Source organism: Sphingomonas agri (assembly GCF_038148795.1).
GTDB lineage: Bacteria > Pseudomonadota > Alphaproteobacteria > Sphingomonadales > Sphingomonadaceae > Sphingomicrobium > Sphingomicrobium agri.
In genome coordinates this window covers 223,561-279,421 of the sequence record NZ_JBAPEU010000003.1, presented here as the reverse complement: position 1 = coordinate 279,421, position 55,861 = coordinate 223,561, and the positions used below count along the sequence as shown (strand labels likewise).

Genomic DNA, 55,861 nt, shown 5'->3' with positions numbered 1-55,861 from the left:
GAGATCGCACGCCGGGCCGAACAGCGGGTGTCCTCTCTTCACGGTCCGCATCTGGACCGCGTTGACCCGCCCAATCTCGCGCCGAAGCAGCGCGGGATCGACCTGCTGCACGCCGCCGCCGTCGGCGCGAAAGCCCTGGTCAGCGACGATGAGCGACAGGGCCACGGCATCGATCCCGAGGATCAGCGGCCATTCCTGGGTGACGACGTGGAACAACGCTTCGATGCTCTCGGCATCGATTGCCGCAATCACCGCTTCGTGGATCGAGCTAACCGCGCCCGAATGCCCGCGGGCAAACGCGATAAGGTCCTCGTTCGCTTCCTCGACCGCGCCGAGGCGGCGCCTCAGATGCGCTACCGCGCGTTCTTCAAAGGGGATGACCGTCGCCATTGCGAAGGAAGAATACGCCGGGACCGGTTAATTTCCTATGGCAGCCGCCGTTAAGCGCCATAGCGGCAGGCAGGCTGCAGACGCATTCAGCAGCAGCCTCGTCCGATTGAGCATGCAGCGATAGCCACAAAACAAAGGCGGCGGCGCCCGTGGGCACCGCCGCCTTCTCGTCTTGAACGCGAGTGCGTCTTAGCCGAGGTGGTTCGACACGTTGTTGAACGTCGTGTTCAGCTTGTTGCCGATGCCCTGCATCGCGCCAATCGCCGCAACGGCGATGAGAGCGGCGATGAGGCCGTACTCGATGGCGGTTGCACCCTCTTCGTTCTTAATCAGCTTCAGAAACTTGCTCATGGTCTTCGCTCCTTGGTTCCAAGTGCAGGTACGGCAAGCCGCCCTGACCCTGCGTGTTCCTCGTGCAGGATGGTTGGAACCTAGCTCTGGACCGGTTGAAAAAGTCTTACGCCCGAAGGTTTCTCAAGGGTTAACACGAGAAAGCCAAGTTTTTGACTTTACGCGATTTTCTGACCTGACGACTCCCAGTCTTTAAGGAATGAGGCGATTCCGTTGTCGGTCAGTGGGTGCTTGAACAGCTGCCAGATGATCTTGGGAGGAGCGGTCATCACGTCGGCGCCGATCTTGGCCGCCTCGACGATGTGCATAGGGTGGCGGACGCTGGCGACCAGGATCTGCGTATCGAAATCATAATTATCGTAGATGAGGCGGATGTCGGCGATCAGCGACATGCCGTCGAAGCCCACGTCATCGAGGCGTCCGACGAAGGGTGAAATGAAGGTCGCGCCGGCCTTTGCGGCCAGTAGCGCCTGGGCCGGAGAAAAGCAGAGAGTGACGTTGACCATCGCGCCGTCCGAGGTCAGCGCCTTGCATGCCTTGAGCCCGGCCGGCGTCAGTGGAACCTTGATCGCGATATTGTCGGCGATCTTGCGTAGGACCCCGGCTTCGCGCATCATCCCCTCATAGTCGAGCGCGACGACCTCCGCCGAAACAGGGCCTTCGACCACGCCTGCAATCTCGCGCACGACGTCGATGAAATTGCGCCCCGATTTGTGGATGAGCGACGGGTTCGTCGTGACGCCGTTGAGCAGGCCCGTCTCGGCTAGTTCCCGGATCTCGGCGATTTCGGCTGTGTCGGCAAAGAACTTCATTGGATTTGCGTACGTCCCGGCTTTGAAGGATGGAGCTTGCAATAGCCGGTGGATCAGAGCGCGTCATCCGATTTGGGAGACACCAAATGAGCGAGCACGTACGAGTTGAAAGACAGGACGGCGTGCTGGCAATCACCCTCGCGCGGCCCGAGCGGCGCAATGCCATCACGATTGCCATGTACGCAGCGCTCGCGGATGCCATTGAAAGCGCGGCGGGCGATGCAGAAGTTCGCGTGATCACCCTTCGAGGCGAGGGGCAGGATTTCGCCGCCGGCAACGATCTTGCAGACTTCCTCGATGCGGCCCCTCGCCTCGACGAGGAGATCCCGGTTTGGCGGCTGCTGCGCGCGCTCGCGACGTGCGAAACCCCGCTCATCGCCGCGGTTCAGGGAAATTGCGTCGGGATCGGCACGACCATCCTCCTTCACTGCGACCTCGTCATTGCTGACGAAAGCGCCCGCTTCTCGATGCCGTTCGTCGATCTTGCCCTCGTCCCCGAGGCCGCGAGTTCTCTCCTGCTTCCGCGGCTTGCAGGACGCCGCCGGGCAGCGCGTTATCTGCTCCTGGCCGAGCCCTTCGGAACCGAGGAAGCCATGGCGATCGGGCTCGCGAGCCATCGCGCCCTTGCAGGCGAGCTTGCGCGGAAGCTTGATGAGCTCGTCGCTGGCCTGCTGGCCAAGCCGGCCGAAGCGCTGAGGCAGACGCAGAAGCTGCTGCGGCATGGCGCTCGCGAGGAAATCCTCGAGCGAATGAAGCTCGAGAGCTCGCTGTTCGCGCAGCGCCTCGCCTCACCCGAAGTGAAGGAGGCAATCAGTGCTTTCTTTCAGAAGCGCCGCCAGGGACAAAATACCCCTGGCTGAGCACGCGATGGGCGTTTCGCGCCGATCAGGAGTAGATCGAACAGCTCGCGACCGTGCTCCCGCCGCTGCAAGTGCCTTGCGATGGCGGCGTCTCGGCAAGATAGACGAGCTTCGACTGGGTGAACGTCATGCTCGGGATGCTGAAGAAGGCAAAGTTCATCGCCTGGTGATACGTGACCGTGATCGTCACATAACCGCTCGTGGCAGTGGTCGTGTCAACTGCGGGACTGTCAAAGGTACCATTGCTCGTTCCGAACAGCTTGCTGTTCACCCGAGCGCGGATTTGGGTGCTGCTCGGAAGCGTGCACGAGCCGCCAGTCGCCGGATTGAGACAAAGCGTCCCGAGGCGCGCGCCCTCTCCAAGGGCGTGCTGCATTCCCGCCTGGGCCTCGAGGACCTGGCCGAAGCTGAAGATTCCAATGAGAAAAAGAATCAGGACCGGGACAGCGATCGCCATCTCGATGGCAGCGGCGCCATCCTCGGACTGCTTGAGGTTCGTTTGCTTGGTCATTGGACCCTGATCCCTGCGTAGCCGCTCACCGGGATATTTCCCTGCGCGTTCGCTCCGGGCCACGCCCGCGTCGAGAAGAACGGCGTGTAGGTGTTGCTGACGGTAATTGTCACGTAGCGCGCATAGGTCTGGCCGCTGGTGCAGGGCACGGTCGGATCCGATGCCCGGACCCCGTTGCACTCAAGCCAGTAATCCACGCTGGCCGTGCTTCCTGAATAGCCCGCGGCGGAAGCTGCAGTCGTGGCTTCGGTGGCGTAGGGGCTATAATCGGTGAGCACGGTGTGCGTCTGCTGGATCTGTTCGACGGCGCGCTGTGCCGACTGCTCGAGCTTGTACTTCATCGAATAGGCGCGCGAGAGATCGATGATGCCGACGAGAAGCGCCGCAAGGAAGGGCGCCGCAAGCGCAAGTTCGATGACTGCTGCGCCGCGCTCGTTCCGCCTGAGGTTGATTTGCAAGCTCATTCGACGAGCCTCACGATATTGGCCGTCACGGTCTGATTGGCGGTGCATGCAGTTCCGTCGGGACGCGTGAGGCTGTTCTGGAGATTGGTGTTGCCGGTGAAATCGACGAGATCGGCAACGACCATCGCGCACTGGGTCATCGAACCGCTGCTGCCGTTGAACTGAACCAACCCGCTCGGGAAATACATTCCGCCGTCGAAGTAGGAGCCGGTATTGCCGTTGATCTTGTTGAGGTTGTCGGTGGTAGCGTTGCTCGCCTGGATGAACAGCATCTTGGCATAAGTGCCGCTCGTCGGTGCGCTCAGCTGGATCGTCTGGTTGCCGCTAAGGTTCACGGAACCTGGAGTGGTGCCCGTCAGAATGATGGTCACGCCGGTTCCGGTCAGGGTCACGGTACCGCCCGGAGCGAAGTCCGTGCTGTCGAGATAGTAGGTGCCGGCATCCATTACGTAGGTGCCGCTGCCCGATGGACTGAACTGGTTGTAGCAACCGGGCGTCAGGTGCTGGGGTCCGCTCCCTCCATTGCCGTTGTTCCCGTTGCCGCCATTATTGACGGTGTAGGTATGGCTCTGGAAGTTGCCGCAGGTCATTCCTGCCGGAATGGTCGTCGGATATTTGCCGGCGAACGGATCGGGCTCGGGAATGTGAAAGGGCTGGAGATTAGTGGCGCCGTGGGTCGCAAGGTCCGCCGGAACGGCGCCCGCCGCAGCGACCGGCGAGGCAGCAAACGTATAGGCGTTGCCGTTCGAGCTCACCGCGCTCGTTGCCGACGTTGAGTTCGAAATGGCTCCGCAGCCAAGATTGACGTTCGAGCTGCCGCCAACCGTGATACTTGCAGCCGTAGTGTTCTTGAGCGCGACGAGACAATAACTTCCGGTCTGCTGCAACGTCGCGGTGGCCGATGCCGTAATCGTCGGCGCGGTCGAGACGAAAAAGCCGGAGAAGGGCAGGATCTGCTGGACGGAAAGCGTGACCTTCACCGCCTTGCTGTCGGAGGTGTAGCTCCCGGTCGTGGGCGGATTCTGGACAGCGCAAGTGGTGGTTGGCCACGCCTTGTTGTTTCTCTTGACGTCCCAGCCGACCGGCTGCGCGTAGGTCGCGCTCGTATAGTTGGTGCAGGTGCTGATGGCATTGCCCTGGGCTTCTGCATAGACTCCCGCGAGGGCGGCACTATCCGCGGCACGCTGCAGCTGGCGCTTCCACAGCGTCCACTGGACGGTGTCGGTCGCAAGGCCTGCGGCACCGATGATCAGAGGCAGCGCTGCGCCCGCGATAATGAGCGCATTGCCGCGCCGGTCACGCAACAGCTTTTTCATGAATTTGAACATGCTGGCCCCAGATCTTTTCGCGCTTTGGAGGAGGATCTAGCTCACACACGGTAAGCGAAGGGTTCAGCGCTATGGTTAAGCAAAGGTAACCTTGCGTATCGTGCTTCTCCTTGAACTTGTGTGTCTTACATCTATAATACAGCACGAGAGCCCTGGCGTTGACCGGTCGGGTCGGGCGCCGCACAAGGGCAGTGAAAGGATTGAACGATGGCGACCGAACCGGCACCCGAGACGCAGACCGCAACTGCGACCAAGCTGAAGCTCGATCCGCCCGAAGTGCTTCAGTCCGTTGCGCCCGCGGAAGCGGCAGGCCTTGTCCCGCTCAAGACCGAAGAGACGACGGAGCTCGACAAGCGTGTATCGCAATTCGTTGACGAGCTTGCTGGTCTCGACGCGAACAGCCCGGAATTCGGCAAGAAAGTCGACCAGCTGACCGGGATGGGCCGCAAGGAGATCGCGGAGGCCGCCGGAGCCTCGAACCGCTTCCTCGATCGACCCGTCAAGGCGATCGACAAGGATACTGGCATCGGCGCCGATCTTACCGAGTTGAGGCGCACCGTCGAGAGCCTGGATCCCAAGGAAGCAACCAAGACCCGCAAGTTGCTCGGGATCATTCCCTTCGGGAACCGCGTCGACCGCTATTTTGACAAGTACCGAAGTTCACAGACGCATATTTCGAAGATTCTCAGCAGCCTTGCCAACGGCAAGGACGAATTGCTGATGGATAATGCAGCGATCGACACCGAGCGCGCGAACTTGTGGAAGACCATGCACAAGCTCGAACAGATGGTGCACATCTCGAAGACCCTCGATCAGAAGCTCGAGGACAAGGCGAACGATCTCGATGCAACCGATCCTGCCAAGGCAAAGGCAATTCGGGAGACGGCGCTCTTCTACACGCGCCAGCGCACGACCGACCTTCTGACCCAGATGGCGGTCACGGTTCAGGGTTATCTCGCCCTCGACCTTGTCAAGAAGAACAATGTCGAACTCGTGAAAGGCGTCGACCGCGCATCAACGACCACGGTCGCTGCCCTTCGAACTGCAGTGACGGTCGCACAGGCGATGACCAACCAGAAACTGGTCCTCGAGCAGATTAGCGCGCTGAACACCACGACGGCCACCATGATCGACTCAACCGGCGAGATGCTGCGCACGCAGACGGGAGCCATCCATGAACAAGCGGCAAGCTCGACCATCCCGCTCGAGACGCTGCAGCGCGCCTTCCAGAACATCTACGACACGATGGACCAGATCGACCAGTTCAAGCTCCAGGCGCTGGGAAACATGAAGCAGACCGTTGATACGCTGGGCAAGGAAGTCGAAAAGTCGAAGGGATATATCGCCCGCGCCGAAGGCGTGAACCAGGGCAAGCTGGAAAGCGCGGCTTCTCCCTTCACTCCGATTGAGGCGAAGTGACGGAGGTCACTGACAAGGTTGAACGCGCGATCGCGCGGTTCGAGCGGGTCACTCGTCAGCTCGACGAGCGCGGCGGCCCGGCGCAGGAGGCAGCGCGGCGCGAGCGGCGGCGTTTGAATGCAGGGATCGGCCGAACGGTGAGCCGGGTCACAGCTGGCATCCTTGCGGTCTGGTTGGCAGTTCTCGTCGTGGGCATGGTGCGGCCAATCGGCATGACGGGCTTCCTTCTTGCCCTCCTTGCCACAGCTGTCGTTGCCGCGATCTCCCTCGTGCGCGGCGGGCGCCAGGCGATATCGGTGCCCGCGCCCTCGAGCGACCTTCCCAATGGCCCGATGGTCGAACGTTTCGACTCCTATCTCTACCGCGTGCGAGGGGCCCTCCCCGCTCCTGCCCGCGCCGAGCTCGATTCCATCAGCCAGCTGTTGCCCTCGCTGAAGCAGACGCTCGCGCGCCTCGAGACGCTTGACCCGACGGCACAGGATGCACGCCGGCTGATGTCGATCCACCTGCCCGGCCTCATCGACCGGTACGAGCGCGTGCCCACCGCCTATCGCCAGGAGCGAGACGGCGAGGGCAAAACGGTCGACGAGCGGCTTGTCGAGGGATTGGCCGCGAGCCGTTCCGCACTTGCGGAAGTAAGCGAGCAGCTTGCGCGTGCGGACGTCGCCGCGCTCGAGACCCAGGGCCGCTTCATCCAGTCGCGTTACGGCGAGCAGCGCATCGACAGCTGAATAGGGGGCGGTAGTTAGAGATTGCGTGCCGCCACCGCTCCGCCCATGATAATAAGCAGTTAACGGCAGCTGGAGCTGACGGGGATGCAGCTTGCCTTGGCCAGTGCTGCTCGAAGACAGACAGGCGGCTTTCGCCTGCCTCCTGCCGTGCCTCCCTTCAACACGCTCACCTACTGGCTGTTCACCTCGCTTTGGATGGTTGCGTTCGCGCTCGCGCTGACGGGACCGCTTGCGGGTTTTTACCTTCGCTACACCGAGCCGGCGAACAATTCGCAGCTTCTGCTCGGGAGCAGGGCGGGGTTTGCGGTCTCACCGCGGGACGCCACGATGGTGCGCTTCACCGTGGGCCCGCAGGCCGAAACCGCCGGGATCGTCGCTGGAGATCATATCGTCGCCATCTATGGGCTCGCGCTTCCCGCGAAGATGCCGGTCGACGAGCAAACGCTGGCCATTCACGCGAACGACCCTGCTTATATCGCCCTTGGCAATCTCCTCTACGGAACCGACAGCGCGGATGTCCCGATCAGCGTTCGCGATCCCGACGGCCGGGTCCGCGACGTGACCGTCACCACGGGCGAGCATCATATCGACGCGGGCGCCCGAGCGCTCGGTATCGCGCCCAAGTGGCTGAGTTTCATCGACTTGCTGCACGTGCTTGCCTACCCGTTCCTGCTGTGGGCGGCATGGCTGCTGCACCATCGCAACGCGCGCGACGCAGTCAGCTCCATCCTCTCGCTCGCGGTCTTGCTGTCGATGGCTGCCGAGCAGCCCTCCTCGATCTTCCTTCAGCACGTAGGGGTGCCGCGCTGGCTCAATGTCACGATCTACGATCTTGGCAACGTACTTCTCCTGACCGGCATCCTGCTCTTCCCGCACGGCAACCTGTCGTGGCGCCGCGCAGGTGTCATCGCGCTCCTGCCGATCCTCATGTTCCTCCGCGGTACGCTCTATCAGACCTTCTTTGTCTGCTGCATGATCATTGCGGTCCTGTCGCTTCTGCGCTGCCTTCGGCTGACTGATTCAAGCGAGCAGCGGCAGCAGGTACGATGGGCCCTCTTCGGCATCACCTCCTATGCCGTTCTCCGCTCGCTTTCGATCGTTGCAGATACCTTCAAATGGACCACCGACAGCTTCGGCCACCAGCTGCTGGTCGAAATGTCGGCGGGTATCAGCCTGGCGCTCGCAGTGCTGGTGCTGCAGTTCGGGCTGCTCATCGCGCTCATCCGCTTTCGGCTTTACGATGCCGAGTTCGTCATCAGCCGCTCTGCGAACATCGCCCTTATCACGGTGACGGTCGCGGCCGTTTTCGCGGGGACCGCGGACGGCCTCAAGCAGATCATCTATAATTATTATGGGAACAGCAACAGCGAGGGGCCGGTCATCTTCGCCGCTGCTCTCTCGACCGTGCTCATCAACCCGATCCAAGAACGCGTCCAGCGCTGGTCGGAGAAAAGGTTTCAGAGGAACCTTTTTCTCCTGCGCGATGACCTGCCCGAGGTCGCGCGCGACATGCGTGAGACCGCATCGCTCGGCGACATGCTCGACGAGATCCTGGCGCGGGTAGATCGCGGCGTTCGCGCTGTGCGGAGCGCGGCCATCGTAAACGGCTGCGTGCTTCGCGCCCGAAGCATCGCGGTCGACGAAGTCGAAAGCTGGCGCGTCAGCAAGTTCGCGCAGGATTACAAGAGCGACATGTGCGAGCCGCACGACAAGCAATTCCCCATTCGCGTGCCCTTGATCCCGAGCTCCGACAACGAAGAGCCGATCGGCTATCTCCTCGTTGGCCCAAGACCCGACGGCTCGCTCCCCAGCCGTGACGAGCAAAAAGCGCTGAAAGAAGTGTCAGAAGCGATCGCCCGGGCCATCCGCACCGTCATCAAGCGCGAAGCGCGCGAGCTGCAGGTTGCCGAGCTCATTGCCGACAATGCGCGGCGGATCGAAGCTCTGGAAGCGCTCCTTGCAGGAGGTCCAGCGGTTGCTCCGAGGCGTCCGCGAACCGCCTGATCCACGTCATTTAACTCGGCTTAATTGACCTTGTTCAAATCAAAGCATAATTCACATCCAAAGCGACACTTCAAATCCGACTCGGCCGCTCCCTTGCTAGGCGACGCGGGAACATAGCTTTGACGTGGTTCGACATGAGGAGTGTGAAGATGCGGAAGCTAATGCTGCGGGGCACAGCAGTCGCGATCGCTTTGGGATCGACGGCCGGGCTTGCCAATGTTGTTGTAGTAAAGTCGTTGGGACCCTCAGCCAGGGTCTATCCGCCGGGCAAGACTCTGCCCGAAAGCGCCAAGATCAACCTGCAGGGCGGCGACGTCGTGACCGTGATCGGGCCGGCGAGTGCGCAGACGCTCCGCGGGCCGGGCAATTTCGATGCCAAGCAGGTTGCACTTGCGGCCGCCGCTGGTCAGCGCGGCCGATTTGGTGCGCTGCGTGCCGCTGAGGTCGCTCAGAACCCGAGCATCTGGGACGTCGACGCGAGCGCCGGTGGCAAGGTGTGCGTCGCTAACCCCGCCAAGCTTCAGCTGTGGCGTTCGGACAGCGAGGGCCCGGCGACGGTCCAGATCCGCTCTGTCGACGGCAAGTCGCAGCAACTGACCTGGGCCGCAGGCAAGGCGCTTGCTCCCTGGCCGGCAACCCTGCCCATCAAGAGCGGAAGCCAATATTCCGTTGAATGGCCGGATGGCGGCGACACCAGCAAGCTCGACGTCGTAACCGTTGCATCGCCTCCCGCCGACCTTGTCGGTGCGGCCCAGGTGCTGCTCGAGAACGGCTGCCAGAAGCAGCTGGACCTTCTGGTCGAGAGCGCAAGCAAGGCTGCTGCGGCGAAATAGTCAGCCAATCACGTGCGCGGCCCTCAGGCGCTTCAACTCCTCGGAGTGGAGCCCGAGGGCTTCGAGTACGTCGTTTGTGTGCTCGCCAAGGTCGGGAGGCGGGAGTTCTGAATCCGCCCGCTCCCCATCGAGACGGACGGGGGACCCTATCTGCGGGACTCCCGCGATCGTGCGGACCATCTTGCGGTGCTGCGCCTGCACGTCGGCAAATGCCTGCGAGAGCGAATTGATCGGCCCTGCAGGAATGCCGGCACGCTCGAGTTGCTGCAGCCATTGTGCTGCAGGGCCGCTGCGAATGACCTCCTTGACCAGCCCGACAATCGCATCCCGGTTCGCCACCCGGGCCTCGTTCGAGGAAAAGCGCTGATCGCTCGCCCATTCGGGATGGCCGCAAATCTCGGCCAGCCGCGCAAACTGGCGATCGTTTCCGACGGCAATGATGATCGGCTGGTCGGCCGCTTCGAACGGCTGGTAGGGAACGATATTGGGATGGGTGTTTCCCTGCCTTGGCGGGTCTTTTCCGGAGATGAGCGCATTGGAGGCCTGGTTCGCCATCACGGCGAGCTGCGTGTCGAACAAGGCCATATCGATGGTTGCCCCCTCGCCCGTCCTTTCGCGGCGGAACAGAGCCGCCAGGATCGAGGCGCAGGTGTACATCCCGGTGAAGAGGTCGGCGATCGCAACCCCTGCACGCATCGGCCCTCCGCCAGGCTCGCCGTCCGGAAGTCCGGTGACGCTCATCATTCCGCCCATTCCCTGGATGATGAAGTCGTATCCTGCGCGATCCGCATAGGGACCGTCCTGGCCGAAACCCGTGATCGAGGCATAGACCAGGCGCGGATTGGCGCTGCGCAAGGTCTTGGCATCAAGGCCGAACTTCGCAAGGCCGCCCACCTTGAAATTCTCCACGATGACGTCCGCGCAAAACGCCAGCCTCTGCACCAGCGTGGCGCCTTCGGGCCGCGCAAAATCGACCGCCACGGACTTCTTGCCGCGATTGCAGCTGAGGAAATAGGCTGCAACGCGGCTGTCGCCCTCCCCGAACCATGGCGGACCCCAGTGACGAGTGTCATCGCCGGCTTCGGGGCGCTCGATCTTGATCACCTCGGCTCCAAGGTCGGCAAGCAATTGCGTGCACCAGGGGCCTGCAAGCACCCGGCTGAGGTCAAGGACGCTGATGCCTTCGAGCGGCTTCAATGCCGCCGCTTCCAGAAGCGGCGATCGGAGAGCACGGCGTGCGCCGCATTGTGGCCCGGTGCTCCGGTAACGCCGCCGCCGGGATGCGCGCCAGAACCGCACAGGTAGAGGCCTCCAAGAGGCATTCGATAATCCGCCGCTCCGATCATCGGACGCGCGCTGAACAGCTGGTCGAGACCCATCTTGCCGTGAAAGATATCACCGCCGATGAGCCCGAACCGCCGTTCGAGATCCACCGGTGAATGGATCTGCCGGCCGAGTACCGACTTTGCAAAACCCGGCGCGTGGCTGTCGACCGTTGCGATGATCTGATCGGCCGCCTGCTCCCGCTCCCCGTCCCAGCTGCGGCCCGCGCCCAGGTCATAGCGGAAGTGCTGACAGAACAGACTGGCGACATGCTGGCCCTTGGGCGCGAGCGTCGAATCCAGCGTCGAGGGAATGAGCATCTCGATGATGGGCTGCTTTGCCCAGCTGTTCACCGCTGCATCGAGATAGGCGCCGTGCATGTAGTCGAGGCTCGGCGCCATGATGATGCCCGCGGTCAGGTGGTTTCCCTTCTTGGGCAGCACCGTGAATTTCGGCAATTCCGACAGGGCGACATTCATGCGGAAGGTCGCGCTTTCGCATTTCCAGCCGTTCATCCGTGCAGCGACGTCCGCATCCACAGCGCCATCGGGTACCAGACGATCGAACAGCAGCTTGGGATTGACCCCGGCTACAACGATTGCCGAATTCCAAGCTTTGCCATCGGCAACCACGCCTGCGGCCCTGCCCGCGTTGACGATGACTTCTTCAACCGGAGTATTAAGCAGAATGTCGACGCCCGCTTCACGGCAGGCCCGCGCCATCGCCTGGGTAATAGAGCCCATTCCCCCAATTGCGTGGCCCCAGGCTCCGGGCACTCCCGCTGCCTCTCCGAAAAGGTGGTGAAGGAGCACGTAAGCTGTACCTGGCGATTGCGGCGAGGCGAAATTACCAACGACGCCGTCGAAGCCGAACAGTGCCTTGGTAAGGTCGCCCTGGAAATGCCGCTCGAGAATCTCCGATGCGCTTCGAACGGCAAAATCGTGAACGATCCGCGTTTCAGCGAGTGACAGGCCCGCCATGTCACGTCCAAGACTGAGGAGTTTGGGAATGGCACTTACCGTGCGCCCGACATTCGGCGGAGCGCGCAAAAGCCATTTCTTGAGCAGCCGGACGACGGTCTCGAGCTCATGATGATAGCGATCGTATGCCGCGGCATCGGCCTTGTGATGTCTCGCGATCTCCTTGCGGGTGAGGCCGCCGCGACCAGACAGCAAGTAATCGCCCTGTCCGGGCAGGAAATTGTCGATCTTGCGCAGCACAACCTTCAGTCCGTGTCGCTCCAGCTCCATGTCGCGGATGACCTTGGGCTGCAGGAGGCTGACCGTGTAACTCGCAGCCGAGTTTCGAAATCCTGGAAGGAACTCGTCGGTAACGGCAGCGCCGCCAACGGTAGCGGCAGCCTCCAGCACCGCGACTTTGAGGCCCTTTTTTGCGAGATAATAGGCGCAGGTGAGGCCGTTGTGGCCGGCGCCGATGATGATTGCGTCGTGCATGGTCAGCACCGCCATAGCGGCGGAAGATTCAACGCATCAACACCAGTTCTTCGGCCATCGTCGGGTGAAGCGCGATGGTGGCATCGAAATCGGACTTCTTGAGCTTACCCTTGATCGCCACCGCCGCGGCTTGGAGAATCTCGGGCGCGTCCGGTCCGATCATGTGAATGCCGACGACGCGGTCGGTCGAGCCGTCCACCACCAGCTTGTAGAGCGAGCGCTCGTTGCGGCCGGCAAGCACGTTCTTCATCGCACGAAAATCGGACGTGAACGTCTTTACCTGGCCAAGCTTGTTCCTGGCTTCACCCTCGGTCATGCCGACCCCCGCAAGCGGCGGATGGCTGAACACTGCTGAGGGCACGCAATCATAATCGACCCGGTGCGGCTTGTTGCCGAAGAAGCTATCCGCAAAGGCCTGGCCCTCGCGGATCGCAACCGGCGTCAGCTGGATCCGGTCGGTGACGTCGCCGACCGCGAAAATGGAGGGCACGTTCGTCCGATTGTCCGCATCGACTTTGATCTCGCCCCTTTCGCCCATTTCGACGCCGGCTGCCTCAAGGCCCATCCCCCGCGTGTTCGGATTGCGGCCGACGGCGAACAGCACCTCCTCGGCCTCGATATCGTCGCAGCCCGTCATTGCGACGTGGAGAGTCCCATCATCTCCCTTCTCGATACGCTCGATGGTCGCGTGAAACTTGAAGTCGATGCCTTTTCGAAGCGAGATCTGGATCAGCCGGTCGACGATCTGCTGGTCGTACTGGCGCAGGATCGTATCGGTCCGGTTCACCAGCGTCACGTGGCTTCCGAACTGGTGGAAGATCCCTGCAAATTCGTTGGCGATATAGCCGCCACCGGCGATGACGATTCTCCGGGGCAGATCGCCGAGGTGAAAGACTTCGTTCGAGCTGATGGCGTGCTGAATGCCTTCAGCCTGCGGCATTGCCGGGGTCGCACCCGTCGCGATCAGGATCTTGTCTGCGGTAACTTCCTTCCCGCCCGAAAGCCTGATCAGATTTTTCCCGGCAAGCTCGGCTCGCTCGTGGAAGATCGTGACGCCGTGGTTGGTCAGAGTCTCCGTGTAAGCGCCTTCGAGGCGACCGACCTCGGCAAGGACGTTGTCGCGAAGCACCGGCCAGTCGAAGCGCTTCTGGGGAACGTCCCACCCGAACATCGCGGCGTCATCAAGATCCTCGGCAAAGTGCGCGCCGTAGACGAGAAGTTTTTTCGGGACGCAGCCCCGGATCACGCAGGTGCCGCCGACCTTGTGCTCCTCGGCGATGCCGACGCGTGCGCCATAAGCGGCCGAGACCCTTGCGGCGCGGACGCCGCCCGAGCCAGCGCCGATCACGAACAAGTCGAAGTCAGCCATTCCTGTTCTCCAGTGGGAGTAAGCGCCCCAAGATGATCATTTAGAGCGGCAGCCAGACATGGGGTCCCGTCCGCTGTAATCCCGCTCCGATCACAGCGCAGACCGCTCGATCAGCGCCCGCGTCGAGGCATCGAGGCTTTTGTCATCTGCTCCTTCGGCGAGCTTTCGCGCCATATCCTTGCCGAGCTCGACCCCGAACTGGTCAAAAGAATTGATGCCGAGAAGTACTGCATTGGCAAAGGTCCGGTGCTCGTAAAAGGCGACGAGCGCGCCGAGCGAGCGTGCATCCAGCCGATCGAGGAGCAATGTCACGCTCGGACGGTTGCCCGGATACGAACGTTGCGGATCCTCACTCTGCCTCCCCTGCATGAGCGCTGCCCCTTGGGCGAACGCATTGAGGAGGAGAAGGCGGTGATGGTCTGGGTCCTGGTCATCCTCGCCCTTCTGGACCGCCACGAACTCGACGGGCACCAGCACGGTGCCCTGGTGCAGGAGCTGAAAGACGGCATGCTGAGCGTCCGTTCCCGTTCCGCCCCAGGTCACAGGCGCCGTCGGGTGCGCCACGGGCGACCCCTCCTTCGTCACCGATTTTCCGTTGGACTCCATCTCGAGCTGCTGGAGGTATGAGGGAAGCAGCCTCAATCTTTCGTCATACGCAAAGAGCGCCCGGGTCTGGCAACCCAGCTCCTCCGCATAGAGGCGGTCGGCAAAGGCGGCGATCAAGGGGACGTTGGCCTCTGCTTCGGTGAAGCGGAAGTGACGGTCCATCTCTGCCGCGCCCTCAAGCAGGGTTTCAAAAACATCCCATCCAAGTGCTAGCGCCGCAGTGATCCCGACGGAGCTCCACAGTGAATAGCGCCCGCCAACCCCTTCCCCGAACTGAAGGATGCGCGTCTCGTCGATACCCTCGCCCAGGGCAGCCTCGGGATCGGCACTGACCGCGATTAGCCGGCCATCCGGGTCCGCTACACCTGCCGCCCGGAGCCACTCCCGCGCCGCCTCCAGGTTCTTCATGGTTTCGAGCGTGGTGAAGGTCTTGGAAGCAACGACCACCAGCGTCGTCGCCGGATCAAGGGGTTTTACTGCATCGTCAAAGGCGGCGCCGTCGATGTTTGACAAGAAACGGACCTTGAAGGCCGCAGAGCGGCGCCCGAGTGCATCGACGAGGAGTGCAGGTCCAAGCACCGAGCCGCCAATCCCGATGTGCAGGATGCCAGTGACATCACCAAAGGCTCCCGCCTCGATCGCGTCGACAAGCGCGCGCATGCGCTTTCGGCGGGCTGCTGCAAGGTCGACTTCCTCGGGCGCACCGTTGCCGCGCTCCGCGACATGGGTCGCCGGACGACCCTCGCTCAGGTTGACGATCTCGCCGGCGAACAATGCATTTCGCTGTGCCTCGAAGCCGCACTCCTTCGCGCGCGCCCGATATTTGCCGATGAGCTCCTGGTCGAGATGGGTCTTGGACCAGTCAAAATAGATCCCGGCCGCTTCAAAGCTGAGACGAGCGAGCCGATCAGGCTCGATTGAGAAGAGCTCCTCGAGCCCGCGGATCGAAGGATGGTTCATTGTCGCCGCACATAATGCGCGGTCCGCCATTTGCCACCCCAGCTTGACCAATCCTGCCGCACCGGAAACAAGCGGCCGATGACCGCGCGTTCGACAAGCCGCAATCCCTCGAGCGCGGCCCCCAAAAAAGATCGGGAGCAGGAGAGCGCTGGCTCGCTCGCGCGCTTCATCCTCATCGTCGCGCTCGTTGCCTGGGCTTTCCGAACCTTCGTCGGCGCGCCTTTCAACATTCCGTCGGGCTCGATGCTGCCGACCCTCTACATCGGCGACTATCTCGCAGTCGCCAAATGGCCCTACGGCTATTCCCGTTACAGTTTCCCCTTCGGCTTCCCGCCGTTCGAGGGCCGGGTCCTGGAACGCCTGCCTCACCGCGGAGACGTTGTCGTATTCCGCCACCCGGCCGAAAACGCCGACCTCATCAAGCGGGTGATCGGCCTGCCCGGAGACACCGTCGCCGTCCACGATGGCCGGCTGTTCCTCAACGGCCGCCCCGTCGCACGCCAACCCATGCCCCCCGCGCAGATCGCGGTAGCCCCCAATAGTCCTTGCCGGGTGGTCCCTCCGGCCAGTCCGTTCGTGGCGCAAGTGGGCAGGCAGTCCTACTGCCTCTACAGGGCCTATCTAGAAACGCTTCCTGGCGGTCCAACCTACACCGTGCTCGACCAAGTGGATCACGGGCCTGCAGACGAGTTTGCCGAAACCCGAGTGCCGCCGGATCACGTTTTCCTGATGGGGGACAATCGCGATGACAGCCTCGACAGCCGTTTTGCCCAGTTCGAGGGCGGCGTCGGCATGGTTCCCGCGCAAAACCTCATCGGTCGCGCTGCTTTCACCTTCTGGTCGACGGACGGCAGCGCCTCCTGGTTCAAGCCATGGACCTGGTTTTCGGCGTCCCGGTTCGAGCGGATCGGCAACGGCTATACGGGGGACGCTCGATGAGCGAGGACATCCGCGCCTTCGTCCATGACAAGCTTCGCCATGAACCCGGGGATCTGCGCCTGTTCGAACTGGCGTTCACGCACGCAAGTGCCGGCAACCCGAATTATGAGCGCCTGGAGTTCCTTGGAGATCGCGTTCTTGGAATGGTGATCGCCGAAGCGCTCTATCAGCGATATCCGAACGAACCGGAGGGCAATCTTTCCAAGCGGTTCAACGGTCTCGTCGACCGCGAGACATGCGCCGAGAACGGCCGGGAAATCGGCGTTCCGACGCTTCTTCGCCTCGGCAAGCAGGCAAGAGAGGACGGCGCAAGCCAGAGCGGCAACGTTGTTGGCGATGTCGTCGAAGCGCTGATCGGGGCCCTTTTCCTCGATGGCGGGATGGACGCCGCAAAGGACTTCATTCTCAATCTGTGGGAGCCGGACCTCGCGAGCCAGAGGCGCGCTCCGCAACATCCCAAGTCCGCACTGCAGGAGCTTGCTGCGGCAAAGGGGGTGAAGGCACCAGTGTACGAGGTCGTATCGCGAACGGGCGCTCACCATGCACCAAAGTTCACGGTGCGGGTCTCGGTCGCAAAGCTGGGACAGGCGACCGCCGAGGGTGCGAGCAAGCAGGAGGCGGAAACCAGCGCAGCTGCCTCTTTGTTATCCCAGCTGCAATGAATGACCTCCAGACGCGCGCGGGGTTCGTCGCCGTGATCGGTGCGCCCAATGCCGGCAAGTCGACGCTCGTCAACGCTCTTGTCGGCCAGAAGGTCGCGATCGTCAGTCCGAAGGCGCAGACGACGCGCGCTCGGCTGATGGGGATTGCCATCCACGACCATGCCCAGATCCTGCTGGTCGACACCCCCGGCATTTTCGAGCCGCGACGGCGGCTCGACCGGGCGATGGTCGCGGCCGCCTGGACCGGGGCGCAGGACGCGGACCTCGTCTTGTTCGTCATCGACGCGTCCGGCAGCCTCAATGCGCAGGTCGAGGCGATCGCGCAGTCGCTCGGCGACAGCAGGCAGCCGCTGTTCCTGGCGCTGAACAAGATCGACCTCGTCAAGAAGAGCGACCTCCTCGCGCTCGCGGCGCGGCTGTCGGCGAGATTGAGCCCGGCCAAGATTTTCATGATCAGCGCTGCCCAGGGCGACGGGGTTCCCGATCTGAGGCACGCACTCGCACAAGCAATGCCGGAGGGTGTGTGGCTCTATCCCGAGGACGAGGTCTCTGACGCGACCGACCGTATGGTCGCAGCCGAGCTGACCCGCGAGCAGATCGTCAACCAGCTGCACCAAGAGCTGCCGTACGCGACAGCAGTCGAGACGGAGACCTGGGAAGACCGTCCCGATGGCTCCACCGCCATTCGCCAGCAGATCCTGGTGGAACGCGACAGCCAAAAGGCGATCGTCATCGGTAAAGGCGGACGCCGGCTCAAGGAGATCGGCGCTGCCGCCCGCGCGGAGATAGCGGAGCACCTCGGGCGCCCGGTGCATTTGTTCCTGCACGTAAAGGTCAATCCGCGGTGGGACGAGGACCGGAGCCTCTACCGCGAAATAGGGCTGGAGTGGGCCGACTGAATTGTTTCCTCCACCCATGAGGGGACGATCTCGCCCGCTTTTCCGATGCGGCTTTGGTCGAACATGTGGCTGCCAAGGCTCGGTTCGAGATTGATTTCGATCGTGCTGGCTCCGCAATAACGGGCGGTCTGAACGAAACCTGCCGCCGGGTAGACCGCCCCCGAGGTGCCGATGGAAACGAAGAGGTCGCAGCTTCGGAGTGCATCCTCGATACGCTCCATCGCGTAGGGCATCTCGCCGAACCAGACGATGTCGGGGCGCACCAGTCCCGTTTCACCGCAGCTCGGGCAAGACGCCTGCTCTCCCATGGGGCCGCTCCAGGAAAAGCGCTGGTCGCACGCGAGGCACCAGCCGCTCGCCAGCTCGCCGTGCATGTGGATGAGCCTCTTCGAGCCTGCACGTTCGTGGAGGTCGTCGACATTCTGGGTCACGAGCAGGAAGTCGCCGGGCCATTGCGCCTCGAGGCGCGCGAGCGCCTCGTGAGCCGAGTTGGGCCTCACCATCCCAAGCTTTGCCCGCCGCGCATCGTAGAAGCTGTGAACCAGCGCCGGATCACGGCGGAAAGCCTCGGGGGTCGCGACGTCTTCCACGCGGTGCCCTTCCCACAGGCCGTCCGGCCCGCGGAAGGTTGCAAGGCCACTTTCGGCCGAAACGCCCGCTCCAGTCAGTATCACGATATTGCGAACAGCCATGGCCTCAGCATAGAGCGGTCGTACGATGAGCGAAGGCCAAATCCGCATCGGCGTCGGTGGCTGGACTTACCCGCCGTGGCGCGGGGTCTTCTACCCCGACAAGCTGCCTCAGGCGAAGGAGCTTGAATATGCCTCGAACGCGCTGACCGCGATCGAGATCAACGCGACATTCTACGGCCGCCAAAGTCCCAGGAGCTGGGAGAAATGGGAGAAAATTGCTCCTGCCGGCTTCCAGTTCGCAGTCAAGGGTTCGCGTTATTGCGTGATGAGGTCGAAGCTTGCCGAGGCAGGCGAAGGGCTCTCCGGTTTCCTTGCTCAGGGCTTTGCGGCGCTCGGACCCAAACTGGGCCCAATCCTGTGGCAATTTGCAGCGCGCCGGTCGTTCGACCGGGACGACATTTCAGCCTTCATCGACCTCCTTCCCGAGAAGCTCGACGGAATGCCCCTCCGCCATGCGATAGAACCGCGTCACGAGAGCTTTCGGGACGACAGATTCTTCGAGCTCTGCCGCGCGCGCAATGTCGCGGTCGTCCTTGAAGATTCCGACGAATATCCGACCATCGAGGCCGATACCGCCGACTTCGTCTACGCACGGCTGCAGCGCATGAGGGAGAACATTGCGACCGGCTATGACGAGGCAGCGCTCGGGGCCTTTGCGTCCAAGGCCCGCGCCTGGCAAAAGGAAGGCCGCGACGCCTATATCTTTCTCATCAACGGCGCCAAGATTCGCGCTCCAGCGGCAGCGCTGGCCCTGCAGGAACAGCTTCGCTAACAACGGCGGATGCGCACCGCCGACCAGCCGATCCGCATCAGCCTCTTTGCGCCCGGCGGACGCATGGGGAAAGCAATCACCAAGGCCGTCTCGGAAGCGGACGGCTTCAGTATCGACCAGGATCGCGGCGATGTCCTCGTCGATTTCTCGTCGCCCAATGCGCTGGAACTCAGCTTGGAGCGTGCGCTGTCCGCCTCAATCCCTATCCTCGTCGGAACGACGGGCCTTGGGCCGGGTCACCATGAGGCAATTGTCAGGGCGGCAAGGACGATTGGCGTGATCCAGGCGCCAAATACGTCGATTGGCATCAATCTTCTTCGCGATCTCGTCGAACAGGCGACCGCGCGTCTCGGACCCGATTGGGACATCGAGATCCTCGAAATGCACCATCGCCACAAGGTCGATGCGCCGTCCGGGACCGCTCTGATGCTGGGCCAGGCGGCGGCGAAGGGACGAGGTTCGAGCCTCGAGAAGCTCAGCCGGTTCGACCGGATGAGCAACCACGGACAGGAGCGCGAGGCCGGAACCATCGGCTACGCCTCATTGCGGGGCGGATCGGTCGCGGGCGAACATGTCGTCATTCTCGCGACGGAGGGCGAACGGATAGAGCTCGGCCACCGGGCCGACAGCCGAATGATCTTCGCGCGCGGAGCACTCGCTGCAGCGCGCTTTCTCGTTGGAAGGCCCGCGGGCCTCTACTCCATGCGGGACGTGATTTCAGCACTGTGAGCGCGCCCGGTTCCAAAGGCCTCGCGCGCCGCCTCGGACTGTTTGACGCCACCATGCTGGTCATGGGCGGCATCGTCGGCTCGGGCATCTTCGTGACGCCGGCCGAGGTGGCGCGGCACGTAGGCAGCCCGCTCCTGATTGTGGGCGTCTGGGTGATCGGCGGAATGATCGCGCTCGCCGCATCCTTCGTCTACGCCGAGCTTGCCGCTCGCCGGCCCGAAGTCGGCGGCCAATATGCCTATCTGAGGGACGCCTACGGGCCGATGCCTGCTTTCCTCTACGGCTGGGCACTGCTGCTCGTCATCCAGTCCGGCGGAATGGCTGCAGTCGCGATCACGTTCGCGAGATACCTTGGAAACGTCGTACAGCTGGGACTTCCCGACAGTGCAGTTGCGGTTGGCGTCCTTGCCCTTCTGACCCTCATCAATTGCCTGGGTGTTCGGTCGGGAAGCAATGTCCAGAGTGCGCTGATGGTGCTCAAGATCCTCGCAATTGCAGTGCTGGTGGTCGTCGGCCTCGCGTTTGCGCCGGCGGGAACTGCGCAGCCACAACGGGCGATTTCGGGATCAATATCGACCCTTGCTGCGATCGGTGCGGCAATGACTCCGGTCATGTTCTCCTACGGCGGGTGGCAGACGGCGAGCTTCGTTGCCGGGGAAATGCGCGATCCTCGGCGCGATCTCGCGCGCGGCCTGCTCCTTGGCGTCATGGGTGTCGTGCTGCTGTACACCGCGGTCGCATTCGTCTGTGTGCATGCGCTTGGTCCCGGCGGACTTGCCAATTCCAAGACTCCCGCGACGGACGTGATGCGTCTCGCCGTCGGCGAAAGGGGCGCGACCTTCATCGCTCTTGGAATTGCGATCTCGGCCCTTGGCTTTCTTAGCCAGGGCATGCTGACGGCGCCGCGCGTCTATTTTGCAATGGCCGAGGACGGGCTTTTCTTCCGCCGCGTCGCCGAGGTGAGTGCAACAACGCGTGTTCCGGTCGTTGCTATCGTCCTCCAGGGGTTCGCTGCCGGCGTGATTGCCCTGTCCGGTACCTTCGGCCAGATCTTGAGCTACGTCGTGTCCGTGGATTTCATCTTCTTCGGCCTGACCGGTCTTGCGCTGTTCGTGTTCCGCCGCCGGGACCCCGACCAGCACGTTGCGTTCAACGCCCCTCTTCATCCCCTCACCACGGGATTGTTCGTCGCGGCCTGTTTTGTCACGGTCGTTGCAACGGTCGCGAACAACCCCGTCAACAGCCTGATCGGCTATGCAATCCTTGCGGCCGGCGTGCCGGCCTGCCTTTACTGGCAGCGGAAGAATCGCAAGGCTGCAGCGTGAGGCCGATGCAGTCGGAATACATGCACTGGGCGAAGTTCAAGGCGCCCGTGCGCTTTCCCCTGACCGGCAGCGAAGTCGTGCATTTCCGGCTCGATCGCTTTCCGATCAGCATTGCAGACCTCGATCTCGATGGCGCGAGCCATCCCCGTTATCCACCCCTTCGTGAAAGGATCGCCGAGCGCTACAAAGTGACGACCAACCAGGTCGTCGCCGCAGACGGGACCTCGATGGCCAACTTCCTCGCGCTCGCCGCCCTCATCGAGCCCGGCGACGAGGTCCTCATCGAATACCCTGGCTACGAGCCGCTGATCGGCGCAGCAGGCTTCCTTGGGGCAAGCATCAGGCGGTTCGAACGCAAGCCATCGGATGCATTCAGGCTCGATCCATCGCTAATCGAGGCGGCGTTCAGCCCAAGGACCCGCCTCATCGTCATCACCAACCTTCACAATCCAAGCAGCGTGCTTGCAGAGGAAAGCGACCTGCGCGCCTTGGGAACGCTCGCCGCGTCAGTTGGCGCGCGCGTGCTCGTTGACGAGGTATATCTGGATGCTGCGGTTCCCCCGCGCGCGAGTGCAGTCCACCTTGGACCCGAGTTCGTCACGACGAACAGCCTAACCAAGGTCTACGGTCTCAGCGGGCTTCGCTGCGGCTGGATCCTCGCCGAACCCGGACTTGCCGAGCGGATGTGGCGCCTCAACGACCTGTTCGGAGTGAACCAGGCTCATCCGGCGGAGCGGCTTGCGTGCATCGCTTTTGACCGGATCGACGAGGTGCTCGGCGACAATGCCTCGTTGCTCGCGAGGAACAGGCGCACGTTCAGCGACTTCCTCGCTTCGAGGAACGATCTTGAATGCGCGCCGGCGGAGCACGGCATCACCGCGTTTCCGGCCTGGTCCGGCGGCGATACGCAACGGCTCGATGATCACCTGCGCCAGCATTACGACACTTCGGTAGTCGCCGGCCGCTGGTTCGAAATGCCGGACCATTTCCGCCTCGGATTTTATCCTCACCCTGATGATTTTGAAGAAGCGCTCTCCCGCCTTGGCCGCGCCCTGGACGACCTTAAGTGACGCGCGACCAGGTCTTCGAATTTTTTCGCAGGCTCGCGGAGGCAAACCCCTCCCCCACCACGGAGCTTGAATTCACCAACCCCTACACGCTCCTTGTCGCGGTGGTGCTTTCAGCGCAGGCGACCGACGCCGGGGTCAACATTGCTACGAGGCCACTCTTCGGGCGAATTTCCTCTCCCGACCAGATGATCGACCTTGGAGAAGAGGACCTTCGAGAAGCGATCAAGACGATCGGCCTGTTCAACACCAAGGCCAAGAATGTCATTGCGCTCAGCAAGGCACTGATCGAACATCACGGCGGTGAGGTTCCGGCTACTAGGGAACAGCTGCAGGAGCTTCCCGGCGTTGGCCGAAAGACTGCCAATGTCGTGCTCAACACGGCCTTTGGGCAGGAGACCTTCGCGGTCGATACCCATGTCTTCCGCGTCTGCAACCGGAGCGGCCTTGCACCGGGAAAAACCGTCGAGGAAGTGGAAGCGAAGCTCGAAAGGATCGTTCCTCAGCCGTTCCGGCGCGATGCGCATCATTGGCTGATTCTCCACGGCCGCTACACCTGCAAGGCGCGCTTACCGGAATGCTGGCGATGCCCTGTGACGGACCTGTGCCGCTACCAGCCCAAGACGCTGCCGCCCGCAGAGCGACCTAAGTCCAGCGCCGGTCGAACCTCGAACCGAGTGTCGTCAGGAGCTCGTATTGCGAAAGTCCCGACTGGCTCGAAGCCGAAGGTAAATCGTAGTCGATCTCGACCCAGTCCCCCTCGCTAAGGCCCGGGGCCGCGTCCACGTTCACTGCGACAAGGTCCATCGACACCCGTCCGAGTACCGGGAGGGAGAATTCGCCGGCGAACGCTGACCCGTGAGACGAGAAGCCGCGCAGATATCCGTCCGCATAGCCAATATTGAGAATGGCCGCCTCGGTATCCTTCTTCGCGAGGAAGGTGCCTCCATAGCCACAGGTCTCGCCCTCGGGGATGAGGCGGCGCTGGACGACCTGCGCCTCCACCCGCGCAGCCTGCAGGATCTGGCCTTCGAACTCGGAGCGCTGGACACCGCCGTAGAGCGAGATGCCGGGCCGAACGAGGTCGAGGCTATAGTCCCTCCCGAGGCCGATTCCGGCCGAATTGGCCAATGCATAACGCCTCGCTGGAACAGCGGACATCACGGCCCGAAAACGCTCGAGCTGCATCGCGTTCATCGGCGTGTGCTCGTCCGCACACGCCAGATGGCTGTGAAGCGTGTCGATCGCCAACCCTTCAAGGGCGGAGATTTCGGTCGGCCGCAGGCCAAGCCGGTTCATGCCGGTATCGATCATGACGTCGCACGGACGGCCCGGCGCGATGGTCTTCCACCGCTCCACCTGCTCGGCGGAATTGAGGCATGGCCGGGCCTGCAGTTCCTGCGCAGCAGCGACGTCCGCCGGTCCAACGCCGTGAAGCACGACCAGGTGGACGGCCTTGGCCAGATCTCCAAGCGCCTCTGCCTCGGGCCAGCTCGAAACGAAAAAGTCGCGGCAACCGGCAGCGATCAGCGCCTGCGTCACCTGACGTGCGCCAAGTCCGTAGCCGTCCGCCTTCACGGCAGCGCCGGCGGGCACTCCAGCGTAGTCGGCTAGCCAGCGCCAGTTCGACTGAACCGCGGAGCTGTCGATGGTGAGACGTAGCGGACGGTGCATGGCCGCCGCCCTAGTGGCGCTGGTCCTGCGCGTCGAGGCTCGCCTTGGCCGCTTCCCAGTTCCGTCCGTCGAAAAGCTCGATCGAGAGCTCGGGAGGCTCGTCGAGACAATTGGCATTGATGCTCCAAGCTTCGGGATGGGAGCGCGGCTGGTAAAAGCTCTTAACGCCGCAATGCCGGCAGAACAGGTGCTCGGCGCTCCCCGTGCCGAAGCGGTAACTCGAAAGCGCATCGTGTCCGCTAAGCAAGCTGAACCGTTCGTGCGGCACCATCACGTGGATGAAACCGGTCATCCGGCAGACGGAGCAATTGCAGTCGAGCGCGGGCACGGGAGGATCGGGCAAATCCACCTCGAACCGCACCGACCGACAATGGCATCCGCCCTCAATCTTCATATGCGCTCGCTACGGACGCTCGAGAGCGCAGGCAAGAAGGAGGGCCTAGGTCACTGCGCTGCAGCGACCGAGACGGACCCGCCTCGGCTCGCAAGATCGCGGCTCTCGGCCCGCGCCTTTCCAAGAACGTCTACCCGGCACGCACGTACCTGATTCTGGCCGGAAAGGTCGATGTCGGCTGCAGACCCGCACGCCTCGCGGGCTGCAGTGACCAGCCGATGATCAAGCTCGGCGCGGCCACGAGCCGTCGAGAGATCGAGATCGGCAGTCCTGACGACGCTGACGTTCTGCGCCGCCAGAGGCTGGGAAAAAGCTGGAACCGCCTTGATGGCCGCTGCAGTTACGAGCGCCGAGATGGCGATGATTTTCAAGGTCTGTTTCATCGGTCGCCTCCTGTTGGAATGCGACCAGCCATTTAGTCCTTAATCGCAACTTACGTGAGCAACGAGTTCGTGCTATGGTTCTGCAAAATTGCAGAACGATCGGCGCGAACCTTCCCGCTAGAAACAGCAACGAGGCCCTCGACGATGCTCGACTGGAACGACCTTCGCTATTTCCTTGCCGTCGCCCGCGAAGGAAGCACTTTGTCGGCTGGTCGCTCGCTCCGCGTCAGCCAGACGACGGTCGCGCGGCGAATCGCGGTGCTTGAACAGGAGGCCGGCGTCGCCCTCTTTGAAAAGAGGCAGTCGGGCTATTCGCTGACCCCGGTGGGACAGGATTTGCTTGTGCGGGCAGAAGCGGTCGAAAGTGCAGCGGCGAGCTTCACGGACGCCGCCGCTGCGCAATCGCGCACCTTCAGCGGTACCGTCAAATTGACGACTGAAGAGGTCTACGCAATCACCCTTCTGGCACCGGTGCTGCGCGACCTTCATGAACGCTACCCGGACATTCTCATCGACCTCGATACGAGCCAGTCCGTGCGGGATCTCGGCGCAGGTGAAGCGGACATCTCGCTCCGAAGCGTCAACGGCCGGGATCAGCCCGCCGGCTTGGTCGGTCGTCAATTGGGCGTCGACGATTGGACCCTCTACTGCAGCCGCGACTACGCGAGCAGGCACGGTGTTCCAGCAACTGTTGCCGAGCTCAAGAACCACCCCTTCATCGGCGGCGGCGGCGGCCGTCTCTGGCTCTACTACGAAGCGTGGCTGAAGGAACTTGGCCTCGAGGGCCAGGTGGCGATGCAACATGCGACTTCCGGCGGGCTGCTCTCGGGCGTCCGCTCCGGCTTCGGCATCGCAGTCCTTCCCTGCCTCGTTGGTGATGCTGATCCCGATCTCATTCGCTGCGTGCCACCTCGAACCAAGCATGAGCGGGTCCTCTGGTTGTTCACGCACGAACGCTGCAGGCATGTTCCTCGCGTTAGGGCGGTCATCGACTTCCTCTACGAACGCCTCGCCGGACTGGTCCGCCAGCTCGAGGAGAAGCGGGCCGCGGCCTAGTCGATCGGATAATGGGGCTCAGGCCGCCGATAGAGATCTTCAAAGTGGACGAAGGCGGGCCTGGCCCCGAGAGGCACGGGCCGGCCTGCACGAAATGCCCATTCACCGCGATCGCAATCGGCCGCCCGGACGTATCCGTTTATGTAGAGCCTGCGTTTGTGCGTGGAACTGTTCTTGCCCGATCCATGAACGAGGTACGGACTCCACAACGCAAGATCGCCGGGCTCAAGGGTAAGGTCGATCGCGTCGGCGGCCGATAGCCCGATCTTCTCCAGGGCAGCGTCGGTCATCTCTGTCCCCAAGGCTTTCCTCGAAGCGTCCATGTTGAGATCGCCGCGTAAGTGACTTCGCGGAATGATCCGCATGCATCCCGAACGGCGCGTATGCGGGTCGATGGCAAGCCCTGTCTGCACGTAGGCCGTGCCAAGGCTACGATAGGCAGATTCCGGCCGTCGGGAGCGGCTGTCCTGGTGCCAGGCGAAGTCGCCAAGCAAGCCCCTCACCTTCCAGTGAACCTGGTTGATGATCTGCTTCAGGTCCTCGCCGAGGAGAGCGTCGAGCAATTCTGCGAAACGAGGGTCGAGCCGCACGGAATTGAGGAGCGGCTGGTGATAGGACGGCCATTGCACCATCCGGACAAGGGGTTCGCCGTCATTCGCTTCGCGGGCGACGTTGTAAAAGAGATTCCCGTGGCGGAAGCTGCGGCCGTGGCGGACCCCTTCTTCATGAAGCTGGTCGAGCGCATCGGAAATCCGGGCGATTTCCCAAGGCTCGAAGAACCTCCGAACGATCGCGTAACCCTCGCGCCAATAATGCGCGAGGTCGGCACCTGCATAAGCCGGAATTTCGGTGCGCAGCGGCTGCCTAGAAGCCATTTCGTTCCTCCCCGCCCATCGGGGAGGATACATCAACTTATTGACAAATCCATGATTTTAGCCGCGCGCGGACTGAAGCTTGGCTGTGGCGGCAAGCTTGCGCACCGCGGCCGCTCCGCTGTCAAAGGCGCCGTGCGCAGTGGAATAGTCGCCTGCCGAGACGGCCTCGCCGGCGAAGGCGATACGGTCGTCGCCCGCATCCAGAAGGCTTTGCCGCGCGTCGGCGCAGCCTGGCAAAGCATGGCTATAGGCTCCCCCGATCCAGGGCTGATGCGCCCAGCGCGATAGTCCGATCAGTGAAAGCCGGCTTCTGACCGAGCTTCCGAGCAGCGCTGCAAGTTCCTCGATCGCCAAGGCGGCAGCGCCGTCATCGTCAAGCTCCTCGAGAGCCCGCGCTCCGGTGCCACCGAAAAAGCCTTCGACCACCGGCATGCCCATGGGTCGGATGAAGTAGCTCCCCGTGTCGCAGGAATAGGGATTGCCGAGCAGATGCGCGTCGTGAGGAAAATCCTGTGGGTGATCGAGTGCCAGAAACAGCTTATCAGCGACACCCAGCGGAAGCTGGTCCGCGAGCTTGAGGAGCCCTCCGATCGGAGGATCGAATCTGATCCTCCGCAGGCTTGCGGTCGGAACCGTCACGATGACGCCGGCGGCCTCGATGAGGCCCTGTTCGCTCCTTACCTCTACTCCCTCTTTGCGGCGGCCGACCGCTATCACCGGATTTGCAAGGCTGCGCTCGAAGGTAGCGCCAAGCTCCCCGATGAGGGAACCGTAGCTGCCGGGCAGACGAAGGTTCTGGTCGCTCGCTGCATTGTCATAGGCAGACCAGTCGGCAATCGACACCTCGTCGAGGGGAGCGCCGTTGATATAACCGCTGAGCGCATTCAGCATCGGGTTCCAGGGATCGCCGCCCTCGAGCGCGTCCGATGCCCTGTCGCTCGGCGGCGGGTCCGAGCGCATCCGGTCCCTGAGTGCCTCGAATGAGGACCAGGCTTCCTTCTGCTCCTCTGGCGGAAAGCCAAGATTCCTGAACTGCTGGAACCACCGGGTGGGGCTTCGATTGATTTGTGCGCCGATGCGCTCGGCCTCGACCCGCAGGGAGTTGCGTTCGGCCGAATGCATCCAGGTACAACCAAGGTCGAGCTTATGGCCGTTCCATTCGATGCTGTGTGCCCGCCCCCCGAGGCGGTCCAGGGCCTCGACGATGAGGGCGTCAATACTCCTTCGGCCGGCCTCCATGGCTGCACCGATTCCGGCCGCGCCCCCGCCAATGATGACGAGGCCGCGCACCCCGCTCACTCGACGGTGACGCTCTTGGCGAGATTCCGGGGCTGGTCGACGTCTGTGCCCTTCAGCACTGCGACATGGTAGGCAAGGAGCTGCACCGGTACCGCGTAGACGAGGGGAGCGATCAAGGGGTGCACCGAGGGCATCTCGATCGTCGCCATGCAGCCTTCACCGGCTTCCGCAATGCCCTTGGCATCGCTGATGAGCACGATCTTTCCGCCCCGCGCGCGGACTTCCTGCATGTTGCTGACGGTCTTCTCGAACAACGGTCCGGAGGGAGCGAGCACGATCACCGGGACGGCTTCGTCGATGAGCGCGATCGGACCATGCTTCATCTCGCCCGCGGCGTAGCCTTCGGCGTGGATGTAGCTGATTTCCTTCAGCTTCAGCGCGCCTTCGAGGGCCATCGGGTAATCGGGCCCCCGTCCAAGATAGAGCACGTCGCGCGCGGGGGCGATGAGGTGGGCCATCGCCGCAATGTCATCGTCATGGCCAAGCGCTGCGTTGAGAGCCGCGGGCGCTTCCTGGAGGTGCGCAACGATCTCCTTTTCCTCGTCGCGGCTGAGGCGGCCGCGAGCGCGCGCGAGATTGGCGGAAAGGGCTGCCAGCACTGCGAGCTGGCAGGTGAACGCCTTGGTCGAAGCAACGCCAATTTCCGGCCCCGCGTGGGTCGGAAGCAATAGATCGGCCTCGCGCGCCATCGAACTCGTCGGAACATTGACGACGACCGCGATGCGCTGACCCTGCGAGCGGGCGTGGCGCAGGGCCGCGAGCGTATCGGCCGTCTCGCCGGACTGGCTGATGAAGAGCGCAAGTCCGCCTGGCTCGAGTACGGGTTCGCGATAGCGAAACTCGCTCGCCACATCGATGTCGACCGGCAGGCGGGCAAACTGCTCCACCCAATATTTGGCCACGAGGCCCGCATAATAGCTGGTGCCGCACGCAACGATCGTCAGGCGGTTGATCTGCTCAAGGTCGGCATCGGCAACCGGCAGCGCAACTTCACCTTCAAATGGCCGCACGTAGGTCTGAAGAGTCTGCGCGACCACGATCGGCTGCTCGAAGATCTCCTTCTGCATGTAATGGCGAAAATTGCCCTTCTCGACCAGGGCCGAGGAAGCGCCGGATTCCACGATCTCGCGTTCGACGCGGCGATTGTCACGATCGTAGATTTGGATGCCCTCGCGCCGCACGATCGCCCAGTCACCCTCGTCGAGGTAGGCGATGCGCTGCGTCCATGGCGCAACTGCAAGAGCGTCCGACCCAAGGTAATTCTCTCCCTCCCCAAAGCCGACCGTAAGGGGCGCTCCCATGCGCGCGCCGATGATGAGGTCGGGGTGGTCGCGAAACAGGAAGGCGATTGCAAAGGCGCCGATGAGACGGGGAAGCACGGTCGCGACCGCCTCTTGAGGGGAAAAACCGCGTTCGACTTCGCGGGCAACGAGGTGTCCGACCACCTCCGTGTCTGTCTCGCTTTCGAAGGTGCGTCCTTCCGCGATCAGCTCGTCACGAAGCGGCTTGAAATTCTCGATGATCCCGTTGTGCACCAGCGCGACGGGGCCAACGATATGCGGATGCGCATTACCAACCGTCGGAGCGCCGTGGGTCGCCCATCTCGTGTGCGCGATACCGGTCGTGCCATGCAGCGGATTTTCGGCAAGTTCCCGGGCAAGGTTGTCGAGCTTGCCCTCGGCGCGTCTCCGGATGAGCTCGCCATTGTCGATCGTGCAAATCCCGGCGGAATCATAGCCGCGATATTCAAGACGTTTGAGGCCGTCGAAGAGGCGCTGCGCAACGTCGCTCTTGCCGACGATGCCGACAATTCCGCACATAAGCTTACTCCGCCGCTTTCCGTGTCATGCGCTCGCGGAAGCGGCGGGCCCAGCCCGCGATACCTTTCTGCTCGCTGCGCTCGATTGCAAGGCTGTCAGCCTCGACGTCGCGGGTGATTACCGATCCCGCGCCGACGATTGCGCCGTCTCCCACCACAACAGGTGCCACGAGGGCCGTGTTGGAGCCGATGAAGGCCCCGGCGCCGATCGATGTCCGGTATTTGCCGTATCCGTCGTAGTTGCAGGTGATCGTGCCGGCGCCGATGTTTGCCTTTGGCCCGACCGAGGCGTCACCGATGTAGGAGAGATGGTTGACCTTGGCGCCCTCGGCGATCTGGGCCTTCTTCAATTCGACAAAATTGCCGACCTTTGTCCTGTCCGAGAGGCGCGTTCCTGGACGAAGGCGGGCGAACGGGCCAATGCTCGCCGCGGCACCGATCGTTGCTCCTTCGATATGACTGAAGGCGTGGATGGTCGCTCCGTCCGCGATCTCGACGCCGGGGCCAAAAACGACGTGCGGCTCGACCGTGACGTCGCGCCCAAGCTTCGTATCGTAGGCAAACCAGACGCTCTCGGGATCGATGAGCGTCGCGCCCTCGTCGAGTGCCTGCTCGCGCCTCCGGCGCTGCCATTCGAGTTCCAGATGGGCAAGTTCGGCGCGGCTGTTGACCCCGGCGGTTTCGTAGGCGTCACCCTCGATGACGACGGCTTCGCGGCCTTCGGCGGCTGCAATGTTGACGATGTCGGGGAGATAATATTCGCCGGCCGCATTGTCGTTTCCAACCCCGGCGAGCCAGCGGAACAGGTCGTTCGAGCGTACCGCCATCATGCCCGAATTGCATAGCCGGACAGCCCGCTCCTCTTCGCTGGCGTCCTTGTACTCGACCATCTTGGCGATGCGATCGCCTTCTCCAAGAATGATCCGGCCGTATTTCAGGGGATCGTCGGGCGAAGAAGCAAGGACGACGATGCCCGGGCCGCCCTCTCCATCGAGGCGATCGAGCATCCGGTGCAAGGTGTCCGCCTCAACGAAAGGCGTGTCGCCGTAAAGAATGATTACGGGTCCCTCATATCCCTTGAGGGCTGCTGCCGCTTGCTGCACCGCGTGCCCGGTGCCTTTCTGCTCGGCTTGAATTGCGATCACCGCGTTGGTGCCAACAATCGCGACCTCTACCTGCTCGCGCCCCTTACCGACCACCACGACCTTCTTCTCGGCGCCCAGCGCATCCACCCGGTCGAGGAGATGCAGCAGGAGCGGCCGACCCGCGATGGGATGGAGAACCTTATGCGTATCCGAGCGCATGCGGGTCCCCTGACCCGCTGCAAGGATGATCGCTGCAAAGCGGCGCTTTTCGCTCATGCGGTCGTGCAATGGCATGGCGCCAAGGCCAGCGCCAGTGTCCTTTGAGACATGAAAAAAGGGCGGCCCCGACGGGAGCCGCCCCATTCTTCCAAGGGCGAAACCCTTAGAAGATGTTCATGTAATATTCGTTGCCGACGAAGCCCATCTTCTGGACGTGGGCCTTCTTCGTCACCGCCAGAACCTGGTCGACGATCTCGTACCGCGCAGTCGCGTCCGGCTGCAGGTGGAGTTCGGGGATCGGGTTCATCTGCTGCGTTGCATCGAGATAGGAACGTAGCTGCTGCATCGACACCGGCGAGCCATTCCACAGAACCTGGTCCTGGTTGTTGATCGACAGGGTGTTCTTGATCGGGTTGATCGGCGGCGGCGTGTTCTGCGGCTGGTTCACCGGCAGGTCGAGCTTCACCGCATGGGTCTGGATCGGGATGGTGATGATGAACATGATGAGGAGAACCAGCATGACGTCGATGAGCGGCGTCACGTTCACGTCCAGCATTGGTTCGCCGGAGGCATTATCGCTGGTGGTCTGCATTGACATGGCGAAAAACTCCTACTCGGCGCGGAAGCCGGCCAGCGGCGGCGGCTCGGAAATGAACCCGACCCGCTGGAACCCTGCCTGCTGCATCGTGATGATCGCGGCGCCAATGCACTTGTACTGCGTGTTGACGTCGCCCCGGATGTGCGCCTCCGGCATGTTCTCTTCGTTGATGTTCTGGACTCCGCCGACCTTCTTGATCTGGTCTTCGAGCTTCTTGACCGCGCGGTCGAGCAGGTCCTTCTGAGAAACCTTGGTCATCCCCCAGTAAACCTCGCAGGTGCCGCCCGGACCATTGCGGACCGTGAGGGACACGTTCTCCGGCTTGGTCATGGTCGGCTCGTAGCGGACGTCCGGCAACTTGATGGGGACCGCCTGCTTGATAACCTGCGTGGTGATCAGGAAGACGATCAGGAGCACCAGCATCACGTCGGTAAGGGGCACGACGTTGATGTCGGACATCGCCGTCTCTTCGTCGCCTTCTTGGATTACACTTCCTGCCATAAGGCTGGCTTCTTTCTTCTAGCTCGCCCGAACCAGGCCTGGTCCGACTGGTTCGGACCAGGCCATCGTTCGAATTACTTCGCGGACGTCGGGGTCGCCTGGGCGCCCGTGGCCGTGCGGCCCGTGCGGAGCGGGTCGCTGCCGGGCTGCGTCGGAGCGCCCGGCTTCGTCTGGGTGGTGCCCTTCACGCCCGCGCTCGAACTGCCCACGAGGCGCGGCTTCACTGCGCCGTCGGACATCAGGTAGCCGTGAAGGTCGTTCGTGAAGGCCGCAAGGTCCTCCATGATCGACTTGTTGCGACGAATCAGCCAGTTGTAGGCAAGCACCGCAGGCACCGCGACCACGAGGCCGAGCGCCGTCATGATGAGCGCTTCACCGACCGGGCCGGCGACGGCGTCGATCGAGGCCTGACCAGAAGCGCCGATACGGATCAGCGCGCGGTAGATACCGACGACGGTTCCGAACAGACCGATGAACGGTGCCGTCGAACCGACCGTCGCGAGGAAGGCGAGACCTTCACCGAGGCGGGCGCCGATCGCACCCTGGCTGCGTGCCAGGCTGTTTGCCATCCAGTCGTGCTGGTCGATCGGGTCGGTCAGCCGGCCGTGCTGGTCCTGTGCAAGGAGAGCATCGTCGACGATTGAGCGGTAGGCGCTCTTGGCTTCGAGCTTCGTTGCCGCATCGCGAAGATTGGGCGAGTTCCAGAAGCTCGACCGGACCTTGCGACCCTGGCTGATGATCTTCTGCTGCTGCATCAGCTTGGTGAAGAGGATGTAGAACGAGAAGATCGACATGATGACGAGGATGGTGAACACCGAGATGGCGATGATGCCGCCCTGCTGCAGAGCGGGGATCAAGCCATAAGGATTCGCCGATGCGGCGGGTGCTGCTTGCATTGCTGTACTTTCCTTCTGAAACCTATCTCAAAAAAATCAGTCGGCTATTCCGCGATCCGCCACGTAATTGTCTGGCTGTACGTGCTCGTCGTCGGATTGCCGTTAGCGTCCTGAGCCGGGCTGAACCGGGCGCGTGCCGTCAGCAGACGACATGTCGCCGACTTGAGCGTCGCCGACGCGCTGCCGGAGCTGCTGCATCCAGTCACTCGGCCGTTCGCACCGATAGTGAGGGAGACCTGGACACTGCCCTGCTCGTTGTTGTCGAGTGCGCTCGGGGGATAATCATCGCCCGAGATAAGGCCCTGGAGGCTTCCGGTGAGGCTCCTCGCCTGCGATTGCCGCGGCGGAGGCGGAGGCGGTGGCGGTGCCGGCGCCACGGGCGGGATGTAGACCGGCGGGGCCGGCGCGGTCACCGTCTGAATCGGCGGCGGAGGCGCCTCGACCCGTACGAGCGGCGGCGGCGTGATCGGAGGCGGCGGGACCTTCGGCATGTCCTTTGGCGGTGGCGGCGGCTGCTCGGGCGGCGGCTGCTGCTGCTCAACGTCGAAGGTCTTCAGATCCTGAGTCGCCTTCTTGATCACATTGTAAGCGAGGCCGGTCACAATCGCATACATCAGACCGCCGACCACGATGACGGTGAAGATGATCGCCATCGACCGGTTGCCGCTGAGTTCTTTCTTCTGGGCGTATGCCATTAACCCAATATTCTCCTCGACACGCCGTGGAGGAATCCACGGTCAAACCGGGCGTTTGGAAGCGCGCCCGTCAGTTCGTTGATCCGCCAATGTTGCAAGATGACATCGGCAGCAAGCGCGCCTCCTTATATCCGCCTCAAAGGTCGCGCAACGGATTTTGTTCCACAGGCGGAAGGCCGGAAACCAGTGCAGCCAAAGCGATCACTCGGGCGGCCAGGCGTTCGGGAATGAAGCAATCTCGACACCGACCCCGTGCGCTTCGGCGTAAACGTCTGGCTTGGACAGGCGAATGCGAAGGGCGGCAACTCCGTGGAAGGCTGCTACCCGGTCGAAGATGGCGTGCCCCAGCGTCTCCTGGAGATTGTATCTGCGGGCAGCCGCGATGGCCTGGACCTCGGTCCTTAGAAAATCATAATCCCAGGCATTCCTCGGGTCGTCGCCGACCGGCGCTGACCGATCCTTCAGCCAGATCTCGACCGTCACCAGCAGCCGCTGCGGAGCACCGATCTCGAAATCGTGGAAACCGATGTCCGCCTGCACCTCGAGCCCCTCGAGGATGATCCGGGCGGACCGGACCTTGAGATCGTGGGGAACGAGACCCGAGAGCCTGGGCCCGGTGCCGCTCATGCCCGCCCCAGGAACTGGACGTCGCGCTCGAGCGCCATGAAGTGGTGACCGCCATCGATCCTGATCACTTCCCCGGTGACGCTTCTTGCTGATACGAGATAGCGCAAGGCATCCATGACGTCGCCCGGCTCGACGCCGAGCCCTAACGGATTATTGGCGTGCATCGCCTCGTAATTCTCCTCGCTCTGCCCGCTTGATCTCAGCATCAAGCCAGGAGCGATCCCATTGACCCGGATGGAGCGCTGAGCAAGCGCCCGCGCCGCAAGCTCGGTCAGCGCTGCAAGGGCATATTTGGACAATGTGTAGCTCAGATAATCGGGATTGGGGGCTGAAAGCTTGGAATCGAGCAGGTTGACGACCAGCGCATCGCCGTCCCGTTGCGCTGCGGCGAAACGCTCGATGAGGAGCGCTGGCGCGCGCACGTTGATGGCCATGTGCGCGTCGAACTCGCCTGCGCTGAACTCGCCGACGCCGTCCCAGGCGAACCGGGCGGCATTGTTAACGAGCAGGCCAACAGGCGGGAGCCCTTCGCTTGCGTCGAAGATCATCTCCGCGCAATCCGGATCGAGGAGATCGGCGACCACCTTTACTGCGCCTTTGGGCACCTCATCATCAACATGGTGCACGTGTGCGACCACCGCCCAGCCGTCGGCCAGCAACTCGCGGGCAAGGACCGCTCCCACGCGCTTTCCGGCCCCGGTGACGATTGCAGTTTTGTCCTTCATGGCAAGAACTCCTGCCTTGAGCAGCGCCGCGAAGCAATCCAATGACAGCGCCATGCCCGAGAGCCACCCACCGATCGAACTCCAGGGAGTGAGTTTGACCGAGCTACAGCACCTCATCGACCAAAAGCGGCTGCCGCCCGTGGACAGGTGGAATCCAGAAAGTTGCGGGCATTCGGACATGCGCATCGCGCGCGACGGCACCTGGTACCACCAGGGTTCGCCAATCCGCCGTCCCTCCATGGTCCGGCTCTTTTCGACAGTCCTCAGGCGCGAGCCAGACGGACGCCACTTCCTCGTCACCCCGGTGGAAAAGCTCGAGATCGATGTTGAAGGCACCGCCTTCAGGGCAATTGCGATGCGCGTCGAGGGAGCCGGCGACAGCCAGCGGATCGGCTTTGCTCTCGACAGCGGTGATGCAGTGATCCTCGGGCCTCATCATCCCCTTCGGCTGTGCGACGGAGCAGGCGGTCCCTCCCCCCGCATCCTCGTCCGTCACGGCCTTGAGGCCGAGCTCTCGCGCCCCGTCTATTATGAGCTCGCCGAGGTCGCGCTCGCAGGAGGTCACAAGCCCGCTGGCGTAATGAGCAGCGGCGTCTTTTTCCCGCTGGAAGAACCTCGATGAACCTCGCGCGAAAGCTGTCAGGCGCGCTTGGCGAACCGCCTCGCGAGCCGCTGCTCGTCGGCGATCTTCCAGAACTTCGAACCGAGGCCGACGTCGAGGCGGCAGTCCTGATCGCGATCACCGACCGCCCTCTTCCGGGCATGATCCTCACCGTCCGCAGGGAGCACCTGCGCACCCATGCCGGCCAGATCGCCTTTCCGGGCGGAAGGCTCGATCCGGGCGAGGAAGCCATAGCGGCCGCGATTCGTGAAGCTCATGAGGAGATCCTGCTCGAGCCCTCCGCGGTGGACCTCATCGGCACGATCGAGCCCTACCGCACGGTCACTGGCTATGTCGTGACGCCGGTCGTGGGCGTGATCCCGGCCGACCTCCCGCTCCAGCCCCATGAGCAGGAGGTCGCCGACTGGTTCGAGGCGCCGCTCGGCTTCCTGCTCGACCCCCGCAACCAGCATGTGCGAAGCGCACTGTTCCAAGGAGCGACACGCCACTATTACGAAATCATCTGGAACGATCGCAGGATCTGGGGAGCGACCGCGGCGATGATCGTCAATTTGTCACGCAGGCTGCAGTGGCACTGACTCTCGACGCCGCGAAGTGGCGTAGAAAGCGCGGAATGAAGAGGCTTCTCGCCGCCCTCGGCGCCGAGCAGGGCCTGACCCGCTACGTCGGGGGCGCAGTTAGGGACGATCTCCTGGGCCTTGCTGTAAGCGACATCGATCTTGCGACGCGCATTCCGCCCGACGAGGTAATGGAGCGGCTCGAACGGGCGCGGATCAAGGCCGTTCCCACCGGTATTGATCATGGCACCATCACCGCGGTTAGCGATGCCCAGCCGTTCGAGGTGACAACGCTTCGGCGGGATGTGTCGACGGACGGCCGCCGCGCGACCGTAGCATTCACCGACGACTGGAAGGAGGATGCGGCGCGCCGCGACTTCACCATCAATGCCTTGTCCGCCGATCCCCTGACCGGAGAATTGTTCGATTATTTCGGGGGGCTGGCCGATCTTGAGCAGCGGCACGTCCGCTTCATCGGCGACCCGTTGCAGCGGATCGCCGAAGACCATCTCCGGATCCTTCGCTTCTTCCGGTTCCACGCAAGATTCGGCATCGGGCCGCCCGATGCAGCAGCACTTCGGGCCTGCACTTCCCGGGCCAACGACCTGATGGCGCTTTCAAGGGAGAGGATCGCAGACGAGATCCTCAAGCTTCTCGGCATGCCGGATCCTTCAAATACCGTCGCCATCATGCTCGAGCATGGCATCCTGCGGCCCGTCCTGCCCGAAATGCAGTCCACCTTCGTTCCTGGTCTTCGCTCACTCATCGAGGCCGAAAAGCAGGCCGGAATCGAACCCGACGCAATCCGGCGCCTGGCGTCGCTCCTTCCCGGGGATCCGAGTCTCGCCGAGGATATCGCCGTCCGCCTGCGGCTCTCGAACAAGGCACGGAAGCGCCTCGCCTGCGCCGCGGACCGATCCCTTGGCTCTTCCTCTCGGGTGCTCGCCTACAGGGTCGGAATGGACTGTGCCGCGGACCGCCTTCTTCTCGGCGGCCGGCCGCAAGACGCCGCCGAGATTTCGCTTTGGCACCGGCCGCGACTACCCATCGGAGGCGGAGCGCTCATCAAGCGTGGACTTCCCGAAGGCCCCGTCGTTGCAAGGACCCTGCGCGCCATCGAGGAGCGATGGCTCGAGGCCGGCTTCCCCAGCGCGGAGAAATTCGAAGCGATCGTAGAGGAAGCGGTGAAGGCGGCGCGCTGACCAGGAAGGATCAGCTGCCCAGCACTGCCGAACGCGCTACTGCAAGTTCGTTCGCGCTTTCCTGCCGGGGCACGGCCTCCACCGCGTGCTGAGGCGCAAGCACCTCGTAACGGGAGAACAGGTCCGCAAAATGCTCGTCCATGGTCCGCACGCGACAAGCCCTGGCGGCAGCAGCACGCTGCAGTTCGGGCCCGCGGTCGATGAAGCGGGCAATCGAGCGCTCGAGCGAAATCTGGCTCGCCGCGCGGTAAATGGTCCCGGCGCCAGGATGCAGCTGGTCGAAGACCGCGCCCCGATCGGGAACGATGAGCGGGATCCCGCTTGCCCGGGCCTCCGCCGCGACCATGCAGAAGGTCTCGGCCTCGCAACCATGGACCAGCGCGTCAGCACTCGCGAGAAGCCGGGCAAGCTCGTCGCGGTCCCCGATGGGCGGCAAGACCGCGACATGCGGGATCCGGTCGGCGAGCATTTCGAGGCTGAACCTCTTTGACCCGTCACCCACGAGAAGCATGCCGACCGGCCGCTTGCGGGAGATCTCCGCTACTGCGCGCAAAACCATGCCCCAGCGCTTCTCGGCGGAGAACCGGCCAACGCCGATCAGCAGGGTCGCGTCCGCATCCAGTCCGAGCGCGCAAAGCGCCTGTTCACGCAAGGTGGGCGAGCGCAGCGTCGGCGAGAACAGGCCCGCCTCTACTCCCATCGGAACGGTTTCGGCATTATCGAGACCGCCGTCGCGAAGCCGGCCAGTCAGCTGCCCGTTGGCACAGACGACCGTATCGAACATCCGGCTGAGACCCCGCAGGTGCCGCCAGAAGAGGCCGAAACAGCGGTCGATCTGCTTGATCGAAAGCATGCCGCCAAGCCAGCGATACGCGTAAGCTGCGAGCGGATCCGCATGCATCACGAGCGAGCGGCTTGCCGGTCCCTGCCAGCGCCCCACCATGGTGGCGCTCGACCAGGGCGAGGAAGCCTCGACATGGTCCGGCTGCCAGGCATCAAGCACTGCGTGAAGCGCGGCCTCGTCATCGAAATAGCGGTATCGACGGTCAACTGGGAGCCTGGGCGCTGGAATGGTCACCAAAAGTCCGCCCGGACCGCGCCTCACGACCTCGTGGCGTTCGCCCGGAGCAATCACGACCATCTCGTGACCGAAGCGCGCTGCGGCGCGCAGCTTCGCCTCCACATAAGTGCGGACTCCGCCGCCGGCGGGCGTGTAAAAAGCGCAGACGTCGGCGATACGCATCGGCATTAGGAGACGGTTGCCACAGCTAAAGTTCAAGTGAAGCTTTGTTAATGGGGTGGCGCCGAAGACAAGACAATCGCACATAGGATGGCATGACCCGCTCACGCCTGTTGCTGGCATCGATCCATGACGTCTCGCCGCGCTTCGAGGGAGAGATCGACCGCTTGATCGACCTCATGGCGCCGAAGCTTGGCGAGCGCTTGGCAATGCTCGTGGTTCCCAACCACTGGGGTGATGCGCCCATCGTTCCGGGCTCGCCCTTTGCCACCCGCCTGCGAAGCTGGGCCGACAAGGGAATCGAGATATTCCTTCACGGCTATTTCCACCGCGACACGAGCGTTCACGAAGGCGCCCTGGACCGGATGCGCGCCCGCTTCATGACAGCAAGCGAGGGTGAGTTCCTTGGCCTGTCGCGAGCCGAGGCATCAGAGCGCATAACCCTCGGGCGCAACCTGCTGGAGAGCGTGATCGGGCGCGGTATCGACGGCTTCGTTGCTCCGGCCTGGCTCTATGGCAGCGGTGCTCTTGAGGCGCTGCACGATGCAGCGGTGAGCCTTGCTGAGGACCATTTTCGCGTGTGGTCGCCCGCTTCGGGAAAGCAGCTGGCCCGGGGTCCGGTAATAACCTGGGCGAGCCGCACGCGGATGCGGCTGGCTTCGTCGCTGACGGCCGCCGCATTATTGAGACATGCACCACTTGAGGTGCTGAGGATTGGTGTTCACCCGCCGGACGTTCGCCACCCGGCTCTGATCGCAAGCATCGGGGCCACTCTTGAAAGAGCGAGGCGCTCAAGACTTCCGGGCCGCTACGGCGATCTCCTGCGCAATTAGAACTTCATCACCAAGCTGACCGCCGGCTTCTGCGAGAGAACGGGTGCGTCTCCGACCCGGACAACGCGTTTGCTGCGACCGTACATTCGGGCAAGGCCGACGCCCAGTAAGGCGTTTTTCGAGAGGCCCTGCTGCACGAGCATGCCGCCGATGAACGAAGAGGGATCCTCAATACCCTGTTGCGGGTATAGTCGAAGGTCGACGATGCGCTGGCGCGCCACAGCCGCAACATCGGTGCCCAAGAGCCCCTTCATTGCCTGCGCCTGCGCAGCCGTCGCCCATAGAAGCGGCACGACGGCAGCGGCGGAAACCCACCTCCGCATCGCCCGTCCACTCCTCTTTTACGAACGCGAAAAAAGATGAATTCGCGGTCGGTTCCAGAGGGCGAAATGGGCTCGTCCCGCTGTGGGCCAGGAAGGTCAGCGGCGCCGGCGCGAAGTCCAGAATTTGAGCGCCTCGCCCGGTTCCAGGGGCTTGGCGAAATAGAAGCCCTGGCCCGATGCACAACCGAGCGTCGCAAGCGTTGTTGCAAGCTCGACCGTTTCAATTCCCTCCGCGGTGGTCGACATGCCCAGCGCTTCGGCGAGACTGAGGATCGCACGCACAATGGCGACAGCGTCCGGATCGACCATCATTCCTGAAACGAAGCTCTTGTCGATCTTGAGCACGTCGATGGGCAGTCGCTGGAGATAGGCAAGGCTCGAATAGCCGGTCCCGAAATCATCCATCGCAAGCGTCGTATCTAGCGCCTTGAGGGCGTTGAAGACCCGCGTTGCCCGGACGGGATCCTGGACGATCGAGCTCTCGGTAAGCTCGAGGGTAAGCCGGTCGCCCCCGATGCCGCTCGCGAGAAGGGCACTCTCAACCATTCCCGCCACATCGTCACGTGCGACCTGGATCGCGGAGAGGTTGACGCTGACATAGAGCGGTAGCCGCTCGCCGGCCTGCTTGTCCCAGTCGGCAAGGGTCTGCGTCGCCTTGTCCATGGCCCATCGACCCAGCTGAAGGATGAGACCCGCTTCCTCGGCTACCGGAATGAACTCGGTCGGGCCGATCTCGCCTCGCTCCTCGTGATCCCACCGAGCGAGGGCCTCGAATCCCGCGACGTCGCCTGTCTTGAGGTTGATGAGTGGCTGATAGAAGAGCTCCAGCTGATCCTTGTCGAGCGCACGTCGAAGCTCGGTCTCGATAGAGAAGCGGCGGCGCGCTTCGGTCGCCTGCCTGGGCTCATAGACCTGCGGGCATCCGGCTCCCTTGGCCTGCTTCACCGCAAACTGCGCGTTGCGGAACAACTCCTCGGCATCGTTCTGGGGGTGCATCAGCGCAACGCCGATTGCGCACTCGACCCTGATTTCGAGTTCAGACAGCTTGAAGGGAGCGGCCATCACCTGCTGGATCCGCTCTGCCGCCTTCAGCGCGTCCTCCACTCCGCGGCGAAGGGACACCAACACACCGAACTCATTGCCGCCCGTGCGGGCGAGCACATCTCCCGCGCGAAGCGCGAGGATCAGCCGGCGCGCGAACGTGATCAGAAGCTCGTCGCCGGCAAGACTGCCCATCGACTCGTTGATCCGGCTGAACCGGAGCATGTCGACGACGAGGACCGCATGCTCGAGGTCCCGGGCGATCTTGTCGCCCGCCTGCTCGATGGCCTCGGTGAAGGCGAGCCGGTTGGGCAGGCCGGTCAGGCTGTCGCGCAGCATTTCGGCCCGCAATGTTCGCTCGGCCTGCACTTCGGGGGTCCGATCGACGACGCTCAGGAGACAGCGTGGCGCTCCTGCCGTCTTTTTTGGCAAGGGCGCAAGCTTCAGCCGGAAGAAGTGCGATGCAACGCCCTCCCCCTGCTTGAAATCGAGCTCACCTTTAAGGTTCGTGCCCTTGAAGAAGCCGTTGAGGAGGTCTGCGATCGGACCTTCCTTCAGGCAATCGGCTTCGTTCCAGTCGAGCGCGGTGCAGCTCGAGCGGCGAACGGTCTCGTCGAAACGGCCGTTGTGATCGACGACTTGGAGCTTTCCCTTTTCGGTGAGTTCGATGATTGCCGCAGCGATCGGGAGCGCGTTGAGCAAGGCTTGGTCGTCGACCGCCGAAAGGTGCGGTAACGCATTCAACTTGTCCGTCCGACGGAGCCTTTGAACGCCCGCCGAACGGTTCGCTGCAGCCTGCATCCCCGCTACTTGGCCCACAGGGGGTTAATTCGAAGTAACTTCCGCTCTCTGCTGCACCTTGTTAACGCCGTTTAGTTAACGCCTCACGAGAAGCGGTTGGTGCGGGGAAAGCCGATCGGGGGCATGCGCCCTGCGGCTCCGCGCGCTGCGCGCCACTGCGAAAGGTCGCTTTCCGTTCGCACGCGACCACTCTCCCCGCCGAGCGCCCAGCTAAGACCCTCGGCAAGGCGAAAGGCGACCGCATCCGAAAGGCCGCCGTCACGGTAACGCTGGAGAGTGACGCCCTGCCCGCGGGCCAGTTCCGGGAGCTCCGAGAGGGGGAACACGACCATCTTGCGGTTCTCACCAATCACCGCAACGGCATCGGCAGCGTCCGGAACGGGCCGAACCACGGCGACGCGGGCACCCGTCCTTACGTTCACGAGCTGCTTGCCTTTCCGGGTTTCTGCGAGCGTCGCATTGCCACTGGTGATGAAACCCTTGCCGTCGGACGAGGCGATCAGCAGCTTCATCTCGGGGCTCGCAACCAGAAGGTGGACGATATCGACCTCGGCATCGAGATCGATGAACAGGCGGACCGGCTCGCCGAAGCCCCGGGCGCTCGGCAGCTTGTCGCCAGCGAGCGTGTACACGCGTCCATTTGAAGCGAACAGCGCAAGACGGTCGGTCGTTTGGGCATGGAAGTGAATGAAGGGCGCGTCTCCCTCGCGCCACTTGAGATCGGCGACCTGGTCCAGTGCAAGATGACCCTTCATCGCCCGGATCCACCCGCGCTGCGACAAAATGACCGTGATCGGCTCCTTTTCGATCATTGCGGTCCAGTCGATCTCGCGCGTCGGCGCCACCTCTTCAATTCGCGTTCGACGATCGTCACCGAATTTCTCCTTCAATCCCTGGAGATCCCTCTTGAGCCGCGTACGCTGCCGCGCGGGGCTCTCCACGAGCTTTGAGAGCTCCTCGCGCTCCCTGGTCAGCGCACTGCGCTCGCGCCCGATCTCCATCTCCTCGAGCTTGCGCAGGCTGCGCAGGCGCATGTTGAGTATGGCTTCGGCCTGGCGGTCGATGAGCGAAAACTCGGCCATCAGCACGGGCTTGGGCTCGTCCATCGTGCGGATGATCTCGATGACCCGGTCGAGGTTGAGATAGGCGGCTAGGAAACCGTCAAGCAGCTCCACACGCTCGTCAATCTTGCCGATGCGCACCTGGCTTCGGCGCACGAGAACGTCGATCTGGAAGCTGAGCCAGGCCGTAAGTGCCTGCTTGAGGCTCATGACGCCCGGCGTCCGACTGGCGTCCAGGACGTTGAGATTGAGCGGGAAGCGGATCTCGAGATCAGTGAGGCGATAGAGACTTTCGAGAAGGAGGTCGGGATCGACGGTGCGCGCCCGCGGCTCGAGCACCAAGCGGACCTTCTCGTCGCTCTCGTCCTTCACGTCGGCAAGGATCGGGAGTTTCTTGTCGGCGATCAGCTGCGCGATCTGTTCGATCAGCTTCGCTTTCTGGACGCCATAGGGGATTTGGCTGACGAGGAGGTGCCAGCCGCCGCCCTTTTCGCGCTCCACGTCGACGCGGGCGCGAAGGCGGAAGGAGCCCCGGCCGGTCGCATATGCCTCGGCTATCGCCTCGCGGCTGTCGACGAGGACGCCGCCGGTCGGAAAATCGGGTCCCGCGACAAAGTCCATCAGGCTGATGTCGTCGGCCTTGGGATTGTCGATGAGGTGAACCGCAGCATCGATCAGCTCGGCGGCATTGTGCGGCGGGATGGACGTCGCCATTCCCACGGCAATTCCGCTGGCGCCGTTGGCAAGCAGGTTCGGAAAGAGTCCCGGAAAGACCTCGGGCTCCTCTTCCTCGCCGTTGTACGTCAGCCGGAAATCGACAGTGCCTTCGTCGAGACCTGCCATGAGTTGCATGGCGACCGGGGTGAGCCGCGCCTCGGTGTAGCGATAGGCGGCGGCGTTATCCCCGTCGATGTTGCCGAAATTGCCCTGTCCGTCGACCAGCGGATAGCGAAGCGCGAAATCCTGCGCGAGGCGGACCATCGCGTCATACACCGACTGGTCGCCATGTGGGTGATATTTGCCGATGACGTCGCCCACGACACGTGCGGATTTCTTGTATGCCCCGGTGGGATCGAGCCGCAGCAGCCGCATCGCCCAGAGCAGCCTTCGGTGCACAGGCTTCAGGCCGTCTCGGACATCCGGAAGCGAGCGAGCGGTGATCGTCGAAAGCGCATAGACGAGGTAGCGCTCGGAAAGTGCTGCATCGAACGGTGTTTCGATGACTGAAGAAATATCTGGGTCGGCCATGGTTCGTCGCTAGCAAGCGGACCCAGCGCCCGCCAGCGCTTCCTTGGTGTTGGAGAAGCGCTTTAGTGCTTCGTGTCAGCCTTCTGCTGTTCGGCGTTCGACTGGCAAACGGCCGCCGAGCCCTTGTTGCCCGAATTCTTGCCGCCGTCGTCGCTCGCGCAGGAATCGACGCGTCCTTCGGCGTCGATGTCGATGGGATCCCATTCGCTCGGATCGGCACCGCTCGTGACGCCAGTATCAATCGCGGTGTCCACGTCGCCGGCTGCGAGTTGCGAGAAATCGATCACAAAGTCCTGCGGCTTCTTTTTGTCCCCGTGGTCGATCGACGTGACGATTTCGTCTCGTGGGATGTGCGGTGGCGGTGGCGGTGGCGGCGGCGGCGGTGGCGGTGGCGGTGGCGGCGGCGGCGGTGGCGGCGGCGGCGGTGGTGGCGGCGGCGGCGGTGGTGGCGGCGGTGGCGGTGGCGGTGGCGGTGGCGGCGGCGGCGGCGGCGGTGGCGGCGGCGGTGGCGGCGGTGGCGGCGGCGGGGGTGGCGCGGGCGGCGCCGGCGGCGGCGGCGGCGGCGGTGGCGGCGGCGGCGGTGGCGGCGGCGGTGGCGGCGGCGGCGGCGGTGGCGGTGGCGGCGGTGGCGGCGGCGGCGGTGGCGGTGGCGGCGGCGGCGGCGGCGGTGGCGGCGGTGGCGGCGGCGGCGGCGGTGGCGGTGGCGGTGGCGGCGGATTGGCGTTGCCCTGCTGCCCGCCATTTCCGTTATTGCCGTTGCACGGATTGCCATTGCCCTTCGCGCACGGATCACCTGGTGGAGGTGGAGGCGGAGGTGGAGGTGGAGGCGGCGTTACTGGCGGAGGCGGAGGTGGCGGGGATGGATTGGCGTTGCCGTTGCCGCCGCCATTTCCGTTATTCCCGCCGCACGGATTACCATTGCCCTTTGCGCACGGATCCCCGGGCGGTACCTTACCGGTGCTTGCGCTGTCACCATTGGGATTGCCGCGGCCCGCATTGCTCTGCGCGGCCGCAAGGACAATGGTGCCCCCTTCCACACGCGCTGTGTCGGCGGCGCGAGCGAGGCTCCCCGCCACGACCAAGGCTGCCTGCGAAAAGGGCGTTGCTGCGGAGGCCCATTGAGCGGCCGTCACGTTAGCTGCAACGTCGAATGAACCCTGATTTACGACAACTTCCTGAACCGGAGCAGGCGGAGGACCTGCCGCCGCAACCACGACGGCTGGACTGCCGTTAGCCTGCGAGGGACCCGCGCCGCTCGACGACCTGCCAGGCCCCGGTCCACCGCTCGCACCCGTCCCCGAGCCATCTGAAGAAGCAGTCGAGACGGCACTCGAGGGTGAAGATCCCGTGGACGCCGAAGGTGCGGCGGGCTGTGAACTGTTGCCTTGTGCCGAACCGCCACCCGACGAACCTGAACCGGACTGGGGACCGGCGGGCGGCAGACCGCTACTTGATCCTGCGCTGCCGGGCGAAGCTGGCGCAGGTCCTGCACCCGCGGATGAAGCGGCAGGGACAGCGCTATTGGGTGGACCCGCGTTTGGCGGCGCGCCGGCGTTTGGAGGAGGACCTGCATTAGGCGGAGGACCCGCGTTGGGCGGTGGGCCCGTGTCAGGAGGTGCTCCCGCGCCGGGCGGCGGCCCGGAATTGGGCGAAGGACCCACACTCGGAGGCGGTCCCGCGTTTGGCGAAGGACCGGCATTTGGCGAAGGACCGGCATTCGGCGGAGGACCGGCATTCGGCGGAGGACCGGCGTTCGGCGGCGGACCGGCCGTAGGCGGTGCGCCAGCGCCGGGCGGCGGGCCTACACTAGGCCCAGCGCTCGGTGGTCCGGCGTTCGCCGGCAGAATAGTATCTGGAAGCGGGCCACCGCCCGTCGAGACGCTTCCGGTCGGCAGGCTGGTGTTGGGCGTAGGTCCAAGACTGGGCTGCGCAGGACTTACATGGAGATCGGGTCCCGTGTTTGGTGGAGGACCAGCGTTTGGTGGAGGACCGGCGTTCGGTGGAGGACCGGCGTTCGGTGGAGGACCAGCGTTGGGCGGCGGGCCTGCACTTGGTGGCGGCCCCCCGTTTCCGTGGACCTCGACCCGAGGCGAGGGACCCGGGCTCATCGACCCTGCCCACGAGGGCGGAGTCGCACGAGCCGATCCGAGGCCGATTGTTGTCGAAGCCACGGTCAGCGCAGCAATCGCACAGGCGCAGAGTAGCCCTGCCCGCCCCCGAACGCGCGCACACCCGCTGTCTTGTGACGCCAAACGAACCACAGCGCTCCTTTTGCCCCTTGAGGAGACGCGACTCGACCAAAATCCTAAGCTTGAGAACGGAGGCGTCCGCTGAATCGGTTAACAAAGCAAGTGAAAAGGTTAACCATGTCCGTAAAAAGCAATATTTAACGACGTCCCATTCCGGGAGTCGCCGGTCTCAATCAGCCGATGCTCGCCTGCTGCAAGTCGGGGGCCACGAGACCGGAACTCCCCCATCCGCCGTCTTGCTCGCGAAGCGCCTTTTCCATCTCAGCCACCAGCCATTCGCGAAACCGCTTGACCTTGGGCACCATTCTCCGCTCGCGCGGATAGGCAAGCCAATAGGCCCATCCACGTGTCGAGACGCGATCGGCAAACGGCATGCACAATCTTCCGGCGGCGACATCGCCCTTCCACAGAAGCGGCGTCAGCAACGCAAATCCCTGCCCGGCCATTGCCGCATGCCCCTCGTTGGCCTGGTTTTCGAGCCTGATGCCAGCACGCCGAAGCACCGATTCGTCGGCGGGAACGCCGTTGTCGGAAAACCATTGCTGCCACCAATCGTCGCTTGGATTGATGCGGTTTTGATGGGGCAGGTCGGCAGGCTCCAAGGGACGGCCAAGCTTGCGCTCCACGAGCGCGATACAGTCGGGGCTGGCCATCGGAGTGAACGCCGATTCGAACAACCGATACTCCTCCAGCCCCTCCCAACCGCCATTCCCAGCCCGGACAGCGACATCAGCATCACCCCCACGAACGTCGCACAGCTCGTTGCTGGTCGTCATTCGGACAGCAAGGTCCGGGTGCTCCATCTGAAATGCACCGAGGCGCCAGGCCAGCCAGGTATTGGCGAAGGTGTGCGTCGTCGTGATCGTCAGAAGCGTTTCGTCTTCCTCGCGGTGACTGGCAAATGCCGCCTCGATGGCGTCAAAGGCGCCCGAGAGTGCCGGTAACAGGCGCTGGCCAAGCGGCGTGAGGCGCGCCCTCCCTTTCTCGCGGACGAACAGGGGAGAGCCAAGACGCTCCTCCAGGCTCTTCACTTGGTAGGAGACCGCCGCCTGCGTCATGCCGAGTTCAGCGGCTGCCGCTGTAAAGTTTTCGGTCCTCGCGGCAGCTTCGAAAGCCCGGATCGCCGCGAGTGGTGGAAGCCGCCTCATCAACTCACCTCATAAGTGTGATTTATCGCTTCCTTCGAGCGTTTGATTGGCGGAACGAATAGAGAAAACATATTTCCACATCAAGTCGCCGGCGGGGATAGATCCCTCCCCCAACAGCCCGCCCCGCCGGTGGCCATCAACAGGAAAGGAGACTTGCCATGGCTTATGGCCTCAGCAGCCGTGCGCCCATCGAAGACGGCCCTGTTGGGCAGGTCACCAGCGTCGAGATCACGCAGTCGACATTGCGGGGATGGCGGGCGTTGAGCGAGGCCTGCAGGCTTGAAGTTGTCGAGCACGCCCTTCGCGCAGCGAACGACCGCATCGACGGCTATCCCATCGCACTCTGACTTCGCCCGCAAGAACGAGGAAGCAGCCGACGTCAGCGGCAGCCAGCTGCCGCTGCAAGAAACGAGAGAGGAAAGGATGGTCACCATGGTGGACGAACTTTACGACCGTCACTACCGCGAGAGCCGCGCCGAATTGAACGCCGCGATCGCCAGTGCGTTTGCGCGCCTCGGCAGCGCTGTAGGCAATGCGTTCAACGTCTTGAATCGCATCGAGTACTCGGCACCCTGGACAGCAAAGTCCCGGCGCGCGCGGTCCCACTGATTATCGAAGAGGAGCGCGGACTAGCACGCACCGCGCTCCTCGCTTATAGCGCCCGCTCCTTCGACAATTGCTTTGGAGTGACGCGAACCGTGGCTCGCCGCCGTCAGATCTATGAGGGCAAGGCCAAGATCCTCTACGAGGGTCCGGAGCCCGGCACTTTGATTCAGTATTTCAAGGACGATGCAACCGCGTTCAACGCGCAGAAGCGCGGCACGATCAGCGGAAAGGGCGTCATCAACAACCGCATCTCTGAGCACATCTTCACCTCGCTTTCCGCGATCGGTGTGCCGACACATTTCATCCGTCGGCTGAACATGCGCGAACAGCTGATTCGCCAGGTCGAGATCATTCCGATCGAGGTGGTGGTGCGGAACGTCGCTGCCGGCTCCCTTTCCAAGCGCCTCGGCATCGAGGAGGGTACGCAACTCCCCCGGACGATCATCGAATATTATTACAAGGACGATGCTCTCGGCGACCCGATGATCGCGGACGAACATATCGCCTGTTTCGGCTGGGCAACGCAGGACGAAATGAACGACATCGCCGACATGGCGATTCGGGTGAACGATTTCCTGTCCGGCATGTTCGCAGCGATCGGAATTCGCCTGATCGACTTCAAGCTGGAGTTCGGCCGCGTGTGGGATGGCGATTATTCGCGCGTGATCCTTGCCGACGAGATCAGTCCCGACGGCTGCCGGCTGTGGGACATCAAGACCAACCAGAAACTCGACAAGGACCGCTTCCGGCAGGACCTCGGCGGCGTCGAGGAAGCCTATCAGGAAGTCGCCCGACGCCTGGGACTACTCCAGCCAGAGGATGAATCGGCAGTCCTCGACTTCGACACCCACCGCAAGAAACGCGGCCGCTAGGCCACGATCATCCCGCCCAATGTCGTATTCGAGGTGAAATCCTCGCCCGGCGACCTGGCGCCGCGCCGACCCTTAAGCCCTCCTCTTGCTAGACGCACCCTCGGTCCGCAATTGCGCTTTGAATGAAGCGCGTCCGGGTCGTCACATTGAATGCTGCGCTCGAGCCGCTCGATTACCGGGTGCCCGAGGGTATGACGATTGAACCTGGATCCATCGTTGTCGCCCCGCTCGGACCACGCCAGCTCTTGGGCGTCGCATGGGAAACGGAACGTCTTCCCACCAAAGAAGTGCCCGATGCACGCCTGCGGCCGCTCGCAGGCGTGATGGACGTACCACCCCTCGCCGCGCCCCTGCGACGGCTTTGCGAGTGGACTGCCGACTATTATCTCAGTCCGCTTGCCTCGGTGCTGCGGATGGTCCTCCCCTCCTCGGCCGCGCTCGATGGTCCGCGCCAGCTCGTCGAGTACCGGCCCACCGGCCTGGTGCCCGGTCGTCTAACGCCGCAGCGTGAGAAGGCCTTGGCGTCGCTGGAAGGCCGCCAGGGCACCATCCGTGAGCTCGCAGCTCACGCCGGGGTCAGCGACGCCGTCCTGCGGGGACTGGTGAATGCAGGAGCGATCGAAGCCGTCGCAATAGACGCCGACCGCCCGCTCTCCTGCCCTGATCCCGACTTTGCACCGCCAGGGCTCAACCATGACCAGCGGCAGGCCGCCGAAAGTCTCGTCTCCGCCGTCGGCAAGGGGTTCGACCCCGTCCTCCTCGACGGAGTGACGGGCTCGGGCAAGACCGAAGTCTATTTCGAAGCGATCGCGGAGTGCCTCCGAAGGAACATGCAGGCCCTCGTTCTTCTTCCAGAAATCGCGCTCACGCAGCCCTTCCTCAACCGCTTCGAAGCGCGGTTCGGCTGCACTCCAATTGCCTGGCATTCCGACCTTCGCTCGTCGCAGCGCCGGCGTGCCTGGCGAGGAATCGCGAGCGGAGAAGCAGCCGTCACAGTCGGCGCACGCTCGGCGCTTTTCCTGCCTTACGCGAGGCTGGGCCTGATCGTCGTTGACGAGGCGCATGAGCCCTCATTCAAGCAGGAAGAAGGGGTCCAGTATCACGCGCGCGACACGGCAGTGATGCGCGCCAAGTTCGAAGACATCCCCGTCGTCCTCTCGACGGCAACGCCGCCAATAGAGAGCAAACACATGGTCGAGCTGAACCGCTACCGCGAAGTGAGCCTCACGGCGCGCTTCGCCGGCGCCTCAATGCCGGACATCCGGGCGATCGACCTTACGGAGGACCCGCCCGAGCGCGGTCGCTGGCTCGCGCCGCAGCTCGTCAGCGAAATCGAGGCCAACCTCGAGCGGGGCGAGCAGTCGCTCCTCTTCCTCAATCGCCGCGGCTTTGCACCGCTGACGCTCTGCCGCCACTGCGGCCACCGGTTCCAGTGCCCTAACTGCACGGCCTGGATGGTCGAGCATCGGCTGATGCGCCGCCTTGCCTGTCACCATTGTGGCCATGTGATGCCGCCCCCAAAGGCCTGCCCCGAATGCGGCGAGGAGGACAGTCTCGTCGCCTGCGGACCCGGGGTCGAAAGGATTGCCGACGAGGTAGCGACGCTGTTCCCGGAGGCGAGGACGGCGATCGTCACGTCGGACACGATCTGGTCTCCGCTCCGCGCGGCGGAGTTCGTGGCGGCGATGGATGCGGGCGCAATCGACGTGGTCGTGGGGACGCAGCTCGTGACCAAGGGTTACCATTTTCCAAACCTGACCTTGGTGGGGGTGGTCGACGCCGATCTCGGGCTTGCAGGAGGCGATCTGCGGGCAGCCGAGCGCAGCTTCCAGCAGATACAGCAGGTCGCGGGCCGAGCAGGTCGCGGCAACAAGCCAGGGCGGGTTTTCGTCCAGACCCACGATCCCGACGCGCCCGTTATCGCCGCGCTCGTGAAGGGCGACGCCGCCGGCTTCTATGCCGCCGAGACTGAGGCTCGCCGAGAGGCTGCCATGCCCCCGTTCGGCCGTCTTGCAGCGATCATCGTCTCGGCCGAGGACGCATCCCAAGCAGAAGGCGTCGCGAGGCGCATCGGCCAAGCGGCTCCCGAGGTGGAAGGTATGGCTGTGTTCGGACCGGCGCCAGCACCTCTTGCCATGCTCCGCGGCAGGCACCGCCAGCGGCTCCTGGTTCACGCTCGAAGGAGCCTCGACGTCCAGGAAGTGATCCGGGACTGGCTCGAGAAAATCGAATGGAGCGCCAAGGTCCGCGTCAGCGTCGACGTCGACCCTTACAGCTTCCTTTGAAGAAGCAGGCATTGCGTCGTCTCCCGACCGCGCTAGACTTCTCCTGCCGAAGCTGGAGGAACAATGTCTTCTGCGGGTTTGCGTGCGTTAGCCGGGCTTGTTGCGGTTTCTATGGCGAGCATCTGCAATGCAGCATGGCTGCGCGCTGGCAGCACCCACTTCATTATCTATGCGGATGAAAATCCCGCACAGCTTCGCGCGTTCGCCGAGAAGCTCGAGCGGTTCGATAATGCGGTGCGCCACGTCCGGAACATGGATGATCCCCCGATCGGAGATGGCAACCGGCTGACCGTCTTCGTGGTTCGAAGCGACGGCGAGGTCCAGAAACTCATCCACGACAAGACCGGGGACGTACGCGGCTTCTATATCCCAAGGGCGTCCGGGTCGGTGGCGTTCGTTCCCCGAAAATCCGGAAGCGGCTCGGAATGGGACCTCGATGCCGACATCGTCTTTTTCCACGAGTATGCCCATCATCTCATGATGCAGGACCTCGATGCGCCGGTCCCCCCCTGGCTTGTCGAGGGCTTCGCCGAGTTCATGTCCACGGCTTCGTTCGAGAAGGACGGTTCGGTAGACCTCGGAATCGCGGCCAAACATCGAGCCTACAGCCTGATGCTCGGAACCAAGCTTCCGATCGAGCGCATCCTCGACGGATCAAATCCAAGAATCGGGACGGAGGAGGGCGAGTCGCTCTATGCGAGAGGTTGGCTGCTCACTCATTACTTGACGTTCGAACCGTCGAGGCGCGGCCAACTCGACAAGTATCTCGACGGGATTGCGCACGGGATTGACCCTCTCCAATCGGCGCGGACGGCGTTCGGGGACCTCAAGCAGCTTGACCGGGAAATCGATAAATATGTCGAGCGGCCCAAGCTCAATTTCATCAAGGTTTCTGCAAGCGCCATCAAGGGCGGGTCCATCGACATGCAGGCCCTCAGCGAGGGCGCTTCGGCTGTGCTTCCGTTCCGGATCCAGTCCAAGCGCGGCGTGAACCAGGAGACTGCAGAGCCGCTGGCGGCCCAGGTGCGCGCTGTGGAAGCACGTTACCCGGGCGACGAGCTCGTCGAACTGACCCTTGCGGAAGCCGAGCTTGACGCGGGCCACCCGGACGCTTCGGAAGCTGCAGCGGATCGCTCGCTCAAGATCGATCCGCGCTCTACCGAAGGGATGATCTTCAAGGGCCGCGCAATCGGCCAGCGGGCGGAAAAGCTCGAGGGAGCGGCTCGTCACCCGGCATTCGCCGAGGCACGCGACCTCTTCATCGCTGCAAACAAGATCGACACCGAGGATCCCGAGCCGCTCGCGCTCTACTACCGGACTTATTTGCAGGAAGGCGTCAGACCCACGACCAACGCGATTGCAGCACTGCACTATGCCTCGGACCTCGCGCCGCAGGACAAGGGTCTTCGAATGACCTCGGCTGTCGCTTATCTGAAAGAGGGCAAGTCCGCCGAAGCCAAGCGTGCGCTTACACCCGTGGCCTACGATCCGCACGGCGGCGGGCTCGCCGACGTTGCCCGCGCAATGATCGGCAAGATCGATTCAGGGAATGCGACAGCCGCGCTCGCGACAAGGACGGACGAGGCCGCAAGCGAACCCGGTTCGCACTAGGCGGCTCAATGGCGTTCCCATGAGGGTCTCACGAGCTCGCCGCGTTTGATTGCAAGCCGCAGGAACCACACTCCCGCACTTGTTGCTACAACCACGGCAATCACGGACCCTTCCAGCCCGAACGGACCTCCCGATAGAAGTTGCGGGCCCGTTATCGAGGCACGGATCGCTCCTGAGGCGGGACCTCCTGAAACTGGCACCCCGAAGACTGGTCCTTCCACGAAGTTCCACGCAGCGTGCAGGCCGATGGGCATCCAGAGACTGCGGGTGAGCATGTAGACGGCGCCAAGGAGCAGCCCGGCTTCGACTGCGATCGCCAAGGATGAGAACCATGTCGCACCGGGATTGAGGATGTGCGCGAGCCCGAACAAGGCTGATGTTAATCCGAGCGCGGCCCAGCTTCCGGCAAATTCTTCGATCCAACGAAAGAGAATCCCCCGAAACAGAAGCTCTTCGGTGAATGCAGGCACCATCGCGACACCGACAAGTGCGGCAAGCATGCCGGAGAAGTCGCCGCTACCAACAATTTTGTAGACGCCAAGAGCGAAAGCTATTCCGACGACGACGGTGAAAATCACGAGGCCCGCGAGAACGCCCTTCCCGAGGCCGGGAAGCGAATCCGTCACCTCCAGGTCATCGCGCGGGATTTCGCCGAGGCGGACGATCGCCAGCTTATAGGTGGCGATCACCAGCCCGAGAACGATCGCATCCTTGGCGATACTGCCGGCCGGCGATGCAGGAAGAAGCGAACCAAGAAGAGTTCCGAACGCTGCAGAGGCGAAGTAAAGCAGGATCGCCGCCGCCATCTCGATCAAGGGAAAGGTGGCGATGCTTGACCATTCCGGCAGGCTTGCGCGCCGTGCGTCCTCGTTCGCTTCCAATCGTTTCTCCGGGTCGGTCATGATTGTGCCGAGCCGGCGCAATCCTGTGACTCCCTATTCGACGAGAGGCAATTCCGGGGCAAGGAGCTCATGACCCTCGGAGGCGAGCAACTTCTTCTTGCGCGCTACGCCGCCGCCATAACCGCCCAGCGATCCATCGCTGCGGATCACCCGGTGACATGGGATGAGAACACAGACGTGATTGTCGCCATTTGCCGAGCCGACAGCTCGAACGGCCTTGGGGTGACCGATCGCTGCGGCGATTTGTGCATAGCTGCGGGTTTCCCCTGCCGGGATCTTGCGTAGCTCGCGCCAGACGGCTTCCTGAAAGGCCGTGCCGGCGACGTCGATCGGCAGGTCGTGCGCCGCGAGCGGCTGTTTGATCGCGGAAAGGGCGCCTTCGACCAGCTCCTTGAGGCCGCCGGGATCCTCGCAAATGGCGGCCTTGGGAAACAGCCGCTCCAGTGACTCAACACTGTCGTCGAACGTCAGGCGGCAAATTCCCCTGTCGGTAGCGGCGATCAACATCCGTCCGAGCGGGCTGTCGAACATCGCCCACCGAATCGTCGCGCCGCTGCCACCGTCGCGCCAAGCCGAGGGTGTCATGCCGAGCCTTTCCCTCGCATCGCTGTAAAAACTGCTGGGGGCCGAATAGCCTGCTTCGTAGACCGCATCCGTCACTCGGCCGCGGGTCTTGAGTGCAGCCTCGGTCCGGCGATTGCGCAGACCCCGAGCATATTCTGCGGGCGAGACACCAAGATCACGCTTGAAGATGCGTTGGAAATGATGAGGGGCATAACCGACCGCATCGGCGATCTCACCAAGACTAGGCGCTTCTTCGGCGGATTCGATTAACTCGACCGCCTTTGCAACTGCGGTTCGATCGCGCGCGACTTCATCAGGCTTGCACCTGAGGCAAGGCCGGTAGCCTGCCGCCCGCGCCTCATCCCGGGTCAGGAAGAATTCGACGTTCTCGCGCCTGGGCCGGCGCGCGGGGCAGCTCGGCTTGCAGTAAATGCCGGTGGTTTTGACGGCTCCCAAGATGCGCCCGTCCCAGGCGCGATCCCGGCGCATGAAGGCCGCCCAGGCCGTGTCCGCATCGAGGCGGGCGACATTCTCCATTGCCCTTGATCTAGGCGCCTCTGCGACCTGCGCAAGCATAGTCATTTCCTTTCTATCCGCGCAGCGAAGCAGCCGCGAGCGGCGTTGTGCGCGTGTATCGTCTTGATGGTGGGATTCTGGAACAGCTCGCGAATTCCCGCATCAGCCGCCCCCGGTTGGGCGAGCAGCGCATCCGCCATCATGCCGTCGGCATCAAAGCCCCGCAGCGACAGCACCCGGGTATGAAAGACGGGCGGGGCCTGATCGACATATTCGGCAGCCTCGCCCTCGCCTTCAGTGACGAAAATGGCATGGCTGGAGCGATAGGGATTCGTGACGTCGTGACTGACGTGGTTCAGCAATAGAACCTGGTCACCGATGTCGCGGTCGGTGAGGCTGACCCGGCAAGGGAAACTTGGCTTTTTCGTGACCGTCATCCGCACTACTCCGTGCTTGGCCAACTCCTCGTCGGCGAGCCCGAACAGCGGCTGGAAGGGCGCGGGATCCAGTCCTCGAACGACATAAGACATGCGAATTGCTCCTTTCGAATGCCACCCTAGCCAAGTCGTCCACCCACCGGCTTCCGCAGGCTTGCGCTCAAACAAAGACTCAGGCGGTTGCATCGCTGCGAACCCCTTGCTAGTGGCCGCGCCAACTGGTGGGGGCGTGCGGGGTTAGCCCGTTTTCACGCCCCGTTTTTCGCATCAGGGCAACATCCGTTTCTGGAGCTTTTCGCGCGTGGAGACATCCGGCGGCATTCGAGCCAGCTTAGCAGGGCGTTACGCGTCTGCTTTGTTCGACCTTGCTCGCGATCAGAGGCAGATCGAATCAGTT

The 55,861-nt window shown here is 63.3% G+C and carries 57 protein-coding genes and 1 pseudogene (2 of these 58 running past the window's edge); 25 read left to right on the top strand and 33 right to left on the bottom strand.

The features are described 5' to 3' along the window. The 3 genes from V8192_RS13450 to fsa all read right to left on the bottom strand — a co-directional run. A protein-coding gene (locus tag V8192_RS13450; protein ID WP_341633613.1) for a DUF484 family protein crosses the window boundary here: on the bottom strand, window positions 1–390 show its 5' portion. The gene continues 180 nt to the left of window position 1, outside the view; only the first 390 of its 570 coding nucleotides appear in the window; it begins with the start codon at window positions 388–390; the stop codon falls past the left edge of the window. A 189-nt stretch (window positions 391–579) separates the two neighbouring features. Next, window positions 580–741, bottom strand: coding sequence for a Flp family type IVb pilin (locus V8192_RS13445; protein ID WP_341633612.1), 162 nt, complete (start codon window positions 739–741; stop codon window positions 580–582). Window positions 742–899: 158 nt separating this feature from the next. After that, window positions 900–1,553, bottom strand: a complete 654-nt coding sequence (fsa, locus tag V8192_RS13440; protein WP_341633611.1) for a fructose-6-phosphate aldolase — start codon at window positions 1,551–1,553, stop codon at window positions 900–902. A gap of 86 nt (window positions 1,554–1,639) precedes the next feature. On the opposite strand from fsa, the gene V8192_RS13435 reads away from it, so the two are divergent. After that, entirely contained in the window at window positions 1,640–2,413 is a 774-nt protein-coding gene (locus V8192_RS13435; RefSeq protein ID WP_341633610.1) for an enoyl-CoA hydratase-related protein, read from the top strand. A gap of 25 nt (window positions 2,414–2,438) precedes the next feature. Here the strand turns inward: V8192_RS13435 and V8192_RS13430 are convergent, their stop codons facing one another. Genes V8192_RS13430 through V8192_RS13420 form a run of 3 tightly spaced genes read right to left on the bottom strand, consistent with a single transcriptional unit; the run spans window position 2,439 to window position 4,704 of the window. Continuing rightward, window positions 2,439–2,924 carry a TadE/TadG family type IV pilus assembly protein gene (locus tag V8192_RS13430; RefSeq protein ID WP_341633609.1) on the bottom strand — a complete coding sequence of 162 codons (486 nt, stop codon included), beginning with the start codon at window positions 2,922–2,924 and terminating at the stop codon, window positions 2,439–2,441. Then, window positions 2,921–3,388 (bottom strand): TadE/TadG family type IV pilus assembly protein, encoded by a 468-nt coding sequence (locus V8192_RS13425; protein ID WP_341633608.1) that lies wholly within the window; start codon window positions 3,386–3,388, stop codon window positions 2,921–2,923. Before V8192_RS13425 ends, V8192_RS13430 begins: the two co-directional genes overlap by 4 nt. Continuing rightward, window positions 3,385–4,704 carry a pilus assembly protein TadG-related protein gene (locus V8192_RS13420; RefSeq protein ID WP_341633607.1) on the bottom strand — a complete coding sequence of 440 codons (1,320 nt, stop codon included), beginning with the start codon at window positions 4,702–4,704 and terminating at the stop codon, window positions 3,385–3,387. Before V8192_RS13420 ends, V8192_RS13425 begins: the two co-directional genes overlap by 4 nt. Window positions 4,705–4,923: 219 nt before the next feature. On the opposite strand from V8192_RS13420, the gene V8192_RS13415 reads away from it, so the two are divergent. The 4 genes from V8192_RS13415 to V8192_RS13400 all read left to right on the top strand — a co-directional run bounded on the left by V8192_RS13415 (window position 4,924) and on the right by V8192_RS13400 (window position 9,703). Continuing rightward, on the top strand, window positions 4,924–6,135 hold the full coding sequence (locus V8192_RS13415) for a toxic anion resistance protein (protein WP_341633606.1): 1,212 nt from the start codon (window positions 4,924–4,926) through the stop codon (window positions 6,133–6,135). Further along, window positions 6,132–6,866 carry a hypothetical protein gene (locus V8192_RS13410; protein ID WP_341633605.1) on the top strand — a complete coding sequence of 245 codons (735 nt, stop codon included), beginning with the start codon at window positions 6,132–6,134 and terminating at the stop codon, window positions 6,864–6,866. Before V8192_RS13415 ends, V8192_RS13410 begins: the two co-directional genes overlap by 4 nt. Before the next feature lie 84 nt (window positions 6,867–6,950). Then, window positions 6,951–8,870: a hypothetical protein gene (locus tag V8192_RS13405; protein ID WP_341633604.1), complete on the top strand. Its 1,920-nt coding sequence runs from the start codon at window positions 6,951–6,953 to the stop codon at window positions 8,868–8,870. Window positions 8,871–9,019: 149 nt separating this feature from the next. Continuing rightward, window positions 9,020–9,703, top strand: coding sequence for a hypothetical protein (locus tag V8192_RS13400; protein WP_341633603.1), 684 nt, complete (start codon window positions 9,020–9,022; stop codon window positions 9,701–9,703). On the opposite strand, the gene V8192_RS13395 is transcribed toward V8192_RS13400, so the two are convergent. From V8192_RS13395 to pgi, 4 genes are all read right to left on the bottom strand, one after another. Further along, window positions 9,704–10,900, bottom strand: a complete 1,197-nt coding sequence (locus tag V8192_RS13395; RefSeq protein WP_341633602.1) for a CaiB/BaiF CoA transferase family protein — start codon at window positions 10,898–10,900, stop codon at window positions 9,704–9,706. After that, window positions 10,897–12,489 (bottom strand): phytoene desaturase family protein, encoded by a 1,593-nt coding sequence (locus tag V8192_RS13390; protein ID WP_341633827.1) that lies wholly within the window; start codon window positions 12,487–12,489, stop codon window positions 10,897–10,899. Before V8192_RS13390 ends, V8192_RS13395 begins: the two co-directional genes overlap by 4 nt. Before the next feature lie 19 nt (window positions 12,490–12,508). After that, window positions 12,509–13,849, bottom strand: a complete 1,341-nt coding sequence (gene gorA / locus V8192_RS13385; protein ID WP_341633601.1) for a glutathione-disulfide reductase — start codon at window positions 13,847–13,849, stop codon at window positions 12,509–12,511. A gap of 90 nt (window positions 13,850–13,939) precedes the next feature. After that, a complete protein-coding gene (gene pgi / locus V8192_RS13380) occupies window positions 13,940–15,415 on the bottom strand; it encodes a glucose-6-phosphate isomerase (RefSeq protein WP_341633600.1) in 1,476 nt (491 codons plus the stop codon). Window positions 15,416–15,493: 78 nt separating this feature from the next. Between pgi and lepB the strand changes: the two genes are divergently transcribed. From lepB to era, 3 genes are read left to right on the top strand one after another with little or no spacing between them, the layout of a single operon-like run. Beyond that, window positions 15,494–16,354 (top strand): signal peptidase I, encoded by an 861-nt coding sequence (gene lepB / locus V8192_RS13375; protein WP_341633599.1) that lies wholly within the window; start codon window positions 15,494–15,496, stop codon window positions 16,352–16,354. After that, window positions 16,351–17,016 carry a ribonuclease III gene (gene rnc, locus V8192_RS13370; protein WP_341633598.1) on the top strand — a complete coding sequence of 222 codons (666 nt, stop codon included), beginning with the start codon at window positions 16,351–16,353 and terminating at the stop codon, window positions 17,014–17,016. The genes lepB and rnc overlap by 4 nt, the downstream gene beginning before the upstream one ends. Next, the gene (gene era, locus V8192_RS13365; protein WP_341633597.1) at window positions 17,013–17,915 is read left to right on the top strand and encodes a GTPase Era; all 903 of its coding nucleotides are present in this window, start codon (window positions 17,013–17,015) and stop codon (window positions 17,913–17,915) included. The genes rnc and era overlap by 4 nt, the downstream gene beginning before the upstream one ends. Here era and V8192_RS13360 read toward each other — a convergent pair. Then, a complete protein-coding gene (locus V8192_RS13360) occupies window positions 17,882–18,607 on the bottom strand; it encodes an NAD-dependent deacylase (RefSeq protein ID WP_341633596.1) in 726 nt (241 codons plus the stop codon). The genes era and V8192_RS13360 overlap by 34 nt on opposite strands. A gap of 25 nt (window positions 18,608–18,632) precedes the next feature. Here V8192_RS13360 and V8192_RS13355 point away from each other — a divergent pair, with 25 nt between their 5' ends. From V8192_RS13355 to nth, 5 genes are read left to right on the top strand one after another with little or no spacing between them, the layout of a single operon-like run. Further along, a complete protein-coding gene (locus V8192_RS13355; protein ID WP_341633595.1) occupies window positions 18,633–19,379 on the top strand; it encodes a DUF72 domain-containing protein in 747 nt (248 codons plus the stop codon). A gap of 9 nt (window positions 19,380–19,388) precedes the next feature. After that, a complete protein-coding gene (gene dapB / locus V8192_RS13350; RefSeq protein WP_341633594.1) occupies window positions 19,389–20,108 on the top strand; it encodes a 4-hydroxy-tetrahydrodipicolinate reductase in 720 nt (239 codons plus the stop codon). Then, the gene (locus tag V8192_RS13345) at window positions 20,105–21,433 is read left to right on the top strand and encodes an APC family permease (protein WP_341633593.1); all 1,329 of its coding nucleotides are present in this window, start codon (window positions 20,105–20,107) and stop codon (window positions 21,431–21,433) included. Before dapB ends, V8192_RS13345 begins: the two co-directional genes overlap by 4 nt. A gap of 5 nt (window positions 21,434–21,438) precedes the next feature. Then, complete coding sequence (locus tag V8192_RS13340) at window positions 21,439–22,503, top strand: pyridoxal phosphate-dependent aminotransferase (RefSeq protein WP_341633826.1); 1,065 nt, start codon at window positions 21,439–21,441, stop codon at window positions 22,501–22,503. Continuing rightward, entirely contained in the window at window positions 22,500–23,267 is a 768-nt protein-coding gene (gene nth, locus V8192_RS13335; RefSeq protein ID WP_341633592.1) for an endonuclease III, read from the top strand. Before V8192_RS13340 ends, nth begins: the two co-directional genes overlap by 4 nt. Here nth and alr read toward each other — a convergent pair. The 3 genes and pseudogenes from alr to V8192_RS13320 all read right to left on the bottom strand — a co-directional run. Continuing rightward, window positions 23,152–24,174: pseudogene (alr, locus tag V8192_RS13330) on the bottom strand (alanine racemase); the annotation flags it as partial. The gene nth and the pseudogene alr overlap by 116 nt on opposite strands. 10 nt (window positions 24,175–24,184) lie before the next feature. Beyond that, a complete protein-coding gene (locus tag V8192_RS13325; RefSeq protein WP_341633591.1) occupies window positions 24,185–24,568 on the bottom strand; it encodes a GFA family protein in 384 nt (127 codons plus the stop codon). A 50-nt stretch (window positions 24,569–24,618) separates the two neighbouring features. Beyond that, window positions 24,619–24,951, bottom strand: coding sequence for a UrcA family protein (locus V8192_RS13320; protein ID WP_341633590.1), 333 nt, complete (start codon window positions 24,949–24,951; stop codon window positions 24,619–24,621). A gap of 54 nt (window positions 24,952–25,005) precedes the next feature. Here V8192_RS13320 and V8192_RS13315 point away from each other — a divergent pair, with 54 nt between their 5' ends. Then, a complete protein-coding gene (locus tag V8192_RS13315) occupies window positions 25,006–26,007 on the top strand; it encodes a LysR family transcriptional regulator (protein WP_341633589.1) in 1,002 nt (333 codons plus the stop codon). Here the strand turns inward: V8192_RS13315 and V8192_RS13310 are convergent. The 10 genes from V8192_RS13310 to V8192_RS13265 form a co-directional block, all read right to left on the bottom strand. Continuing rightward, window positions 26,004–26,882 carry a phytanoyl-CoA dioxygenase family protein gene (locus V8192_RS13310; protein ID WP_341633588.1) on the bottom strand — a complete coding sequence of 293 codons (879 nt, stop codon included), beginning with the start codon at window positions 26,880–26,882 and terminating at the stop codon, window positions 26,004–26,006. The two genes, V8192_RS13315 and V8192_RS13310, sit on opposite strands and share 4 nt — an antisense overlap. 57 nt (window positions 26,883–26,939) lie before the next feature. After that, window positions 26,940–28,181, bottom strand: coding sequence for a flavin monoamine oxidase family protein (locus tag V8192_RS13305; protein ID WP_341633587.1), 1,242 nt, complete (start codon window positions 28,179–28,181; stop codon window positions 26,940–26,942). Further along, on the bottom strand, window positions 28,178–30,001 hold the full coding sequence (gene glmS / locus V8192_RS13300) for a glutamine--fructose-6-phosphate transaminase (isomerizing) (protein ID WP_341633586.1): 1,824 nt from the start codon (window positions 29,999–30,001) through the stop codon (window positions 28,178–28,180). Before glmS ends, V8192_RS13305 begins: the two co-directional genes overlap by 4 nt. Window positions 30,002–30,005: 4 nt before the next feature. Continuing rightward, on the bottom strand, window positions 30,006–31,361 hold the full coding sequence (glmU, locus tag V8192_RS13295; protein ID WP_341633585.1) for a bifunctional UDP-N-acetylglucosamine diphosphorylase/glucosamine-1-phosphate N-acetyltransferase GlmU: 1,356 nt from the start codon (window positions 31,359–31,361) through the stop codon (window positions 30,006–30,008). 106 nt (window positions 31,362–31,467) lie between these two features. Continuing rightward, a complete protein-coding gene (locus V8192_RS13290) occupies window positions 31,468–31,896 on the bottom strand; it encodes an ExbD/TolR family protein (protein WP_373276367.1) in 429 nt (142 codons plus the stop codon). An 18-nt stretch (window positions 31,897–31,914) separates the two neighbouring features. After that, complete coding sequence (locus tag V8192_RS13285; RefSeq protein WP_341633583.1) at window positions 31,915–32,403, bottom strand: ExbD/TolR family protein; 489 nt, start codon at window positions 32,401–32,403, stop codon at window positions 31,915–31,917. A gap of 74 nt (window positions 32,404–32,477) precedes the next feature. Next, a complete protein-coding gene (locus V8192_RS13280) occupies window positions 32,478–33,299 on the bottom strand; it encodes a MotA/TolQ/ExbB proton channel family protein (protein WP_341633582.1) in 822 nt (273 codons plus the stop codon). A 44-nt stretch (window positions 33,300–33,343) separates the two neighbouring features. Next, window positions 33,344–33,994: a TonB family protein gene (locus tag V8192_RS13275; RefSeq protein ID WP_341633581.1), complete on the bottom strand. Its 651-nt coding sequence runs from the start codon at window positions 33,992–33,994 to the stop codon at window positions 33,344–33,346. Between the two features lie 201 nt (window positions 33,995–34,195). Further along, window positions 34,196–34,621 (bottom strand): dihydroneopterin aldolase, encoded by a 426-nt coding sequence (locus V8192_RS13270; RefSeq protein ID WP_341633580.1) that lies wholly within the window; start codon window positions 34,619–34,621, stop codon window positions 34,196–34,198. Further along, a complete protein-coding gene (locus tag V8192_RS13265) occupies window positions 34,618–35,346 on the bottom strand; it encodes an SDR family oxidoreductase (RefSeq protein ID WP_341633579.1) in 729 nt (242 codons plus the stop codon). The genes V8192_RS13270 and V8192_RS13265 overlap by 4 nt, the downstream gene beginning before the upstream one ends. 52 nt (window positions 35,347–35,398) lie before the next feature. Here V8192_RS13265 and V8192_RS13260 point away from each other — a divergent pair, with 52 nt between their 5' ends. The 3 genes from V8192_RS13260 to V8192_RS13250 are packed head-to-tail and all read left to right on the top strand — an operon-like array spanning window position 35,399 to window position 37,727. After that, on the top strand, window positions 35,399–35,968 hold the full coding sequence (locus V8192_RS13260; protein ID WP_341633825.1) for a DUF1285 domain-containing protein: 570 nt from the start codon (window positions 35,399–35,401) through the stop codon (window positions 35,966–35,968). Beyond that, window positions 35,965–36,546 carry a CoA pyrophosphatase gene (locus V8192_RS13255; protein WP_341633578.1) on the top strand — a complete coding sequence of 194 codons (582 nt, stop codon included), beginning with the start codon at window positions 35,965–35,967 and terminating at the stop codon, window positions 36,544–36,546. The genes V8192_RS13260 and V8192_RS13255 overlap by 4 nt, the downstream gene beginning before the upstream one ends. Then, a complete protein-coding gene (locus V8192_RS13250) occupies window positions 36,537–37,727 on the top strand; it encodes a CCA tRNA nucleotidyltransferase (protein WP_373276359.1) in 1,191 nt (396 codons plus the stop codon). The genes V8192_RS13255 and V8192_RS13250 overlap by 10 nt, the downstream gene beginning before the upstream one ends. A gap of 10 nt (window positions 37,728–37,737) precedes the next feature. Here the strand turns inward: V8192_RS13250 and V8192_RS13245 are convergent, their stop codons facing one another. Continuing rightward, window positions 37,738–38,976, bottom strand: a complete 1,239-nt coding sequence (locus tag V8192_RS13245) for a glycosyltransferase (RefSeq protein WP_341633576.1) — start codon at window positions 38,974–38,976, stop codon at window positions 37,738–37,740. Window positions 38,977–39,062: 86 nt separating this feature from the next. Between V8192_RS13245 and V8192_RS13240 the strand changes: the two genes are divergently transcribed. Next, window positions 39,063–39,800 (top strand): DUF2334 domain-containing protein, encoded by a 738-nt coding sequence (locus V8192_RS13240; protein WP_341633575.1) that lies wholly within the window; start codon window positions 39,063–39,065, stop codon window positions 39,798–39,800. On the opposite strand, the gene V8192_RS13235 is transcribed toward V8192_RS13240, so the two are convergent. The 4 genes from V8192_RS13235 to V8192_RS13220 all read right to left on the bottom strand — a co-directional run bounded on the left by V8192_RS13235 (window position 39,797) and on the right by V8192_RS13220 (window position 44,561). After that, window positions 39,797–40,123 carry a hypothetical protein gene (locus V8192_RS13235; protein ID WP_341633574.1) on the bottom strand — a complete coding sequence of 109 codons (327 nt, stop codon included), beginning with the start codon at window positions 40,121–40,123 and terminating at the stop codon, window positions 39,797–39,799. The two genes, V8192_RS13240 and V8192_RS13235, sit on opposite strands and share 4 nt — an antisense overlap. A gap of 96 nt (window positions 40,124–40,219) precedes the next feature. Beyond that, on the bottom strand, window positions 40,220–41,965 hold the full coding sequence (locus tag V8192_RS13230) for a putative bifunctional diguanylate cyclase/phosphodiesterase (RefSeq protein ID WP_341633573.1): 1,746 nt from the start codon (window positions 41,963–41,965) through the stop codon (window positions 40,220–40,222). Window positions 41,966–42,048: 83 nt separating this feature from the next. Further along, entirely contained in the window at window positions 42,049–44,274 is a 2,226-nt protein-coding gene (gene parC / locus V8192_RS13225) for a DNA topoisomerase IV subunit A (protein WP_341633572.1), read from the bottom strand. Between the two features lie 62 nt (window positions 44,275–44,336). Further along, entirely contained in the window at window positions 44,337–44,561 is a 225-nt protein-coding gene (locus tag V8192_RS13220; protein WP_341633571.1) for a hypothetical protein, read from the bottom strand. Window positions 44,562–44,580: 19 nt separating this feature from the next. On the opposite strand from V8192_RS13220, the gene V8192_RS13215 reads away from it, so the two are divergent. Then, window positions 44,581–45,396, top strand: a complete 816-nt coding sequence (locus V8192_RS13215; protein ID WP_341633570.1) for a hypothetical protein — start codon at window positions 44,581–44,583, stop codon at window positions 45,394–45,396. Between the two features lie 1,300 nt (window positions 45,397–46,696). On the opposite strand, the gene V8192_RS13210 is transcribed toward V8192_RS13215, so the two are convergent. After that, window positions 46,697–47,671, bottom strand: coding sequence for a LysR substrate-binding domain-containing protein (locus V8192_RS13210; protein ID WP_341633569.1), 975 nt, complete (start codon window positions 47,669–47,671; stop codon window positions 46,697–46,699). A 158-nt stretch (window positions 47,672–47,829) separates the two neighbouring features. On the opposite strand from V8192_RS13210, the gene V8192_RS13205 reads away from it, so the two are divergent. The 5 genes from V8192_RS13205 to V8192_RS13185 all read left to right on the top strand — a co-directional run bounded on the left by V8192_RS13205 (window position 47,830) and on the right by V8192_RS13185 (window position 53,045). Beyond that, the gene (locus tag V8192_RS13205; RefSeq protein WP_341633568.1) at window positions 47,830–48,018 is read left to right on the top strand and encodes a hypothetical protein; all 189 of its coding nucleotides are present in this window, start codon (window positions 47,830–47,832) and stop codon (window positions 48,016–48,018) included. An 85-nt stretch (window positions 48,019–48,103) separates the two neighbouring features. Then, a complete protein-coding gene (locus tag V8192_RS13200) occupies window positions 48,104–48,280 on the top strand; it encodes a hypothetical protein (protein ID WP_341633567.1) in 177 nt (58 codons plus the stop codon). An 89-nt stretch (window positions 48,281–48,369) separates the two neighbouring features. After that, entirely contained in the window at window positions 48,370–49,149 is a 780-nt protein-coding gene (gene purC / locus V8192_RS13195) for a phosphoribosylaminoimidazolesuccinocarboxamide synthase (protein ID WP_341633566.1), read from the top strand. Between the two features lie 122 nt (window positions 49,150–49,271). Further along, entirely contained in the window at window positions 49,272–51,434 is a 2,163-nt protein-coding gene (locus tag V8192_RS13190) for a primosomal protein N' (protein WP_341633565.1), read from the top strand. A gap of 111 nt (window positions 51,435–51,545) precedes the next feature. Next, entirely contained in the window at window positions 51,546–53,045 is a 1,500-nt protein-coding gene (locus tag V8192_RS13185; RefSeq protein WP_341633564.1) for a hypothetical protein, read from the top strand. Window positions 53,046–53,050: 5 nt separating this feature from the next. Here the strand turns inward: V8192_RS13185 and V8192_RS13180 are convergent, their stop codons facing one another. Genes V8192_RS13180 through V8192_RS13170 form a run of 3 tightly spaced genes read right to left on the bottom strand, consistent with a single transcriptional unit; the run spans window position 53,051 to window position 55,557 of the window. After that, window positions 53,051–53,947 carry a CPBP family intramembrane glutamic endopeptidase gene (locus V8192_RS13180; RefSeq protein ID WP_341633563.1) on the bottom strand — a complete coding sequence of 299 codons (897 nt, stop codon included), beginning with the start codon at window positions 53,945–53,947 and terminating at the stop codon, window positions 53,051–53,053. A gap of 33 nt (window positions 53,948–53,980) precedes the next feature. Next, window positions 53,981–55,048, bottom strand: coding sequence for a bifunctional transcriptional activator/DNA repair enzyme AdaA (locus tag V8192_RS13175; protein WP_341633562.1), 1,068 nt, complete (start codon window positions 55,046–55,048; stop codon window positions 53,981–53,983). A gap of 41 nt (window positions 55,049–55,089) precedes the next feature. Then, entirely contained in the window at window positions 55,090–55,557 is a 468-nt protein-coding gene (locus V8192_RS13170) for a DUF1203 domain-containing protein (protein WP_341633561.1), read from the bottom strand. A 208-nt stretch (window positions 55,558–55,765) separates the two neighbouring features. On the opposite strand from V8192_RS13170, the gene V8192_RS13165 reads away from it, so the two are divergent. After that, window positions 55,766–55,861 carry the 5' end (the start) of a F0F1 ATP synthase subunit delta gene (locus tag V8192_RS13165; RefSeq protein WP_341633560.1) on the top strand. Its footprint extends 459 nt past the window's final position, so 96 of the gene's 555 nt are visible here — the first part of the coding sequence; it begins with the start codon at window positions 55,766–55,768; its stop codon lies off the right edge, out of view.

Coding starts and splice junctions, on each gene's coding strand:
- glmS (WP_341633586.1), bottom strand. CDS start 30,001: ATGTGCGGAATTGTCGGCATCGTCGGCAAGAGCGACGTTGCGCAGCGC.
- gorA (WP_341633601.1), bottom strand. CDS start 13,849: ATGGCTGACTTCGACTTGTTCGTGATCGGCGCTGGCTCGGGCGGCGTC.
- V8192_RS13205 (WP_341633568.1), top strand. CDS start 47,830: ATGGCTTATGGCCTCAGCAGCCGTGCGCCCATCGAAGACGGCCCTGTT.
- V8192_RS13280 (WP_341633582.1), bottom strand. CDS start 33,299: ATGCAAGCAGCACCCGCCGCATCGGCGAATCCTTATGGCTTGATCCCC.
- V8192_RS13430 (WP_341633609.1), bottom strand. CDS start 2,924: ATGACCAAGCAAACGAACCTCAAGCAGTCCGAGGATGGCGCCGCTGCC.
- V8192_RS13230 (WP_341633573.1), bottom strand. CDS start 41,965: ATGCAGGCTGCAGCGAACCGTTCGGCGGGCGTTCAAAGGCTCCGTCGG.
- V8192_RS13180 (WP_341633563.1), bottom strand. CDS start 53,947: ATGACCGACCCGGAGAAACGATTGGAAGCGAACGAGGACGCACGGCGC.
- V8192_RS13275 (WP_341633581.1), bottom strand. CDS start 33,994: ATGGCATACGCCCAGAAGAAAGAACTCAGCGGCAACCGGTCGATGGCG.
- era (WP_341633597.1), top strand. CDS start 17,013: ATGAATGACCTCCAGACGCGCGCGGGGTTCGTCGCCGTGATCGGTGCG.
- V8192_RS13265 (WP_341633579.1), bottom strand. CDS start 35,346: ATGAAGGACAAAACTGCAATCGTCACCGGGGCCGGAAAGCGCGTGGGA.
- V8192_RS13240 (WP_341633575.1), top strand. CDS start 39,063: ATGACCCGCTCACGCCTGTTGCTGGCATCGATCCATGACGTCTCGCCG.
- parC (WP_341633572.1), bottom strand. CDS start 44,274: ATGGCCGACCCAGATATTTCTTCAGTCATCGAAACACCGTTCGATGCA.
- V8192_RS13235 (WP_341633574.1), bottom strand. CDS start 40,123: ATGCGGAGGTGGGTTTCCGCCGCTGCCGTCGTGCCGCTTCTATGGGCG.
- V8192_RS13420 (WP_341633607.1), bottom strand. CDS start 4,704: ATGAAAAAGCTGTTGCGTGACCGGCGCGGCAATGCGCTCATTATCGCG.
- fsa (WP_341633611.1), bottom strand. CDS start 1,553: ATGAAGTTCTTTGCCGACACAGCCGAAATCGCCGAGATCCGGGAACTA.
- glmU (WP_341633585.1), bottom strand. CDS start 31,361: ATGAGCGAAAAGCGCCGCTTTGCAGCGATCATCCTTGCAGCGGGTCAG.
- V8192_RS13325 (WP_341633591.1), bottom strand. CDS start 24,568: ATGAAGATTGAGGGCGGATGCCATTGTCGGTCGGTGCGGTTCGAGGTG.
- V8192_RS13245 (WP_341633576.1), bottom strand. CDS start 38,976: ATGCCGATGCGTATCGCCGACGTCTGCGCTTTTTACACGCCCGCCGGC.
- V8192_RS13190 (WP_341633565.1), top strand. CDS start 49,272: ATGAAGCGCGTCCGGGTCGTCACATTGAATGCTGCGCTCGAGCCGCTC.
- V8192_RS13360 (WP_341633596.1), bottom strand. CDS start 18,607: ATGGCTGTTCGCAATATCGTGATACTGACTGGAGCGGGCGTTTCGGCC.
- V8192_RS13285 (WP_341633583.1), bottom strand. CDS start 32,403: ATGGCAGGAAGTGTAATCCAAGAAGGCGACGAAGAGACGGCGATGTCC.
- V8192_RS13270 (WP_341633580.1), bottom strand. CDS start 34,621: ATGAGCGGCACCGGGCCCAGGCTCTCGGGTCTCGTTCCCCACGATCTC.
- V8192_RS13290 (WP_373276367.1), bottom strand. CDS start 31,896: ATGCAGACCACCAGCGATAATGCCTCCGGCGAACCAATGCTGGACGTG.
- V8192_RS13355 (WP_341633595.1), top strand. CDS start 18,633: ATGAGCGAAGGCCAAATCCGCATCGGCGTCGGTGGCTGGACTTACCCG.
- V8192_RS13255 (WP_341633578.1), top strand. CDS start 35,965: ATGAACCTCGCGCGAAAGCTGTCAGGCGCGCTTGGCGAACCGCCTCGC.
- dapB (WP_341633594.1), top strand. CDS start 19,389: ATGCGCACCGCCGACCAGCCGATCCGCATCAGCCTCTTTGCGCCCGGC.
- lepB (WP_341633599.1), top strand. CDS start 15,494: ATGACCGCGCGTTCGACAAGCCGCAATCCCTCGAGCGCGGCCCCCAAA.
- V8192_RS13170 (WP_341633561.1), bottom strand. CDS start 55,557: ATGTCTTATGTCGTTCGAGGACTGGATCCCGCGCCCTTCCAGCCGCTG.
- pgi (WP_341633600.1), bottom strand. CDS start 15,415: ATGAACCATCCTTCGATCCGCGGGCTCGAGGAGCTCTTCTCAATCGAG.
- V8192_RS13400 (WP_341633603.1), top strand. CDS start 9,020: ATGCGGAAGCTAATGCTGCGGGGCACAGCAGTCGCGATCGCTTTGGGA.
- V8192_RS13210 (WP_341633569.1), bottom strand. CDS start 47,671: ATGAGGCGGCTTCCACCACTCGCGGCGATCCGGGCTTTCGAAGCTGCC.
- V8192_RS13425 (WP_341633608.1), bottom strand. CDS start 3,388: ATGAGCTTGCAAATCAACCTCAGGCGGAACGAGCGCGGCGCAGCAGTC.
- V8192_RS13405 (WP_341633604.1), top strand. CDS start 6,951: ATGCAGCTTGCCTTGGCCAGTGCTGCTCGAAGACAGACAGGCGGCTTT.
- V8192_RS13445 (WP_341633612.1), bottom strand. CDS start 741: ATGAGCAAGTTTCTGAAGCTGATTAAGAACGAAGAGGGTGCAACCGCC.
- V8192_RS13310 (WP_341633588.1), bottom strand. CDS start 26,882: ATGGCTTCTAGGCAGCCGCTGCGCACCGAAATTCCGGCTTATGCAGGT.
- V8192_RS13415 (WP_341633606.1), top strand. CDS start 4,924: ATGGCGACCGAACCGGCACCCGAGACGCAGACCGCAACTGCGACCAAG.
- V8192_RS13185 (WP_341633564.1), top strand. CDS start 51,546: ATGGCGAGCATCTGCAATGCAGCATGGCTGCGCGCTGGCAGCACCCAC.
- V8192_RS13260 (WP_341633825.1), top strand. CDS start 35,399: ATGCCCGAGAGCCACCCACCGATCGAACTCCAGGGAGTGAGTTTGACC.
- V8192_RS13340 (WP_341633826.1), top strand. CDS start 21,439: ATGCAGTCGGAATACATGCACTGGGCGAAGTTCAAGGCGCCCGTGCGC.
- V8192_RS13320 (WP_341633590.1), bottom strand. CDS start 24,951: ATGAAACAGACCTTGAAAATCATCGCCATCTCGGCGCTCGTAACTGCA.
- rnc (WP_341633598.1), top strand. CDS start 16,351: ATGAGCGAGGACATCCGCGCCTTCGTCCATGACAAGCTTCGCCATGAA.
- V8192_RS13435 (WP_341633610.1), top strand. CDS start 1,640: ATGAGCGAGCACGTACGAGTTGAAAGACAGGACGGCGTGCTGGCAATC.
- V8192_RS13200 (WP_341633567.1), top strand. CDS start 48,104: ATGGTGGACGAACTTTACGACCGTCACTACCGCGAGAGCCGCGCCGAA.
- V8192_RS13175 (WP_341633562.1), bottom strand. CDS start 55,048: ATGGAGAATGTCGCCCGCCTCGATGCGGACACGGCCTGGGCGGCCTTC.